The sequence below is a fragment of the Mucilaginibacter sp. GW821-FHT07G05 genome (genome assembly GCF_059418565.1).
Window position 1 is genome coordinate 288358 of sequence record NZ_JBWKQC010000003.1, and the last position, 56168, is coordinate 344525.

Consider the following 56168-nt stretch of genomic DNA (forward strand, 5'->3'; position numbering starts at 1 on the left):
GGAATTTTACATTTAAGCTTGCCGTTCGCATATTAAATTCAAATTTCTTTACTCAAATGTATCCATAGCCTATGTTTAAATTTTAAAATCTAAGTTAAATAACAGGCTAATTTTCAATGCCGTTTGTTAAGTAATTGATAAGTAATACTTGTATTTGCATGGGGTTAACATTGGCTTTGCTTGTTTAAAAGCTACGAACATATTTATTAGTAAACTGTTGTAATTTGGATAACTTGCAATATGCTTAAACAATTTGCTACCAAAAAGGCCAATGGGTTTGATTGGGTGGACATTACCGATCCGCAGCACGACGAGATACACGATACGGCCAAAAAATACCATCTGCACGAAGCATTGCTGGAGGATAGTTTACAATCAGACCATTTGCCTAAGTACGAGAGTATGGAAACCTATGTTTTCATCATTTTCAGGATCCATACCGAAGCCAAGATAAGGGAGGCCGATACCGTACAACAGCTTACCCACAAGGTAGCCATATTTTACTCGGAAGATTTTGTGGTGACCATCCATCGCAAGGCACATAAGTTTTTAGACGGCCTTGCCGAAGATGTAGCGAAAGGGAAATGCACCAGCTCTTTTCACCTGCTTAATAATATTGTTAAAGGCTGCCTCACTACCTACGATATACCATCGAACGAATTGCTGCGCGGACTGGAATACTACGAAGACCAGATCTTCCTGAAGAAAAGAAATGTGCCGCTGCTGAAAGGTTTGTACTTTTTGAAACGCAAAACAGACCTGCTTCGCCGGATGCTGATATTATCGTATGATATTGTGGATAATATTGATGCCGAAAAAGGCGACGTAAACACCCGCGATACCCGCGACCTGTATGTGCGCATGCAAAACATTTTCGACGCGTTATCTGAAAATACCAACCACCTGCTCAATATCTATTTCAACGTATCATCGCAGCGCACTAACGAAACTGTGCGCATCCTCACCGTGTTCTCGGTGTTTTTTATGCCGCTTACTTTTATAGTAGGTATATATGGTATGAATTTCGAGTTTATGCCCGAGCTGCATCATCACCTCGGCTACCCGGCCGTGCTGGCGCTGATGGCGGTTATTACCATAGCTATTTACTTTTGGTTCCGGCGAAAGGGCTGGCTGTAAATTAAAACAGGGAGGTTTGCATTGCCAATGGCGAAAGGTATTGCGGCGCCTGGTTAACAGCGGCTCCGCTGCTCACGGTGTATACGGCAGTTTCTTCGTATCGTGAGGCTACTACTACGTGGGTATTCCCTGCATGCTGGGTAAACAGCTCGCGTACCAGGTCGGGACAGTTATTATCTTTCGAAAGGTGAGCCAGCAACAGGTGGCTCATAAAGGCGGGCTTATGATCGAGCAGTAAGCGCAGCGCCTGGCTGTTGGAAAGGTGACCTTTGCCGCCTGTGATACGTCGCTTCAAAAAATACGGATAGCGGCCATTGGCCAGCATTTGCTCATCGTAATTCGCCTCCAGAAAAGCGGCATGACATTGCTTAAAGTAGCGGATCAGGTTTTCGCATGGAATGCCCAGATCGGTAAATATGCCTACCGTAACGTCTCCTTCGCTCACAATAAAACTATGCGGTTCGGCGGCATCGTGTTCTTTAGGGAAAGCGGTAACACACAGGTTGCCAATGTAAACCTTTTCGTGCCCGTTAAAAGAGCGTGTCAGTTCCTCATCAAGTCGAAGGCCGCCATGTAAACAGGTTTTGCCGGTGATATAAACCGGGAGTCTATGTTTTTTGGAGAGCACGGTTACCCCGCTGATATGGTCGGAATGCTCGTGCGAAATAAAGATGGCCTTTACTTTACCCATGCTCAGGCCAAGCCGGGCCATACGTTTTTCAACCTCGCGGCAGGATATGCCCACATCAATCAATACAGCTTCTTGCTGATTACCAATGTAGTAACAGTTGCCGTTGCTGCCCGAATTTAATGAGGTGATAAATAACATGCTTCATGCAAAAATAAACGATTATTTAACATGATTGCACAAATTTTTAGCATTAAATATTCCGCTTAGTCGCTCGCTGTGCAATTGCTTTTAATGGCATCGGCAATTTGCTGCTCAACCTCCTTTTTAAGTTCGGCGCCGGTATAGGTCCACTCGGATATTGACTCGTCGAAAGCCATAACGCCTACAAATACAGGTTCACCGTTCAGACCGGGCTGTACATCGTGCAGCTTAAAAACATGCGGTTTATCATCCGGACGGTACTCCTCGGCTACTTCCTGCTGCGCCTTTATATGGATCACTCTTTTAAAACCTTTTGGCCCTTTTATAGTGGTTTTTAATTCTTCAAAAATCATAAGTACAAGGGTTAGTATGAGTTTAACTTGATAATGTACTGTTTATAAATACAGTGGATAGTAGAGATTGTTTTTTGATTTACAGATGTACAGTATATAAGGTAAGCCGGTGTTATGATCTTAAAAGTGTTTTTAGCATGGGGTGTTAACGCGCAGGTTCGGGCGCGTTCGCGTATTTTTTGTATTTGCCCAGTAATTTGCCGATGAATACCAGTACCGGGAAAAATGTTGCTTGTATAAAAGCGGGGATCTCTAACATGTAAAACTCCGATTTATATCTGCGCATCAGAAAAGCGATATCAAACATACTTGGTTTACCATTGCCCGCATTAACCGCTTTATGTATCTCCGATAGTAGGAATATAAAGCTATCAACCGGTGCAACCCAGCCCGTACAATGCAGTATATCATTCCCCGCGTTCCAAAACTTGTGGGGCTGGCCCGCTTTCCAGGTCACTGTTTCGCCAGCGGTAATTTGCCGGTCGGGTTTCCCGGGTTCTTTGATGCCCATGGTGCCTGCTACCACTGTTAATGATTCATCCTGCCTGTAATGAACGTGCATGGGCGGACCACCTTTAGGTGGTATTTTGTTTTCCACAGCTACAGCCTCGCGCCCATGTTGGTCAATATAATAGCGATGAAAAGTGACTATATCATCGGGCCCGTTAACAATCTCTAATGGTAATTGTACACGACTTTTATCTTGTTGCATATTTTTCTATTTTTGACACTGTCAAAAATAGAAAAATAAACTTGACAATGTCAAATAAAAAAATCACAACCCGGGAGTTAATAGTTACCAGGGCTTTAGAAATGTATAATATCTACGGGGTAGAATACGTAGGTGTACGTGAACTGGCCAAGGAACTGGAAATTAAAGGCGGCAATATTACCTATTATTTCCCTACCAAAAACGACCTGCTGCGCGAGATCTCCAACAGGTTAACCATAACAAACACAGAGATATTGGACGAACCCAAGACGCCCGGTTTATATGGTTTTATGGATATGAACCGGCGTTTGTATTTTAATCAGTATAAATACCGGGCGTACTTTATCAGTTTGCCATTATGGTTGCAGCAGGATATTGAATTCGCGCAAACATACCGTGCCATGCAAGCGTCGAGGCGGGCATCGTTTACGCAAGAAATAGAAACTTTGGTAAATGAAGGTTACCTGTTGCCGCTGTCTAACCAAGAGATGGCTCCAGTGCTTGAAGCCTTAGCGGCAACCAGCCGTTTGTGGATATGCGAAGCGACCATTGACGGCTTGATAGCTAACGAACAAGTTGCCGTACACACCTACCTGAAACGAATGGCCGGTCTGTTAAACCTCATTGCTTCGGAAAAGGGGAGGGTTGATATAGCAAGATTTTTGAGTGGGTTGAAATAGCTTGAAAGGTGGAAAGGCGTAAGGAATTGCGCTTTTTGTTTATGAATTCAGCCGGAGCAAATAGATGATTCTATTCTGATTAATATCTTCAATAAGATTTAGAGTCTTCCAATTTGGCGGGGCAATGCGAATAAAATCAAATTAATCATCGAATTGAGGCATTGGCTTCGAATCTAATAAATTTACAAGCTTTTCCATTAACAGCGTAGGATTACTAAAATGCCTTGCAATATCCATTGCAAGCGTCTTATGGTTGTTTACATCGCCTCGCTTGTGGTAAAAAACTTTAATTGATTTGCAGTAGGTATTATCGAAGATCTTCATAAGCATAGTCCGATCCGACATGCCACATGAATGCCCAAACACGTAAACTTGATAAGGCTGCTTAATGAATCTCATTAGATTTTGATAGCTTCCAGTGCCTGAATAGCCAAATAGCTTAATATGGCTTAAATATTCGTTGAATTTTGAAATACGATAATAATTTTCATCAAATTCGTCACCATATCCGAAGATAAGTGGGTTAAATTTGTTGTTTAGTTCGCCATGAATTTGATTAATTTCGATGCTATTCAAATGAATTTTATGAAATCTTGTAGCATCTAAATATTTGCTAATGGTTGAAGTGTAATTGAAATTCACAATCATCGTCTTTCCCGGTATTAAATCTTCAATTTGCGTATCAAGCGGAACATCACCTTTGTTAATCACGGAGTCTAATATTTCAAAGTATCGATCGTTGTACTTAGGCTCTGGAAGTCTTAATAAATAATTAGATAACAACTCGGTAAGATAGTTCATGTCCTCAGTAAGATTTAAAAGTTCTTCTTTTACACTCCCTGTACCATCATCATTTTTCAAGTGTTCTACAAGCGTTTTATAAAAAAGATTTTCAATGTCAACCCATTTTTCGATAGAACAATTTGCCATTAGTTTTTTAAAAAAGCTTGAGTTGTATGTTAATTCAAATGGATTTTGATGAACCGGCAGACCATTGCCTGCTGGGAATTCTAACAACTCAATATCTTCAAGTCCTTGACAATAAAAATGATCGATATATTCTTCAACCGATTTTCGCCCCATGAAATTTATACGGTCATCTCTAAAGTATACGGTGATGAACCGATCAGAGTAGTTATTATAAGTATGTAGCTGCTTACTTTGATAGGCATAAGTGTAGGATTTGACTAAATAATCAACTATAAAGTGATTGTATGATGTTTTAAGATCATGGGCCCTATCAAACCCGTTTCCTAAGAGTATTAATCTATTCATTGTGATAAGCTTAAAACAAAGCTATGACTTTTCAAACTTGAAATTGTTGCAAATATGTTAGAAAACAATCGACTTATTTCTCATGTCGACATGAGGGAAGATCAGTACTTGTAGTATTGTTTACCACGACAATCTGGAATTAGCAGAATAATTATGAGTGGATAAAAAATCACCTTATAACAAAAAGAGCTTCTTTTTCAAGAAGCTCTTTTATCTTTCGACCTGTTGGGTGGTCTTTGTGATCCCGCTGGGATTCGAACCCAGGACCCCAACATTAAAAGTGTTATGCTCTACCAGCTGAGCTACGGAATCATTCTTTAAAGTTTTTCGTGTTACCGTTTCCGTTTAAAGTGGTGCAAATATAGGGACATAAACTATATCGTGCAAGTCTTATTTTTAAATAATTCTAAAGTTTTTTTTAAGCTATTCATTTCCAATAACTAAAATTTCAAAATGCCTATCTTGCCGCCATTCCCGGCCAGTAAAACGAGGTTTCCACGCCTGGCTTTGCGGCAAACGTTGAAACTGGTGGCATCAATTTGTTTCCATGTTTTACCACCGTCGGTAGTAATATTGCTGCCCGGGGTACCTGTTGAGAGGTAGGTTGAGCCCTTAATATGCTCCACTCCCGACTGATAACCTGCCGGATATGTGGCTGGCAGCACCCATTTTTTATTCTGAAAGTAGCAGGCTACAGAATCTGTCAGCTTATCTTTTTCATAATTTCCGCCGGTAATCAGTATATCTTTTCCGTTAACGGCTAACGAGAACGCGCCCTTAGCTCCCTGACCGTGCGCCACCGGAATATCCTGATGCTGCCACTGCTTACCATTATTGGCCGATTGCATGAGATGGGTAACCGTACCACCTGTAACGATGAATAAATTGTTTTTAACCACACGCAGGCAGGTACCGCTTGCCGCGAAAGCCGCCTCACCGGTAGCTGCCACAGGAGCAATGTCTGTGCGCGATGCCCAGGTATTACCGCCATCGTTGGTTTCCATCAACAGGAATTTGCCGTTTATCGGATCGCCGAGTACCCAGCCATGCTGTGGGGTGCTGAAATCCATGGCATCTAAAAAGTAAGTGGTATCGGCATTGTTGTATTTCAACTGCCACGATTCGCCGCCGTCTGTGGTCTTTAAAATAAGCGCGGGCGTTCCTGATGCTATAATTACCGCTTCCTTATCTGAAAAGGCCTCTATGTCCCTAAAATCGGCCTTCTCGTAGCCTTTTACCTGTTTCCATGCCCAGGTTGTACCGCCATCGGTGCTTTTGGCTACGTAACCCCGGCTTCCGCTTGCCCAGGCTACATTGTCGTCAACTACCGAAAGTCCGCGGATACTGGCCGGTTTGCTTTGTTCAACAATTTGGATAGTTTGAGCATTTAACCGGTAAACGAACAGCGTAAAACAGGCAATCAACAAGCAATATTTCTTCATAAAGTATAATATTTGGTACCTAAGTTAGCTATAGCGTGCTTATTTGCAATCATATAACTGAATTTTATAATTTATTAAGCGGATTTGCCCGAAACCTTTATATTTGCACCCTCGTTAGTTGAAAAGGCACAATAAAATGCGTCATTTCAACTGAAAAGCCCGGGTGGCGAAATTGGTAAACGTTGCGGTCTCAGAAGCCGTTGAGAATTGTCTCTTGAGAGTTCGAGTCTCTCCTCGGGCACGCCCCACAAAATAAAAATAGCCTCTTAATGAGGCTTTTTTTATTTACGACTAATTAGTATTTAGCTGATAACTTTTAAAGGATATATACTTAAATCGAAAGCTCTTTAAATCAGATTATTATTGTTTAGGTAACATTTTAATTACAAAGAAACTTTTCATCTCTCTGATTCGAATAAGTACAAAAACCTTATCAAGATGAAAAAAAATCTATTCCTAATATTGGGGCTATCCCTGATATTCGCAGGATGCAAAAAAGACACTGTAAAAGTAACCGATGTTGAAACAGTGTCTGCAACCAAAAAAAACGAACCGCTTAAAGTAAATGTTGTAAATCCGGGACCTTCAACCGCTGTAAGTTTTGAAAACGGACGGTATGTTTTACATCTCGGCTTTGGAGATGTAGACTTAGGAAATGTTTACTTTCAATCCGGAACTTTTTTGGATGGCGAAGCTGTTTTGGCTATTGATAATAACTCACCCGGCGGGCCATACGTTTCCGCTACCTATTCCTATTTGGTTGGTAGTTATAGTACAGACTACACAACCGATCTTCAAAAATTTAATACAGCCTGGAATAAGTTTATCAGCGGAGCGATTGACCCGGCTACGCAAATTCCATATAGCCGGCCCAACCCGGATGCAATAATTAAATCATATTACGGAGAAGTTGGGGTTTTTAAGGGGATAATTGTACGGGATCATGGTGTAGCATCTACATTAGTTGTTAGAGATCCAAGTTTTACACCTGTACAATATGCACCTAACACTGATGTTACTCTGGGCGGTATTCCCGACCCTGCAACCGGAAAATATTGGACTATGTATGGGCGTAATGGTGTTATAACAAGGGTAGTTCAGTTTAGTAATCAAGGAGGTCCTGCGGTATACCCATTCTCCGCTACAGGAAGCTATTCGGGGTCACCTACCAACTACCATGTTGTTGGCACAATAAAACCAACAAGTACCACAAGCTTTAGCTTTAATACTTACATAAGCCCATTATAGCAGCATATTTTTACACAATAAATGCCAAGTAATATACTTGGCATTTATTGATTTGCCTCTTGATTTCTTATAACAAAGAGTCACTTAAGTCCCTTACTCTTTTACCTGCGCATCCTTACCACCCACATGCCCGCCCCAGTTCATCGTAGCTACAGGGTTGTCTTTACTTACCTTTAAATTATTATCGCAAACAAATTTTCCGCGGCTGCCGTCAGAGTATTCGAGCATGAGCGTGGGTTTAAAGATCCAGGTATCATCTCCTTCGGGTATTATTTTGAACATTATTTTGCCGGATACGAATTCTGATTTAGGGATGAACGGCCTCGTTGATGTACGCACGTTCAGTTTTACTTCATTTTTTGAGCCATCGTTAGCAAACTCCTTGTCTTCGGTATATAAGGTTTCTGAACTGATAAACCCATAGGTGCCCTGTATCTTGATGTTGATTTTAGTATCATGATCTTTATTGTCCGATTCTTCGGCACCTGCCGGTGTTACGAAAACCATCTTTGCCGATTTTAGATAAGTGTAATGCACCTGCGCTTTTGCGGCCAGTGCAAGCAGCATTAGCGATATTAAAACAGGGAGAATTTTATGGTTTGATGTCATTATATAATACAGTTTTTAGCCGTTTAAAACTATGAAAAAATATCATCACAGTTAATGGTAATATTAACGTTGAATTGTAAAATTCCGTGTATTGCCCACCAAAAAGGCCGTTTTATCCACTATTTGGCCGTTTTGTTTAGTAAAATGGCAGTTTTGTTTAGGTGTAATCGAAGTAGTTTCGCACTCCTTTCAGGAATATTTAAAATATCTACTTAATTATTATTTAAAATGGTTGTTACCCCTGCAAACCAAACAGAAACAAAATTAGTGTGCCCGAGATGTCAAAATCATGATATAACAAGGATCCCGAGATCGCGACTGGTAAGGCTGATACGGTCGGCAAATGTTAAGCATTATAAGTGTTTCAAATGCTTTAAAACCTTCTATAGTAAACATGCCGTAAACCAGGATCAATAATGAAGTTCATTATCCTGTTTTTAAGCATTGCCATTGTTTATTTAATACTTACCGATCGTCGCGAGTAATCTGCCAAATTTCAGATGGTTGATAATATTAACCTGTTGTTTAAAATGATGATACGATTGACGATATTTTAAGTCGGATAATGACATTAAAAATTGCTAATTATCATATTCTCAATAACAAGCTTGCATTTAGTGCTAAAATTAAAATATTCCTAAAAGGAATATTTTATATAACTGTTTAAACATTTTATCCGTAAAAGTTACATTATTCAACGCTATTTAAACTACACAAATATGGATACCCCTGATCCTAAAAAAGAACTCAAATGCCCAAGCTGCGAAAACAGGTATGTTGATCGTATTGCAAGAGGTGCTATCGTTAAATTACTTTTGCCCGATAACATAAAACGTTATAAGTGCCAGCGGTGCTATACCAAGTTTTATAGCCGGGCAACGCGCGAAAGCTTTGCTTAAACATGGGCATTGTCGTTTTTATAATTGTTGTTATAGTAATATACTCATTGTATAACGATGGTAAAGAGGATAGGAACGAGTATTAATATTATTATAAACATTTATAATAACGTGGCATAACAAAAAAAAGCCCGACCATTTAAAACGATCAGGCTTTTTCTTCATTATTTGATTTTAATATAATACGGTAAACACTATCGAAATAATACATATGCTGGCCAGCATTAAACAAATGTTAAAGCGTTGGCGCGATCTTAGTATTTCGGTGATCCTTCCGGTATCTATCAGTCTGAGGTATTTCATTCTGTAATACGCGGAAAATAAAAGCAATACGGCAGGTACCAATAGTATCAGTATCTTCATGGTGTAATAACATTAAGTTTTTAATAGGTTAATAATTGAAGTATTAAACCAGATAATTTCTAAAAGGTTTAACGCTAACAATAAATACTTTCTGAAAAGTAAGTAACAGTTTTGTTATACAACAGGCGTGTTTGTTGTATTTTCCTTCACAAAATTGATACACAATTAATAAGCCCGGCCTCTTGCATTGCTCGGGGTAATGAGTGATATTCGTTTTAGCAATCTGCTTATCATCATATAAACCTACGTTCAATGGAAAACTCACGCCGTAATTTTATCAGGCAGGCATCGTTAGCGGCCGCCGGTACCTTAATAGCCAAAACCAGCTGGAGCGCCAAAAGCTATAGCCGCATCATTGGGTCTAACGACCGTGTGCGTGTGGGCGTTATCGGCTTTTCCGACAGGCATAAAGGCTCGCACATTCCCAGTTTTATGAATCACTACAAAGAACTCAATTTTGAGGTAGTGGGCGTGTCAGACATCTGGAGCAAACGCCGCGAAGAAGGCGCCGCCATTTGGAAAGAGAAAATGCAGAACGACGTAAAGGCCTACCGCAATAACGAAGAACTGTACGATAGCAAAACGGTAGACGCGGTATTTATCAGCACTGCCGATTTTCAGCATGCCCGCCATGCCATTGAGGCCGTAAAAGCAGGCTGCGATGCCTATGTAGAAAAGCCCTTTGCCGAAACCATGGAAGATAACCGTGCTGCACTGAAGGCGGTTAAAGAGTCGGGTAAAATTGTGCAGATAGGTTCGCAACGCCGTAGCGGGGCTAACTACCATGCTGCCAATGAGTTTATCAGTTCGGGCAAATTTGGGCCGATAACCATGGTTGAGCTGAAATGGAACGTGAACCAACCCGGTCGCTGGCGCAGGCCCGATCTGCTTGGTCAGCTAAAGGAGGCCGATACCGATTGGAAACGTTTCCTGCTAAACCGCCCCTACGAGGCATTTGATGTACGTAAATATTTAGAATTCCGCTTGTTCTGGCCGTTCTCGTCGGGTTTACCCGGCCAATGGATGAGCCACCAGATTGATACCGTGCACTGGTTTACCGGCCTCAAACATCCGCGCAGCGTAGTAGCCAACGGCGGTATTTATATGTGGAAAGATGGTCGCCGCAACTGGGATACCATTACCGCCGCGTTTGATTACGGTCCGCTGGATGACCTTACAAAAGGTTTCCAGGTAACATTTAATTCGCGGATGCACAATGGCGACGATAATCCGTCGGAGATATATTACTCCAACGGCGGCGAGCTCAATTTGGTAACCAACAAAGTATCGCCTACCGGCGGATTAACCAAAAACATGGCCGCAGCTATGCAAATGCAGCCCAACCAGTTGCCCGACATCGCCCTTAAAAGTACCGAAAAGGTAGTGGCATCGGCCAATACAGGTGGTGATATACTTACCTCAAACCACGTGCGCAACTGGATGGAATGTGTACGCAGCCGCAAGCAACCCAATGCCCCGGTTGAGGCGGGTTACTCGCATTCGATAGCCACCATCATGACCAATGCTGCCGTGCATACCGGCACCAAAGCAACTTTCGACGAAAAGAACCAGGAAGTACTGGCAGGCGGTAAAATATTTAAATATTAAGCCATGATGAAAGCTAAAGTTTGGTGTTTTGCTATCGCGATAACAATGGGCTATACCGTACAGGCACAGCAAAAAGAGCAGGTTAAAGTGATTAAATCTACCACTTCAAATAAGGTAGACGTTACTATAGGCGGACAACCCTTTACCAGTTTCCTGTATCCGGATACGCTGGAAAAACCGGTATTGTACCCGCTGCATGCGGCTAACGGTACTATTGTAACCCGTGGTTACCCGCTGGCGCCGCGTCCCGGTGAGCCTACCGATCACCCACATCATATAGGCCTGTGGTTCAATTTTGAAAATGTGAACGGGCTCGATTTTTGGAACAACTCATTCGCTATTCCGCAGGACAAAAAGGACAAATACGGCTGGATCCGTACCGACCGCATCCTGGAAACAGCAAGCGGCACTACCGGGAAACTTGGTTACCATGCCAACTGGATCAACCAGAAAAAGGAAGTATTGTTGGAAGAAACCACCCATTTTGAGTTCAGCGGTGATAAGCAGCAGCGCGTTATCGATCGTATTACTACCTTAAAAGCCGTAATCCCGGTTACCTTTACCGATGCAAAAGACGGCTTGCTTGGCCTACGCTTAGCGCAGGAACTGCAAATACCCACCAACGAGGATAAAAAATTCACTGACGATAAAGGCATAGTAACCGAAGTAAAGGCAGGTACTACACATACCGCCAATGGCAACTACCTTACCAGCCTCGGTAAAAGCGGCGATGCCGCCTGGAGTACTCGCGGTGCCTGGTGCAAGGTATATGGCAAAATGGGGACTGACTCGGTGAGCATCGCCATTATCGATCATCCTAAAAACCCTAACTACCCCACCTTTTGGCATGCACGCGGCTATGGCTTGTTCGCGGCTAACCCCTTGGGCGAAAAGATATTTACCAATAATGCGTCAGCAAAGAACCTTAGCCTTAAACCCGGCGAATCGGTTACCTTTCGCTACCGCGTAGTAATTAACAACGGCAAGCAGGACATCAGCCCCGCTAAACTGAATGATATAGCCTCCGCTTTCGCTAAGCGATAATTTCTTTTTGTTTACCTAAAATTTGATTTCCCAGTGTAAAAAACCAAATTTTAGGTAAACATTTTACTCTCCCTTCTCGGTAAAAATATATATTTGTTAAGCTTCGTATTGCGTGGAATGCAATACTTGTCGGCATTTGCCGGGTAATATGAACTTTGTTCAAAAATCTCCGGTATTCAGGCAGATAGGTTTGTTTTAGCGCCATCAAAGGCATCTGCATAGCAGGAAAACCTGGTGCAGATGTAATGTTGTAATGCCTGCTTTTGAGTTGCAAGAGCCGCGCATTTACAATATGAAGCCCAACAGTACGTTTTAACTTAACCAAAAACAATTACAATATGAAACTATTAAGATCATTAACAATTCCGTTCGCCATTATATTTGCTATTGCTGTACTACCGGCTTGTAAAGCAAAAAAGGTAGTTCAAAAGCCAACGCCTCCGCCTCCGGCCAAACCAGCCCCGGCCCCGGCACAAGCACCAAAAGCAGAGCCACCGGTTGAAAAAGTAACACCTCCGCCGCCACCTGCAAAACCCGACTATAACTTCAGCAACATACAGTTTGAGTTTAACTCAGGTATCCTGAAAACAGCATCGTTCCCGATTTTGGATAAGGCTGCTACCGAGATGAAAAAAGATCCGTCGGTTAAATTTGTGCTTGATGGTCACTCATCTGCCGAAGGTACACCGGAGCATAACCTGTCGTTATCAATTGAGCGCGCGAACGCGGTTAAAACATACCTGGCTAACACAGGTGTAAACGCGGCCAACTTAAGCATTAAAGGTTATGGCGAAAGCAAACCAATTGCCGACAACAAAACCGAAGAAGGCCGTGTGTTGAACCGCCGTGTAGAGATCAAAAAACAATAAGAAAACTCACCCCGACTGCGCTACGCTGGTCGCCCCGCTCTGCGCAAGCGTAAAGAGAGTGAAAGAAAACCAAAAGCCTTCTTTACGCAGCAGAGAAGGTGGTCGAGCGAAGCTAAGACCGGATGAGTAAAATTATAGCGCTTCCTTTAACTAAGAAGGTAAGCCGATAGATCAGTAATTAAAAAGCCCGGGTTTAAACTACTTAAACCCGGGCTTTTTAATTGATGATAACTTTGAATAATTATCTATTTCAAACCCTACAAATTACCATGCAAAATATTCTTCAGCAGCAATTCGGCAATATTGATATCTACCTGTTCGATCAATTGCTGAAAGGTACTTACAGCAATTGTCGCAAGGTACTGGATGCAGGCTGCGGTGGCGGGCGTAACCTTGTTTATTTTTTAAATAATGGTTTTGAGGTATATGGTGTCGACCCTAATGCGGACGCGGTGGCGGCGGTGAAAGGTTTGTCGGCAAATTTGGCGCCTGCTAATCCTGCGGATAATTTCAGGGTGGCAACTGCGGAGAACTTACCTTTCGGGGATAGTTATTTTGATTTGGTGATCAGCAGCGCGGTACTCCATTTCGCTCAAAATGAAGCTCATTTTGATGCCATGCTGCGCGATATGTGGCGGATACTTAAACAGGGCGGCTATTTCTTTGCAAGGCTGGCCTCTGATATTGGTATTGAAGAATTGGTTCAACCGCTTGGTAACAGCCGCTATTTATTGCCCGATGGTTCCGAACGATTTTTGGTGAACCAACAAACGCTGTTGAAATACACCAAACAGCTAAACGCTTACCTGCACGAACCCATTAAAACCACCAACGTGCAAAACCTGCGCTGCATGACTACCTGGTGCCTGCAAAAGTTATAGTGTTATTGCAGCCTATGGGTATATTCAATATGATCCAGCATTTTTTTGCCATCGGGTTCTTCGTTAAATACCGAATAAATGATATACTTTTTATCTTTATCAATCCCTTTTAAGGTATTGCCTATCACTTTTCTGATGCTTACATTTTCGCGCCTTACCCCGACAGTATCTTTCAGGTTTATCGGCGATAAATAGCAAACCGTAGGAAAATCACCTTCGGGTAACGTAGTGGTATACAGGCGCAGCACACGCGGTTTAGTTGGCACCCCGGCTATAATTAACGGAAGCTTGTATGTTTCGCGGTTTACCTTTACCACTTCTCCGTAAAAATTCAGCATGGCATAATTGTTTAAATATTTCCACTCATCATTGGGTTTACCCGCGGCATTGGCCAGGGTCATGAGCAGGTAGGCATCTACCAGGTAACCTTTATTAAAGTATTTTTTAGCTTCCTCATAAAGTTCGGGGGCAGTTTTACCATTGTACATGTATGGCTCGGCGCTAATTTTTATCAGCTTCCAACCGTAATTAACCTTACAGTATACCAAACTGATCATCTGCCGGGTTGCACCAGTTTTGGGCGCGAAGTAGGCCATGTACATTTCTTCGGTAGAACCCTCGTAAACAAGGTTATGGCTATTAATGGTTTTGTTTTTGGTAAGTACGGTATCGGTAGTAGTATATTTGTTTATTACGTAATACTCTTCCAACATTTCGTATTTATTGGTTTTTAGGTAGTAGCCAATATTTTGAAGCTTCTTTAATTTCTCGCCGCTCTCTATCAGTTCGGCAGTCATTAGTTTTTCAGCTTCGTTGGTATTATTGGCCAGCGCCGCTTTCATAAATTGGTTATTCAGGTCATGAAATGTTTGGCGCATGTCGGCGGGAATTTCAGCGTCTTTCCAACTGCCGGGTGTACCCGGTCCGCAGCCTTGAATAATAAGTATTAACACCAGCAGAACTGGTAGTTTAAATAAAGAGGGGATATATTTCATTAATGTTGATAGCGCAATAAGGTCAGCTAATGCTGTAAAAATATCTGTTTTACCGCATTAATTATTCGCCGGCTTTTCTTTTGTTCACTTCCTGTGTCATTTTTATGGTGAGGGTGATCAGCACAATGAGCACCACTGCTATAGCCACCCAAATAATCCACGACGGAAAGCCTGATGGTTTGGCCACACTCGCAATTTTATAAAGCGGGTTATTGCCGACTGCCTCGTGCTTTAGTTGCGGTAACTGCCTGTGCAAACTATCAGTAAACGCTTGCAGGTCGTAATTTGGGGCCGATGCCTTTGCATCGCCAAATACAAGGTAATAGAGCTGCCCTTTTTCAAAATAACCTATCAGGTTTTCACTTAACTGATAGGCTTTTGCCCCGCTTACCACAAGCGGCGGGTTATCCTCATTGTTGATCTCTATATCCAGTTTAGCAGCTTTGGCCGATAGGTACAGGTCCTGCCCACCGGCAGAACTGATCACTGTATCAAGCACCAACTCGCGGTTGCTGCCTGCTAACTGATAAACTGTAATTGCCCGCTTATAAAATTTGGCTCCGCCGATGTTTAGGTGCAATTTAGCCAGTGGGTACGACGCTTTAAGTTGCAGGCTGATGTAACTTATTTTAGCGCTATCCTTTTGCGATACGAGCACAGGCGGCAACTCCACATATATTTGTTTGGCAAATTCCTGTTGGTAAATACCTGCCTGTAAAATGTTTATCGGGGCTTTGTGCCGGTCGTTGATCAGTATCTTGATATATTTATAGGTACTTGCAGGGAAATTCAACACCTGTTCATAAGCGCCATCCCGACTAAAACCGGTTTCCTGCAAGGGCACATCCTCTTCAATAGCGAACCAGCTTTTAAGATCATCGCTACCCAATAAATTAACGGTGCGGCTTACAGCGGTATTGCGTAGTTTGAGCCATAGTTCGTTAATGCTTAAACGCTCCGGTATTTGTATCACATAAGCTTTAAGCGAATCGTTAGCGGCGGCATTGCTTAACTGCGCGAAAGCGATGTAGCTCTTAACATCCTGTTTTGGCAACTGGCTGCCCAGTATGTAAGGTACAAACTTGTTATCGGCATTCATCAGCCTGATATCTGCCAGGTTACCGTTGCTTTTGGCCAGTATATCAGGTTGTAGGTCGATGCTATAAAACCCGGCCGAATCTGCCTGCTGTACTTTGGCGCTGTACCTGAAATTTTGCTGGGCAAATACACCGGTTACCTGCAAAGCCAACAGGCTAAAAAGTATCGTCGCTTTATTCCTTCTCTTTAACTTCATCTTCAACAATAATTTTTTTAACCTTTTGATACATAAATGAAATGATGAGCAGTAAAATACCCAGGCAAAAGAATGCTGCTATTTTACCCGCAGGCGGTATGTTCTGAATATCAAACAAGAATAATTTCAGCAGCGTGATCGAGAATAAAGTAAGCGATATGATACGCAACGTACGTGCTTTATGGCGCATCCCCAGCATCATCAACGCAAACGATAACAGTCCCCACAGTATTGGCAGCCCTGTTTTAATATATACGGTACGGATGTGCTCAATGGTGTTAGTAGCCGAATAAAACACGAGATTACTGGCCAGGCTAACTTCCAAACTCAAGAACAATACGATAAAACCGGCCAATACCCAAGCGGCTACTTTTTGCATGCCCGGCGTAAAATACTTTTGGGCTATCTGCGTCAGTTCAAAAAATAGTAGACCGATAAATACTGCTCCTATCCAATGCGCCGCGAAATGGGCCGACGATAATTTATGCTGAAGCAGGATACTGTATTGCAGATCAAAAAAATCGGGAGTAGATAAAGTATAAACCACAATAGCCGCCGCGATCAACCCGGTATTTAAAGCCCACCTGAAATGATATTTTTTTGATACCAATGCAAATATGTACACAAATACAGGCACATACAACATCAGGTACAGCGTATTAAGCGCGGTGCCGGGGTAACGGTTCAAAAACTGGTGATTGATCTCCAGCAATCCGCTTAAAAACAAAAACACCAATGCCGCAAACCTGAATATTTCCGCAGGTAACTTGATGCCATACAGATCGAGCACCTCGTCTTTCTTAACCAGCCAGTACAGCAAATAAGTACCAATGGCTGCCACCAAAGTAGTAATGAAACCTTTATTAGCAATGATGGCTATAGTAACATCCGGCCGGCCGTAAATAACACCTAAATCCATGAGCAGGCTGATCACCATGAGGCACCAAACCGTGAAAGCGGTAAGCTTCATGAGTTTAATGGTCGATTTTTGGTATAGCCAGTACAATAGCACCGCTTCGGCAGCCCAAAACAGGGTAATGTTGTGCCCGTGCAATTGTATTGGCGCGGTGAGCGATATAAACGTAAGGGTGATACCTATTAACAGGTAAAGTATATTGGTATCAACCTTTTTGTTTTTAAACATGAGGTATGATAACAGCAGGTTCACTATTGCCAGCAAGGCCGAAAACAGACCACGATAATGCTCGTAATGCATTTCGGTAAGCAGGTACAGGCCTACCGCGAAGTACAGGGCAGTGTTAATGAGCAGGATAGAAAAATCTGACCCGATGAACTTTTTGTTTTCCTTTAAGTTATTGGCGATATTAATGGCAAAGAACATGAGGTACAAAATGCTGGCATACATTAAGCCGGTACCATAAGAGGGCTTGGTAAGCGTAAACACCACCCCTGCAAACACAATAACCGTTAAGCCAAAGGCCGATGCGTTAAGTATTCGCCACGATTTATTATAGGCAATAACCAGCAAACCGGCATTTAATATCACCATATAAATAAATAACGCGCTGTAATTAGCCTGGCCGCTGCTCACCATAAACGGACTGCCCAAGCCACCCACCAAGGCGATCACGGCGAGTTCCTGCCTGTCGTAAAGCAGGGAAAGCACCACCGCGAAAATGGTGATCACAATTAAAATAATGAACGACGCGGTTTGGTTAAACAAATGAAACTGGTGATAGGCCAGCGTAATGGTAAAGTATAAAACGGCCAAACCGCCACCCACCAATACCGAACTGAAAGCTGCGTATGATTTGCGTAACCTGTGCGCTACGCCTATCAGGATACCGCCGCATAATACGCCGATACCTACCCGCCCTGCCGGGCCAACCCAGTTGTTATCAATAGCGTATTTTACAAAGAAACCAATAGCCAGCACCAATATGGCGATACCTATTTTATTGATCAGGTTTTCGCCGATGAATTTCTCCAGGTCGGGATGGCGCTCAAAGAACGACAGCTGCGGCTCGGCCGGTTTACGCGGCGGCGGTAATGGTGGCAAGGGACGCGCCGGGCGATGTGCATCGGACATTGGCGTGGTGATCACCTGCTTTTGTTGCTCTACAATTTCTGATGGAAAAGGTTGTGGTTTAGCATCGCTCTCGGTAACAGGCGGCGGAATAACCGGTTTTGGAGGTTGAACTTCCGCAAGCTTTTCAGGCGGTTTAACCGCTGTGGTTGCATCTGGTTTGGGTGCTTCGGCTGTTGGCCCCGGCGTATTTATATTTTGTTTTATAAGGCGTTGCAGTTCCAATATCTGCGCCTCCAATTGTGCCAGTTTTGAATTATTGCTGCTTTTATTAGCGACGATCAGGTAGATGATCAGCAGTAAAAACACCACATATATTGCTTCCATTTATGACGGGTTTAGGCAATAAATATAAAGTTATTTGTTAAACTTTTACGTTTGGGGGTAGGAATGCTTATGCCCGTAAATCTTTTTTTGCAATTCAATAGGTTATACTATATGAAATACTTAGTAACTTTATACAACCTACAATTCACCAATAATAAACTTAATGAGTATGAAGATTTTAAGCAATGAAGACGCGTCGCCTCTTTCGGGATTAGATCAGTGGGAAGATGATGTATTACAACGCTATCCTGAGCCCGGCGCAGCGGCAAAAAGCAAAGATGAATTCAGAAATTACGATAGCCCTGAGATTGACGGGGTGCGCGAATTTTATCGCCTCAACCATAAATACCAGACCTATGAAAACGTATTGGCTAAAAAAGCCAATTTCTTAAAATTCGATAAAAAGGAAATGCCCTGGTGGCAAGCCATGGAGTTTTTAAATACACTGGTAGACGATTCCGATCCGGATATTTCTCTCGATCAACTCCAACATTTGCTGCAAACCGCTGAAGCGATTCGTGCCGATGGTCACCCGGATTGGTTTATTCTTACCGGCTTTATTCACGATTTGGGCAAGGTATTATGCCTGTTTGGCGAACCGCAATGGAATGTTGTAGGGGATACCTTCCCGGTAGGATGCAAATTTTCAAACAAAATAGTTTACCCCGAATTTTTCGCTGATAACCCTGATAGTTATGATGAACGATACAATACTAAATATGGTGTTTACTCGCAACATTGCGGACTGGATAACATCCACATGTCGTGGGGGCACGATGAGTATTTATACCACATCACCAAAGATCACCTGCCCGAAGAGGCTTTGTATATGATCCGCTATCATTCGTTTTACTCACAACACCGCGAGCACGAATACGATCACTTGTTGAATGCGCACGATCATGAGATGTTTAAATGGGTAGATAAGTTTAATCCTTACGATCTTTATTCGAAAAGCCCCAAGCCACCGGTAGTAGCCGAATTGAAACCTTTTTATGAGGATCTGATAGCGAAATACCTGCCGGCAACTGTGAAATTATAAGGCAATAGATAAAATAAAAAGGGTACCCCGGTTTAGAGGTACCCTTTTTTATTAACAAGAAGCTTGCAGGTTAGGCCTGTACAAAAGCTAATATATCAGAATTGATAGTAGCCGCCTCGGTAGTAGGCATTCCGTGAGGAAAACCCGGGTAAGAAATCAGCTTTCCATCTTTTAACAGTTTTACAGCTTTAGCACCCGAAATAGGGAACGGAACAATTTGGTCGTCTTCGCCATGTAATACTAATACCGGGATATCTACACTTTTCAAATCTTCAGTAAAATCTGTTTCAGAGAAAGCTTTGATACCATCGTGATGAGCTTTAACGCCGCCCATCATGCCCTGACGCCACCAATTGTCTCTTACACCCTGTGATATTTTTGCACCCTCACGGTTATAACCGTAGAAAGGGATAGTGAAATCCTGAAAATACTGTGGCCTGTTAAATGCGGTTCCCTGGCGTATTTCGTCAAATATTGCCATTGGTACACCATCAGGGTTGTTTTCAGTTTGAACCATAAGTGGTGTAACCGCGCTTATAAGCACCGCTTTGGCAACCTTGCCTTTACCATATCTTGCAACGTAACTGATAACCTCGCCGCCGCCGGTTGAGTGGCCAATATGTATGGCATCTTTCAAATCCAGAAAATCATAAAGTTCAGCTGCATCGGCAATATAGGTTTCCATATCATGGCCGGATGAAGTTTGCGTTGATCTGCCATGGCCTCTGCGGTCGTGGGCTATTACCCTGTAACCTTTTTCAAGAAAGAACATCATTTGGGCGTCCCAGTCATCGCTTGATAATGGCCATCCGTGATGGAACACTAAAGGTTGACCTGTACCCCAGTCTTTGTAATAAATTTCGGTGCCGTCTTTTACTGTAAATTTCATGTTGGTGTTGATTTAGTTGTTTCTTTTTAAATGTTTTAACGCTTTTATTATGCCCGCCAAACAGATGATCTGAACTTGCTTACAGATCATCTCCATTGGCAGACGAACTGTAGTTTACTAATAACATGCCAGTATTTAAATTGTTGTAAATTAGATTGTTGTAAATTTATGTTGTTTTACTGACTTACTTAATATCGTCATTTTACGACCGGCATAGTGGTAACATCCGCTTTACATGGAAATGATATTTTTGTATGGAAACGCATTGCTAAGTAAATCAATATGAAAACAATAAACAAACTCATAATACTAACGCTGATACTTGTATTTGCACAGCAAGTAACATTTGGTCAACAGGTTAAAAGAACGGGTAACTATCGTTTAATAGCGCACCGCGGTGGGGTAGTAGACAGCACAGCCGGCGAGAATAGTACCGAGGCATTGCAGGCCGCCATTAAACAAGGTTACTGGATGATTGAAACTGATTTGCGTTTAACCAAAGACAGCGTTTTTATCACCCATCATGATAATACCTTTAAGCGATCTTTTGGTATTGATTCGGCCGTTTCATCCATGACCTGGAAACAAATTAGCCAACTAAAGAACAAGCAGGGTTATAAAGTGCAAAAGTTTGAATCTATTTTAAAGCTTAGCAAAGGCAAGCTGGGTATAATGATAGATAACAAAATAAGCGGTAATGATACCGCTATGTTTGCAAGGCTAATTACCCTGTTAAAAAAATACAATGCATATAAGTCGGCAATGATGATTGGTACTGATGAATCTACCGATTTTTTCACAGGTAAAATAAAACTCAGTTGCACCCGCAAACAGCTTGAAGATAATATACTTAAGTCGGGTTATCAATCTTCAAATTATTACCTTTTTTCAGATACTATCTCTAAGGATGATGTTGACTGGGCCCGTAAAAATAATATAATAGCGATGGGAGTAATCAATGCCTGGGCATACAAATCTGCCGATGTTTCACATGAAGCCCAACAACAAGCTGTTAAGCTGAAAAATGCCGGTGTTAATTATTTTCAGATAGACAGTGTTTTTGAACCTCTGTTTAAATAATGCTCTGCGGCTTAGTCGCTACTTAATTAACCGTATTGTTTACACTATGGGTTTGTATTTTAACCAAAGTACATCATCGGCTAATTTTTCAAAATGAGTTAATTTCATATCTGTAGCTACTCCGGTTTCAAAAACGGTAGTTGATGTACTGCAATCGGCAAGTGGTAAAAGCAGGATGCTTACTTCATCGATTAGTCCGGCCTTCATCATAGCGCCGTTTAAATGTCCGCCGCCTTCCAGCATTAGTGTTTTAATTGGGAAGTTCCTGGCTATTTTTTCAAACGCAAGCTTAAGGTCAATCTCTTTTTTCCCTGCGAACAAGTAGGAGATGCCCAAGTTTTTCAGGTAATCCAGATAATCTTGAGATACGTTTTCGGTTAGTACCTCTATTAGGGGGTCGCCATCGATATTGTTTTCTTTCCACGCCAGTTTACCCGAAGCATCAATAGCAATGGCAAAGGAAGGTGCATCACTATTAGCGATATGATCGTCAAACTGTTTTGCCTTGCTGCCTTTATGGGTATACAAACCGTCGGCAAAATCCCGTTCCATAGTAACACGACCGCACATCCATGCCTGGCTGTCAAAAGTTTGATGAATGGTTTCATATAATTTTCCGGTGCGTTTGGCAATTGTAGTTTTCTTCCAGTTGCCGGTTAAAATTTTGCCATCCACCGAGCTCATCATGTGGCAGATAATGTAGGGCTTGTTTGTCATTTTTGCAGGTTTTATAAAGCTATAAACTCATTAAACGCGTTGTTGTTTATTGGTTTGGTTATTGATGATTTAAATAATGGATAAGGTAGGTTTTGGCGGGAGTTGCCATTGGTGTACGGAAGCTATATTTATGTCGCTAAAGGGAGTGACACAGGTAGAGCAAGGGTGGATTGCCACGGATGGCGAAGCCACAGCTTTTTCAGAAGCGGTTATAGTAACTTTTAATCCGGAAATTATTTCTTTACAAACACTTATCGAGGTACATTTACATACGCATAGCTGTACATCGAACCATAGTATGCGTTCAAAATACAGATCTGCCATTTATACTTTCAACCGGCAGCAGGAAGTAACGGCAAGAGATGCAATAACAGCATTACAGCCGGAATTTGTACAGCAGGTTATTACTGAAGTACTGCCTTTCCGGGAATTTAAAGGGAATACCGCAAACTACTTGAATTATTATTACAGCAATCCTGAAAAGCCATTTTGTGAAAACGTGATCAATCCAAAATTAAGATTGTTATTAAATCGCTTTAGTAACGAAGTTGATAGAGATAAGCTTAATAAGACAACACTATAATCCGCTAAAATTGGCGATATCTATAATGATAAGTAAAGAAGGTATATGTAAATATTACTTTGCTGTTCGGTTTGTATTAAAAAAAGAGAAGTTAATAACGGCCAGCTAAAGAGGTAAATGATAACATGATAAAAAAATGCCCGGTCGCATTAACGCAGCCGGGCATTTTCTAAATAGTACGAAATTTACTATGGTAATTTTAAAAAGTAGCGATGTGATTTCCGTGTATCAAAAAATCATCTATTTTTGCAGCGAAATAATCAGAGGCCCGGGTGGCGAAATTGGTAGACGCACCATCTTGAGGGGGTGGCATTCGTAAGGATGTACGAGTTCGAATCTCGTTCCGGGCACTCAAAATTTTCAGTAATAATTTCTTGCTCAAGACATTAATTAGTATTCTTATTGAGGGTTTCTTTATAAAGTTTATTGTAATACCACTCCGTAAAACAAACTCCATCAGTCCAGCTCAATTTACCGTACGATACCGCTTGACCAACGAGAACGGCAATATTGTGTAAAAAAGCATTCTTTGTATCCCCATTTAGTAATTTAATGTTTTCAATTGCGCCTTTTAGCATTTGATCATCATCTTCACCAGCCTCAGTCAATTTTAATTGAACCAATATGGCCGGAAGCCTTTCCCTTAGCCAGGATTTTAAAGTGTCGTCGATACTGCCGGGGATCAGCGAGGTAATTATATCCGCTGCAGGCGATTCAACAAAGTTTTTAATATTTTCGGTTATCACCACACCAATATGGATGGCTGTTTTCAAATCGGAAGGGATTTTTTGAAATAGGTTTTTTATGACTGACCATATGGCGGATAATATTTTGTTTAAAATCATTTTATTAAATGTGTATTAGTTTTTAGCTTTTCTACTTCTTGTTGTAATATGGCCACCTGTCCTTCAAGTACCTTTAATCTTATTTCGCTAATGCGGGTTTGCGCGTCTTGCTTAATCTGCATTTCCCGTATGTCACTTTTAAGCTGGAAGTAGGAAGTGGTCACAGATATTACAATACTGATCATACTAATTACAGTTGAGATGGGCAGCGCCTCCGTTACCCCTAATGTTTTAATGGTTTCGGTAAAGGCCTCAATAGCGTATTCATTATAAGGTTTGCCGGTAGCCGGGCAGTAAAAATAATGCGCCAATACCTTGCAGCAAGCGCTAAGCGACGGATTAAAAGTTTGCTGCCAGTTATCTTCGCCATGTTGTTTAATGTGGGCGGTTATTTCATCGCCAATAATATCACGGGCTGCCATAAATGCCCCGGCCGGTTCAACTGTAAGGTTATTGATCACTTTTACAATGCGGGGTTCGCCGTCAATCATCATACTGATGTGTTTGGGTATAGCATCGCTGTTATACAAATGTTTTATCTGGTACGATAGCTGCAAAATCTGCTCGCCGAAAATTTGCAGGTCTGCCGCGTTACGAACCTGTTGAAGCTCATGTACCGCTATGCCCGATAGTATGCTGATGGCATCAATGTCATTTAATTTAGGCGCATCCTGCAAGGCCATCATTTGCCCAAGGGTAATTTCACTGAGCGATTCGGGCAGACTGATATGCAGCCTGCCGCCACTGATTGTTTTTAAGGCTTTATGTATCATGTTTGGTATTGTGCTTATTACGAAAGGATGCCTGCCAAAGGATCATCACTATAATTGGCTGATGGGCGGGCGGGTAACCGCGATCTGACTTGTCCGCTGCTGCTTATGCTTAACCTGTTAAGTGCTACGTAGCGCAGCGGATCTATCAGGTGGTTCCAGGCATCAACCGGCTCGTTAAGGGACCGGCCGCTGTGGTCTGTCTTCCATTTATAACGACTCAATTCATTACGCAGGTTAACACTGCGCCGGGTGATGTTAATGCGATAACGTTGTAAAATATCAATCGACAGGTTAACACTGTCCGGCCCTTTCCTGGCGGGTACAACATACCATCCCATGCGCCGCAGTTCTTCTATCGATTTTGGTTCGGCGCTATCGGCTACAATTTCCATATTGCGGGTTACGCCTGTGTGATGCAACTGCTGCGCTATATCTGTATTAGTAAGGCCCGTGCTGTAAAAGAGTTCATCAACCCATAATTCGCCGTTTTGTATATAAACCCTGATGCAGCCTGTTTCGTCATTAGTAAAACCAAAATCGAGTCCGGTAGCTACCAGGCGGGCATCTTTAGGTATAGTATCGCAAATATGCCAGTTGTTGAGTATCAGTCCACTTATTTTGCCGGTGAGGCCACGTGCGTATACCTTCCAAAGTTCAATATCGTCTTGTTTAAGCGCTTCAATTTTATCGCGTACCTGTGCAGGCAAAAAAGGGTTATGCCGGTGATCAGAGATGATCAGCTGCACGCCCGGTTTGCCTATCAGGTTATCATGCACCCAAAACTCGCTGTTAGGGTTATAGTCTATATAGATCCGTTTTTTGGTGCGGAGGGCAAGTTCGGTATACACCGTCCAGTCTATACCATTGGCCTCATTAACAAACAGGTAATCGCGCTTGCCCGATTTTGCATCCTGCCCGTTATCATAGCTTTTAAACTCAATTACGCTGCCGTTATAAAACTCAAAAAGCCGGTCGGTTTTATTAAAGTTTTTTACCGCGCTAATAATAGCCTTGCTGCTATGGTAAATATCCGCTGCATCGCGCAAAGCGCCCGCCTTTAAGTTTGGTATATCCTGCCCCACTACGGTTATCACCTGTTTATCATCCCGGCAGGCAAAGCAAAATAGCACCTGTAAAATACTGTAAGTTTTGCCTGAGCTGGTGCCTCCCTGGTTAACAACCACATGCGATGATGTATTATAATTATGGGCGAATAAGGCAGAGGTTTGCATAAAACTATAATGATATGAGAAGCGTGTGATAACTAAACAAAAGTGTGTTTAACATATTTAAACCTGTTTTTTTGATATGTATAATTAAAACAATGAAGTTTTATTGCTATTTTCACGCAAATTTTTAAAATGAAAAACCTATACACTTTATCACTTGCAGTAGTGCTGCTGTTTTTTGCAGCATGCAAAAAAAATGACGATAACAAGTACAAAGACTCTGTTGTTGGCAAATGGTATATCAAAAAGCAAGCGCTTAAACAATTTAAAGATGGCGTGCAACTTATTGATACTACCTACATTGAGTTTACTGATAACCAATATTTGCAAATTGACGCTAACGGAACAGGAGTACTATCCATAGGAGCCGGCAATAGTAACAAGCTGAATTTTAATTATACTGTTTTACGTAATGTATTGGGCATTAATTTTGCCACGCCAAGATATTCGGGTGTTTCTGTTAGCACACCTTATACTATAAAAAAAGTGAGTTCAACAGAAATGGATGTTGCTTATGAGTATTCATATAGGGGTGAAAATGGAGTTGTTTATCGCGAAGTAGCTGATGAGCACTACACAAAATAAAAATATGGTATGAATGCTATCGATGCCGATTGGCATAATGTTAATGTAAAGATAGGCAATATATTTTAGCTTTGCAAATATTTTTAGCATTTATAAAAGCTCAATAGCTACATCACGCTCGTTGGTGGCCGGTGGCGGCCCGCTGGTGATAATGTTTACTTCTATATTTTTAATAGCGTCTATCAGTAACGAGGCTTCGCCCGATCTGTCATTCCAGCCTATACTCTTCAATGCGAAAATGGCGCCTGTAGCCGATTGATAGTGGAGTTTCTTCTCGTACTCCGCCTCAATACGCAGACGGGCACGTTGCAGCACAGCGGCATGCGGACCATTAGCTTCCTGCTCTTCAAACTCCCGGCGGCTGTTAAAGCCGAGGTGTAATATCAGTCCGCATAGGGTAGCCGGTTCGCTTTCGCGGTCCCATACTTTTTGTGCCGAAAACTCGGCTGTAATTTTATTGCCTTTAGCCGGAAGGTTTTCCAGGTGATATTCGCCTTCAATATATTTAAAATAGGCTTCTATACGCTTTTGCAGCGCCATGACGCTTGTAGGTTTATTCATACAATTGGGGTTATTGGTTGTTGGTATGATGTATTGGTTTTTTCGATATGAAAATGATTTAGCTGCCGCGTGCAAATGTTGATGTAGTTTACTTGTTAAATTGTGTTAATTTTACACTATTAGTTCTCCGATGCTTGCTTTTTTAAAATCTATTTCACTACTTTTATAGCATCTACACCTAAGTAATGAGAGGAACGCAGTTAACTAAATATTTCACCATGTTTTTATTGCTTTGGGCGATGGTAATAACATCGTGCCGGAAGGATGACGAAATAAGTGAAGAGACTGCCAAAAAATCAACTACCGAAGTAAGCGACGCGTCAGTCGGAAACTTCCTCGCCTCAAAAGGTACCCTTAAAATCAGTATTGAAGACAGCACCTATACGTTTGACGCTGCTACCGATAGCGTTGCCTTTGTAAAGGTTGATACCGCCGGTAACCAGTATTTTGGTATATCGGCCATTAATAAAGCACACACCATTAGTTTCGGTATAAGCTCGTTAGGCGTTGCCGAAAATAAAAGCACTACCAAGGTAGAAGGTAGCCAGCTTTTGTTTAAGGCGGGTCTTGGCGAAAACATTCAGTATACGCTCAATCAAATTGCTCACGACGAGGATATGGGCAAACTGAAACTTAAACAGTTTAATGATAAAAATGTACTGGCTAAAGGTAGCTTCACCACGTTTTTATCAAAGGATACCGTAAAAGGATCGCCGCTTTATAAAGTTACCGGCAGCTTTGATCTGAAGCTGAAATAACCAAATCCACCAATTTTTTGTATAAAGTTCATTCAACAACCTGCGGTTGTATGGCGTTATTTATATGATTTATGTAATTAATAGTTGTTTAAACACGCATCTGCTGTTTTATAGCTAAAAAACAGTTCATCAAGCTTATAATTACAAATATTTCTTTGTAAAATTGTGAAATCTTATTTCCTAATAAGATAGATGACCCCAATACATATTAGTACAATTTGAGTTTTTTCGGTAACATAAAAGGGCAATGGGAAAGAGTTACCGGCTCAACAGCCGAATTCGCGCTGGAGTTCCGGATTTTTCATTCGCTTTGTTTTATCAGCATTGTGGCTTTGGCCTACAATGTGCCTTTCAATTATTTTATAGGGCTGCCGCTGATAGCGCTGGTCAGCTTTGTTGTGCTGTTGATTTTTTCGTATCTGTTTTACCTTTCGCGGGTAAAACGGAAGGTAGCCCCAAGTACTACATGGTACGCCGTGTTTGGCAACGTGCTTTTTGCCGTTAACTACTTTATCAACTCGGGTACTTACGGGCCTACAGATCTGCTGATGACGCTATCGCTGTTACTCATTATTTGCACTGCGCCCAAAAAGCATTATAAAATATGGCTGATAGTTAGCCTGGTTATGGTGCTTACGCTGCATTTTATAGAGTACTACTACCCTGAACTGGTGCCTTATACCTATACCGACCGCGAAAGCCGGTTCTTCGATCTTACATCGGCCTATATAGTTACCGTGGTGCTGATGTATTACACAGTAGTATACATTCGTAAAAATTACGATTTTGAAAAGCGGCGGGCAGAAGAACGCGCATTGGCTATTGAAGAACAAAGCCGCCATATCATCGCCCAAAAAGATGAGCTCGAAAGGCTGAATACAGAAAAGAGCAAACTGATCGGTATCATAGCGCACGATCTGCGCTCTCCCTTAAGTAGTATACAAAGCTATCTTGAACTGATAACCGAGCACGATATTGACGAGCAGGAGCGGATAATGGTTAAAAAAGAACTGTTAAAGATAACGCGCAATACTACCGACATGCTTGGCAAGCTTTTAGCATGGTCAAAAAGCCAGATGGATGGGGTAGATGTGCAGTTGGCCCCGGTAAATTTGCGCGATGCCTTGTTCAATACACTTGAACTTGAAAAAACCATCGGTCAAAAAAAGAACATTATTGTAGAGCACGATATCGACTGGGATATCAGCATCATAGCCGATGCCGATATGCTGCAACTGGTGATACGCAACCTCGTGAGCAACGCTATAAAATTTACCCGCTCGGGCGGCAATGTAAGTATCAAGGCCAAACTCATAGGTGCCGAATGCTGGCTCATCGTTCGTGATAACGGCGGCGGCATTCCGCTTGAACAACAGGAAGAGCTCTTCTCGCTTAAAGCGAAATCAACCTTTGGTACCGCTAACGAAAAAGGCGTTGGCCTCGGCCTACTGCTATGTAAAGAGTTTACCGAGCTGCAAGGCGGTAAGCTTTGGTTTGAAAGTACTCCCGGCGAAGGTACTGTATTTTATGTAGCAATGCCCGCTCAAAAAATTGAGAATGCCACTCACCTGAGTCTTGCCTAATTAAGTATTACCATGCAACAGTGCTGGCCTCGGTTTCAACCAGCTGGGTTAATACCGCTTTTAACATCGCGTCGCGGGCCCATTGCTGTTCGGTATTGGTAGCGTCGTTGCGGTACCATGCTAAGGCTTCGTTAATTTCAATTCTTGCTTTGTAAGCATATTTCTTTTTGTGATGCACTTTGGTGCCCTCGTAGCTGTTGAAGCCTTCCTGTTTAATTACTTTGGCAAAGTGGCGTACAGGCAGGTCAAGCCGCAGGCATTCATCAAGCGAGTTTTTAAAATCGTGTTTGTCTTCCAGCCATAAGGTAAGCGTATCGTCGGTAAGTTCGTGGTCGGCAACAGCAATGCGGCTGTAATTGTAATCAACCCCTATAATGAGCCACCAAAGCTGGGTTTTTAGTTTTTGTGATATTTTGATCATGATGTAGCTATCCCCCCAAACCCCCTTAAGGGAGGAATTATTAAAGCAGATCGGCAGAGAACAGGGCAGCGAAAAGCCGCCTGCTACAGGTGCAGGAGTTTAGATGTGATTGTTATTGAATAATTAACTTATAAAGCTCCGGAGTGTGGAGCAGGCGGCATCCAGCCGGGTATACGCTGCTGAATGGCGGCTATCTCATTACTTAGCCTGTTGCAAGCCGCGGTATAGCCTTTCATTCTTTCCTCCATAAAGGGGCATTCTTTTGGTTTTGAAGTTTTTGACTTTGATTTTCTGAGGGCAGAATAAGCTATGTGCATGGTTATGGTATTTGATCGGCTATGTAAATGATGATAAGGTTTAGGCGTTGTTGTAGTTAGGTTTAGGTTGCTATGGCGAATTTATCTTATTTTCTTTAATTTCTGTATTTTTCATTTGGCTTATGTTAATAAATGTATTACTTTAGCGTTGTTTAACAATGCAAATATAAAGAAATATCTGTATTTAAATCAAGAAGTATTTTAATTAATTTATTGAATTATGGATGAGTCGCTGAAACCCAACAAGATAAAAACCGTAAGGCCCGAAACTTTAGAATTTATCATCTTATATACTCAGCTTAAGGGGCGTGCCTTTAGTGGCAACGCCCAGCTTGCCGAAGCGCTTGGGTATAACAGTGCCAGTACAATTACAGAAATTGTAAAGAGTAGGCAAAATATTGATCCTGAAAAATTAAAGATATTTAAAGAAATTTATGCCGATTATATAGGTGTAAAGAAAAGTGCACCTGTTGAAGAGGTAAAGCCAGATAGAAAACTGAAAGAAGGTATCCCTATGTATGAGGTGATAGCCACGGCATCGGGCGTAGAGGTATATAATGATATTAACGACGCACAGCCTGTAGGGCACATGAATTTTCCGGGGATTGAGGATTGCGACTTCGCCTTACCGGTTTGGGGGCATAGTATGTATCCTTACCTGGAGAACGGTTGTTGGGTGGCCCTTAAAATAATACACGACAGAAAGATACTCCCCGGCGAAGTATACTATATTGAATGGGGCGACTACCGTATGTACAAGCGTTTGCTTGCGGGCGATAGTCCGGATGAAGTGATAGCGCATTCGGATAACAATACCGAAATGAGCGGCACACGCTTAAAATACGCGCCCTTCCCCATAAAAATTGAAGAAATAAAGAAACTGTGTTTGGTGAAGGATATTCATAAAAAGCACAATCATTAAGTAGTTGGCCTGGCATTTTTTTGACCGTGGACGGATAATAAAAGCAACTGTTTTTATCATATTTGCGCGATGTTAATACGCCGGGCAACCTTAAACGATCTACAACCCATCATGCAGCTGGTAGCCGAAGTTGTTCCGGCTATGCGGGCGGCAGGTAACCTGCAATGGGATAATACTTACCCTAATGCAGCAGTATTTGAAAACGATGTTGAGCTTGGGCAATTGTGGGTAGCCGATGTTGATGGGCAGATAGGCGGTGTAACCGCAATAACCAACAGCCCCGAACCTGATTATGCCGCTGCCGGTATTGATATTAATATCCCCGCGGTAACCACACACAGGCTTGCCGTAAGCACCCGCTTTCGCGGATTAGGCATTGCCGCGGCACTGTTGCACCAAGCTGAAATAGTAGCGGCAGACAAAGGCATTAAGCTGGCACTCGTTGATACCAATACCGAAAACGAGGCGACCAACAAGCTGTTTCCTAAATTGGGTTACACACTTGCCGGCAAAATCACCCTTCCGCATAAACCCGGACTGCTGTTTTATTGCTATCAAAAACAATTGTAATCCTCGCCGTAAATTGTAACAAATAGGAGAGTGGCGGCATCTTAATATAAAAATGAGCGCGTTACCGAGGCCTGTTGCTTTAAGTTTACTGCTTTATGCGGTGGGTATTCCATTGCTTCTTTTCACTACATTTTCGGGATACTTTAAAAGCGGCCCATGTACCCCAAACTTCGATCTATTGGGCATTTTGCTGGCCGTGGTAATATCTTTCCTGGCAATTATCATTTCGTTGGTGCGCTATCTTTTACGTTCGAATCCTTATTTCTCTACTGTGCTTATCCATATAGCCGGTTTCTGCGCTGTGTTGCTCATTTGCTATATAGCATCTTAATTCATCAGAAAAAAAGGTTTTTGTGTAGGTATCTTGTTGATATTCAGTTGTTAATTGCGTGTAGTTATTAACAATAGAGTGTATTTATCAACATGTGTGCACTATTTGAAACACTCCATAGCTAAATTCGTATATGTTATAAAATGTCAAAACTACATCCCAACAGTTTTGAATAAACCTAAATAACTAAAATAACCGGTATGGATACAGTATTTTTTGCTGTAGTTATTGCATTGGTGAGTGCAGTAATTGTGCTTGAAGTAAACAAGCGCCAGCAAGCAAAGCGCACCAGTTTTTTTAACAGCGATACGATACCCCTGCTTATTAATGCCGAATGCAAAATACACGCGTTAATAGTGGCAATAGAAAAATACAGTAAAAGCAAAAGTAGCAAAGATGAAAGTGAGGCCCGCTACATTCAACAACAGCTCAGGCTAATAACCCAGCGTTATGAGTCGGGCGAAATTTCATTAAATAGCTATAACGCGTTGCTTGATAAGCTGATAGGCACACAGCCCGATCAGGTGATGAATTATTGATAAAAGGTGATCAGTTAATTAGCAGCAATGTGCAGTGTGTGCATTGCTGCTTTTTTATGCTTTCAGAATTCCACGTAAGCAGGCAATTATTATTAAAAAGCTGAAACCTGCCGGTTAAAACTCTCGTACAACTATGTACAATTTGCTTTAACCTAAGTATCATTATTAATTATTGAGTAAAATTAGTAAGTTTATATATGGAGATTTGTCCGTATAGATTTAGTATACGCCATCACTCCCAAAAAGCTTACCTAATGGCCAAAGTAGCGGTAGGCCTATAAGTATAAAGCCACACAAAATGCGTGGCTATTGAAGATTTTTCTAATTAACTGACCATGCGCCTGCGGATCCGCCACCCGCGGGCTTTTTTATTCGCCTTATTTTGGTAAAATGTTTACTAATCCCAACTATTTATTATACTTGCACCCATGTCTGATGATGCAATTGTAAAAAGACTGAAAGTAATTGTAAAGGAAAATGGCGGGCAGGTTGGCCTTGCCGCTGCCATTGGCGTCGACCAGGGTTTCATCAGCAAAGTGATCAACCGCAAGCAGGAAATGAGCTATTACCTCATTCGTAAACTCTGCTTTCAGCTTAAATACTCTCCCGAGTGGCTGATACTGGGCACAGGCGAAAAAAATATCAACAAACCCGAAGGCGCCAAGCTCATCACCGAAATACAAATGCTGCGTACCGAGATCGATATTTTACACGCCCGCATGCGTGCCTACGAAATTGAGCTTGGCGAAATAAAGAATGGCAGGCTGGAAGAGCAAAAAGCAGGATAGTGTTTAATGGGCTTCTGTTTTTCCTGAAGTTTATAAAAAACGCGTCATTGCGAGGTACGAAGCAATCTCTACTTAGGCTGGGCTTGTACTGTAATTAACGTTAGTCTGCTCTTGGCCGCAGTGGCCCATTACTTTTGAGGGCAAAAGTAACATACTAAGCGAAGCGATCTCATGAGCACCTATAAAAAACAAACAAACAGCGAATAAACCTTTGTCCAGCAAAAGGCTTCTTTGCCTCACAAGGCCTCTGCGCTGCAAAACGTGCAGAACTTGGGGCTGGAACTTTTGCCCCATGCTTCGCCGCTCATTCCCATCCCACATGCAACAAGTTCGCTATGCCCGCCTTTACGCTCTTGGCCACCAAAGTTCTGCCCGTTTTCACCCGAAGCTTCTTTGCTGACGGAGGAGAAAGATTATTACTACAATCATCTTATTGCAAAGATCAATGCTGATAACGTGCTTAATACTATTACGGAAATGGTTTTTGTGTCGGAAAGGTAATTTGAAATTATGAGCAAAAGGCGGCCTGCCCCGGTCTTGTTGTATTGTTACCGCCCTCCCGATCAGGCATTTTGTACCTAATCAATATTTTTATTGTGTTTACTTAGGTTTCTTAGCAACAGCTTTTGCAGGTGATGTTGCATAGGTATAATATAAAGCTATATATACCACAGGTTATTATGCGGGATAAACTTTATCGGTTTATCCCGTTGTTAGTATCGTAATTGTTTTTACGGCTTACAAATCGAAAGCAGGGGTACCATCAGTATTGGTGGTAACACCGTGTTTGCGTTTGTGCAATTCCATGCCAACCGTTAAAACGCCAATGCAAATTAATAATGTAACAGCGATAGTGATGTGGCTTGGATGAATGCTCCCCGCTGGGGAACCGGTTAAAAACAAACCTAAATTTGGTATAAGCAGGCCTATTAAAGGGAAGCTCAAAAATATTCTGAATTTTGCTATATCTTCCATAAACAATAGTGTTTGTTATTACATTACAAATATATACAATAAATTGTTGAAATTAATACAATAAAATTTCACTTTGCTTAAAATGGGTGATTGTCCCCGCTTTGTACACCGTGTTTTCACGGTATATATTTATGGTATATGAAGTATAAGTTAATATAGCTACCGGTTGTAAGGATATTCGTTAACCCATTGGAAACCTCTTCTTAATAGTATGAAATTGTTTAGATCATATTTTCGGAGTTTTATCTGTAAAACACTGTTATTATGGTTTCCTTGTAATAACAGCAGATCGGGCTTCTTTTCGGTGTAGTTAAAATATGTAACATTTCCGTTACTGCCATATAATTCCAATATCAGGAGCTCACCAAGCCCTTACTTAGCTTCCTCGTAAGCGTATACAACCGTCTTTTTGCTATCGCCTACAACACTACGTGTTAATGGGTAATTAGCTTTGCTGTATTTATAGGTGTATTTGGTTACGTGCGTGCCCGAGGCATCAATGGTAGTTTCTTCAGTAATTTCGTTTTTATTATGGGCAGGCATTATGTTCATGCTTTCCAGTACGCCCCATTTAAAAGGCGAAGCAGAGAATGGTCCGTTTTTGGTCCCGAAGCCATATACTAAAGAGAGGTTAGCCGATTTATTTTGCCTTTTAACCAAATTGCCCGCACTGTAGGTGAAATTCAGTTTCTCCCCCTTATCATTAGTTACAGCAGTTACATTATTGCCGTCAACCTCATAACTGGTGGCGGGTTGCATTATGGCCTCATCATAAAAAGTTGATGAATTGGGTTTGCCGTTTTGGTAGGCTATCTCGTAAACTACGGTAGCTACATCATGGTCAAGCAGATCTATCCTTACCAGGTTGTCATCGGTATCGTAAATAAAAACGTGTATGGTAGTTAAATTATCCTTGGCGCTGTAGTGTACCTGCTTGGTGATATTCCTGTTGCGGTCGTACTGGTAATGGTATACCCAGGCGGTGTCATTGGGGCCGGTTTTAGCGACATCGTCAAAGGCTGCTATGGTAGTAACTAAAAACTTTGCACCTGTATTGGTATTATCGTCGGGTGGGGGCGGTTGTGTATCAACCGGTGGTTTTTGGCTCAAATCAACCAGTTCATCAGTTTTACAGGCTGTAAATGCAGTGGCAAAAACAATGAAAAGGATAAACTTGCGCATGTTGGTATTGTAATTATGATAAAGCGGTGCAAAGGTACAAAATACCGATTAAAAATTTTAACCCGGCGCAAACATTTTAGCTGTTGGCCATATTGTAATAGTTCACTCAACCTATTGATAAGTAACATGGTACCCATTTATTTCACCGTTGGCGGCTCATTGCCGGTTATGATAATTCCGGATACAGAGGCACACGTAGATGGGCACCCGGTTTTAACTTATACGTATAATATTTATATTGATGAAGGCCTCGAAGGCAACAATAACCAAACAGATAAAGAGAGCGAACTGCTGCTCGAAAAAAAGATTGACCCGAGTTACCTTGGTCATATTACTGTAGAAACGCCGGGGCGCGTATTTAGCTATGTAGCCGATGGCAGCCGCGAACTTGAATTGAAAGAGATCCGTGAGATTGTTGATCATATAAATCATTATCGCGAATCGCCGGGAATGTGGCAGTATTAATATATTTGTGTTAAACAAAAATCTATCGCTATTATGCCAACTTCATTTTTAGGCCTACGAACCACTATTTATAAAGTAACCGATGTTGATGCCGCCAAAAAGTGGTATGCAGATGCTTTTAATACCGAACCATATTTTGACGAGCCTTTTTATGTGGGCTTCAATATAGCAGGTTATGAGCTGGGCTTGCAGCCCGATGAACAACCGGCAGAAGATAAAGGCAATAATGTGGTAACCTATTGGGGAGTAACCGATATACAAAGCGAATACGACAGGTTGATCTCCCTTGGTGCCGAAGAAGTGGAAAGTCCGCAAAATGTAGGCGGCGAAATTGTAGTGGCCGAAGTAAAAGACCCCTGGGGAAACAGCATTGGGCTTATTTACAATCCGGAGTTTAAGCTGCCATAGTTAAAAATTACATGGTATGTATGCGCGTAATAATGATGATTGCGCTTTAAAAGGCTACTTTTGCAGCTTTTACACATTATGGCTACTTCATTAAAAAATAAGTTCGATAGTATAATTTTTGATCTTGATGGTACCCTTTGGGATAGCACCGCTACCGTTGCCGTAGCATGGCAAAATGCAAAGCAGCAGGTTGATTATATTAACGACGATATTACCCAGCAACACGTTCGCTCCATAACAGGGCTTACGTATACCAGCATATTTGAAAAACTGTTTCCGTACCTGAACGATGAACTTCGGGCCGATTTCAGGAGTAAATGCGCGGTATATGAAATTGATACGCTGAATAATTTAGGCGGCGATCTGTATCCGCACCTGGAAGAAGCGCTGAGCTACCTTGCAGGTAAATATCAGTTGTTTTTGGTAAGCAATTGTCAAAGCGGTTACTCCGAAGTGTTTTTTGAGCACAGTAAAATGCAAAAGTATTTTACGGGCTACCAATGCTTTGGCACAAAAGGGCAGCCCAAGCACGAAAATATTAAAGATGTTGTGGCCGATTTCAACCTGAAAGCCCCCGTATATATAGGCGATACCCAAGGCGATTACGAAGCTACTGTAAAAGCAGGCGTACCTTTCATTTTTGCCTCATACGGTTTTGGCAAGGTAGAAGAAGGACAAATTGCTACTATTGACGGACTGGACGAGTTGATAGAGATACTTTAAATTAGAAGCAAGAGTCAAGAATCAGGATGCAAGAGTTGAGAATCAAGAATTAAGATGTAAGAGCCAGGAGATAAGATAGAATTTGCGTCCTGACGCTTGCATCTTAACTCTTGCCTCTCTTTTTTACATAGTAAAAAAAACATGATGAAGATATCAAAATACCTGCATTCCTGCCTTGTGTTTGAGCAGGATGGCTATAAGCTGTTGTTTGATCCGGGTAAGTTTTCTTTTGCCGGTGGCGAGGTTACGGCCTCCATGTTTGCCGATGTGCAAAGCATCATCATTACCCATATCCACCCCGATCATTTCGACCTCGAAATACTCAAAAGTATTGTTGAGCTAAATAATGCGAAAGTATACACCAACGCGCAGGTAGGCGAACAGCTAACAAAGGCCGGTTTGCCGTTTGAGTTGATAAGGGAAGGCGATCTGAACATTGGTCCGTTTAAGTTGAAAGCATTTCCGGTAACGCACGAGCCATTGCTGGATAACCCGATCCCGCAGATGACCGGTTTCCTGATCAATGATAAGGTGCTGCACGGCGTTGATTCGCTGAATGATGAACTGATGCCTTATAAAGGTGTTGAACTGTTGTTATTGGTAACCATGGCTCCCTTCGCCAACGAATTGAAGATAGCCTCCTTTGCCGATAAAATTCAGCCCAAACAGATTCTCCCTGTACATGACGGCTACGCTAAAGAGTTTTTTGTTAAACAACGCTATCAAAATTATAAGAGGCACTTTGAGCAGCAGGGGATTCAGTTTCATGAAATATACAAGGTTGGTGATAGTGTAACTATCTGACAACTCCTTTTAGGAATATGCTGATTTTGTCGGCATAAATATCATTAATCGATAAAAAGTACCACAACGGCCCTGTTTACTACCATTGATAATGGTAAATACCATCTATTTTTGTAGTATGAAAAAGGGATTTCCGGTTTATGATATATGCACCCTGTCTGAACAGCAACAGCACGACCTTCAGATAGACCGTTTCGGGCATTATCTCGACGAGCATAAGAACCTGCACTTTCCGCATAAGCATAACTTTTATCACCTGGTACTTTTTACCGAAGGCAAGGGTAGCCACGCTATAGATTTTAAACGATTTGAGATTCAAACCGGGCAAATCTATTTTATGATTCCCGGTCAGGTACACAGCTGGGATTTTGAGGGGGCTATGGATGGTTATATCATCAACTTTTCGCCGGCCTTTTTTAACTCGTACCTGCTAAGAGCTGATTACCCTGAAACGTTGCCCTTTTTTAGCGGAAACATTGACGACGCGGTAATTAACTTAACCGAAGCAGAGCTGGCAGCTGTACGCGCCATTATGGAGGCTATTGTAAAAGAGAATGATAAGCCCGATAATCTGAGTTTGGATATGGTACGGGTGCTGATGGTTCAGCTATTTACACAACTCACACGCCTGCATACAGGTACCGCTAAAGCCACCGCGCCAAGTTATAATCAAACCCTACTGAAAAACTTTCAGCGACTAATTGAGCAGAATTTCAGCAAATTAAAACTGCCAAAAGATTATGCCGAATTATTGTATATCACTCCCAATCATTTAAATGCTTTATGTAATGATATTTTGGGGATGTCGGCAGGGGAGGTGATCCGCAACCGGGTGGTATTGGAGGCCAAGCGTTTGCTCATCAATCAAAACCTTACAATTGCTGATATAGCGGGGCAGCTCAACTTTACTGATAACTCCTATTTCACCCGCTTTTTCAGGAAGCAAGTAAGCTTAACACCTGACGAATTTAGAAAGAACAACTTAATTTATAAATAATGGAAACTCAAGCTCATCACCACAACGAAGATCGTGTACCGGTATTAAAAGCAGCAATACAGGCAAAATGCCCGCGTTGCCGCAAGGGCGATATGTTTGCAAACAGTACCTATAGCCTAAGCGGTCAGCAAATGCACAAAACCTGTCCGCATTGCGGCATGACCTACGAACGTGAGCCGGGATATTTTTATGTAGCCATGTTTGTAAGCTACGCGATGAACGTTGCGCAAATGGTTACACTGGCTGTGGGCACCTATATACTTACCGGTTCTAATTCTCCGTGGTTGTATGTAGCTATTCTATTAGGATCGATATTGGTGTTATCACCATTTAATTACAGGTATTCGCGCGTGGTGCTGTTGTACTGGTTAACCCCCGGTTTGCATTACAGGCCTGAGTTATCTCACGATCATACCCCTGATAATACTGCCAATAGTAAATTGGCACAGGCCTAATAAGCAGTTATAGAACAAGAAACTAAAGGCGTTTTGCGGATGAGCAAAATCATCCTCAAGCGCCTTTGTTGTAAAAAATAATTAATGTTGTTTGCAACCAATGAGCGTTGGCTATCGTCTACCCAATGTACAAACCCTTTAATTATTACCCATGAATACACTATTATCTTTCAAAACCAATACAAAGCTTTTGCTGGTCGCCGCAATGTTGTTTTTAGCATTTGGCGCGCAGGCACAATATAAAACCAAACGTATTGGCAATAAGCCACGCAACGGATCGAGCAATAGCACCTTTGCTGTTAAAAAAGGCGATCAGGTGGCCATTAAGATGGATGCAGGCAAAAAGCCTGTTCAGTTGCTGAAGCTTGATTTCGGCGCTAACAATACCCGTAGCGATACCGTAAAGTTTAAAGTGAACGTGTACCCGTTTAAAGATGTAACACCCGGCAAAAACCTGGTAACGCAAGAAATTATAGGCCAAATAATCCCCGGCAAACAAAGGGTTGAGGTTAACCTTGAACCATACAACATTACCGCCAGCGGCGATATACTGGTAGCCATAGAGTGGTTAAACAACCGTGGCGGTGCCGAAATGAGTTTCTCCATCGGGCTTTTCAACGGCGGTACCTATCATTACGAAATAGACACCTGGAAAAAGATGCCCGTAGCCGGTGTTGATTTTAATGTGTTGGTGAAAAAGTAATAGTCGGGTTATTTGTCTGAACCTGGATTGTCTGAACTTGAATTTATAGAATTTAAGAATTAACAGAATTTTGCTCCTCTTTGCATGATAAAGACTTACGAAGTTTTTAAAACTTCGTAAGTCTAAATTGGTCATCGATAAGTGTTTTATTTCCTACAACACACAACCTTCAACTCAAATTACTCCTCCACCGGCGCGTCACCGTCATCTTCATTAATGTTACTTATAACACCGGCAAATTTGGTATGGTAATCTTTGCTTTGCTTATCCAGTTTATCGGCTAAGGCGAGTTGGTTACCGGCGCGGGCAAGCTCGGCCATTTTGTCGATGATGTGCACACCGAAGCGTACCGTACGTAAATCAAATGTCGAACTGTTGTTTTGCAGCAGGTAGTGGTTATAGTCTATCTGGTCGGTAAGGTAATCATCAATGGTGTTGATCATTTTATTACCCAGTTTAAAATCTTTAGCGCGGTAAGCAATTTCGGCCATGTACGATTTATTGGCTGCTATATCCACGTACGGAAACTGTGCTTCAGGCATTTCATCATCATATTTGTGCAGCAGCTTAACCACCATATCGTTACGTCCTTCGGCTTGCAGGTTCGTGGCCAGGTCGAAAAATGTAACCGTCATGGCCGAGTAAAACTGCGTGATTGACTGCTGATCCAGGTATTTCGCGTGTTTAAAATTACCGAACTTAAACTTGTTCATGATGGTATTATACATCACCAGGCTATTGGTTTTGGTAGATTGATGCTTAACCGAAGTATCAGGCTTTAAAGGCAGTAAACGATACACAAAACCTTCTTTATACATGTATTGATCCAACCCGATAATGTTTGATAAACCCGAAGTAACGGCCAGGCAGAAAGGTCTTTTCCAGTTGTTGTGGGCCAAAATATCTATCATCGCCAAATTGTTCTTCAGCATAATGTTAGAGTTGTAGGTCCACTTAATGGTATCGGTGATCATGCTTTGCTGCTCGGGCGATACCACACCGTTTTTAATCACATCATCTTTATTAACGGTAAGCTTAAAATGCTTGGTAGGCAAGTAGTTTGATGAAGCGCCGCTTTGGTATTCCACATGCGTACGCGGATCGTCCGACGTTACAAAGTCAAACACATCCTTCACCTCTACCGAGCCTGGTATGCCTGCATCGCTGAAAGCCAAAATATCGCGGGTGCCATCTTTGTATTTGCTGTAAGGCATGGTAATAGGCAATGGCTCAGATTTATTGAGCTTGCGCTGCATTTGCCTTACGCTCCAGTCGGCGGTAAAGAGGCTCAGGTTCACCAGGCGTACATCAAGCCTAACACCCTCTACCTCTTGCAGGTACCAAAGCGAGTAGGTGTCGTTATCACCATAAGTAAATAAAATAGCATTCGGCGGGCACGATATAAGGTAGTTATAAGCCATATCGTGCGCGGTAAGTTTGGTTGAACGGTCGTGACCGCCCCATTCCTGCTTAGCCATTAGCGCAGGCGCCGCCAGCAAACTGATCGACGTAGCCACAATAGCCGCGTTTTTGGCATTAAGCCATTTTTTAATGGCATCAGCAATGGCTACCACACCCAAGCCAACCCATATCGCGAAAGCATAAAAAGAACCTACGTACGAGTAATCACGTTCGCGCGGCTGTATGGAGGGCTGGTTTACATATAGTACAATAGCAATCCCCAAAAAGAACCATAGCAGGGTTACTACCAGTGCATCGCGCTTTCTGCGTTTATAATGATACACCATGCCTATTAAACCGATAATAAGCGGCAGGGCATAAAGCGGCATGTAGTTTACATTATGGGTAACGGTTTTAGGCAGATGCTTGCCGCTGTCAAATATTCCCGATGTCCAGTTGCCGTCGATTCCGGCCATGCTGGTTTGGCCATCCATTTCATTGTAGCGACCGACAAAGTTCCATAAAAAGTACCTGAAATACATCTGGTATATTTGCCAGCTGAACATAAAGCCCATGTTATCAACAAAGTTTGGCGTATGGCCCTCGGGCATCTGCATCCATTGCTGATAAAACAGCGGATCCTGCCCGTCGTTACTGAACATACGCGGGAATATGGTATTATGATCATAAACCAGTATCTGCTTTTTACCTGTTTCCTCGTATTTCTTATCGCCTTTACGGTACAGGGTTTCGCCCTCCTTTTGATCTATGGCTTTACCATCGTAATACGGGCCGTACAATAACGGACTTGGCACATACTGTATACGGTTAAGATACCCGGCCAAAGTAAAGGCATTGTCGGGGTGGCTGTTGTTAAGCGTAGTGTTTGCCGTAGCCCTGATGGGTACGTACGAAAAGCAGCTGTAACCTACATATAGAAAGGTAAGGCACAAAAAGGCCAGGTTCATAAAGTATTTGCGTTTGCGAATGCTATACAGAATGCCCCAAACCACAAAACCGATCAGCAGGGCGAAAAACACGATGGCCCCGGTGCCGAAGCCCATGCCCAGTGTGTTCACAAAAAAGAAATCGAACCAGCCACTAAATTTTACTGTATATTGTATAATACCATACTGCACAAATACCAGCAGAATTACACCTGTAAGGAATGCCAGTAAACCACTTTTTACGCTGATGCTTTTCGATTTACGGAAGAAGTAAACCATAGTTAAGGCCGGTATGGTAAGCAAGTTTAGCAGGTGGATACCTATAGATAACCCCATTACATAAGCGATGAATACCAGCCATTTATCCGAGCCAGCTTCATCGGCGTGGGCATCCCATTTTAAAATGGCCCAAAACACCAGCGAGATACATAAGGCCGATAAGGCGAAAACGATGGTTTCAACCGCCGAGAACCAAAACGTGTCGGAAAAAGCGAAGGCAAGCGCGCCAACCAAACCGGCACCCATAATGCTGATCAGTTTGGAACTTTCAACAGCTTCGCCGCGATTGGTGGTGAGTTTTTTGGCCAGCGCAGTGATGGTCCAAAAGAGGAACATCACCGTCGCACCGCTGGCAATTGCCGAACACAGATTTGTGAAATATGCTACTTTAGTTACATCGCCGAATGACAATAAAGAAAAAACCTTGCCTATCATAGCGAACAGCGGGTAACCGGGTTGGTGCGATACTTCCAGCTTATAAGCGCAGGAGATAAACTCGCCGCAATCCCAAAAGCTAACCGATTGTTCTAATGTTAACGTATACGTTAGCGTTGCTATTACGAAGCATAACCAACCCAAAAGGTTGTTAATTTTATTGTAAGGCATTGTAATAAGAGTAAAAGTTTTTCCAATGCCGTAAATATCATCTTTTTTAACTTAAAAGGATTTTTGTTAACAAATTTTAACAGAATGAGGAGGGAGGAAGTTGTGAGTTGTGGGTTGTATGTTGTGAGTGAGTGAGTGAGTGAGTGAGTGAGTGAGTGAGTGAGTGAGTGAGTGAGTGAGTGAGTGAGTGAGTGAGTGAGTGGCGCTTTACCTTTCAGCTTTCGCCTTTCTGCTTTTACCTTCCTCACCTACAACTTACAACCCACAACTCACAACAAAAAAAATAGCAATTAAACCCTGGCGTGTTTTTATAGTTTAATAATAAAGCAGCTACCGGTAGGGTTTGAGAGTTTAAGAGGCCCGGTTGATTGATGTGAGGTGTGCCGGTAGTTGCTTTTTTTATTAAACTGATAACACTATGAAAACTTTAAAAGTATTAACAATTGCAACAGTGGTTTTAGCCTTGGGTGCCATACAACAAGCCAGCGCCCAAATAAGAATCAGCGCTACCATAGGTACCCCGGTACGTTATTATGAACCTGCGCCGGTTTATTACGAAGAGCCCGCACCGGTAGTAGTGGTTAACCGCCCTATAGTATATCACCGCCCGGTTTACGAGCGTAGGGTAGTAGTGGTAAATCGTCCGGTGTATTACGGTCGCCCTAATTATTACCGTCCAAGAACGGTAGTGGTTAACCGTCCGGCTTATTACAGGGGTAACTATCACCAGGTAAAATATCATGGCCACGGCCACAACAATCACGGCCGTTACCGTGACTAAACAAGTAACAGATCGATAATTTTTCAATAATTCGTAATGCCCCGGCACGTTAAGTGATCGGGGCATTATTTTTATGGGATGTAACAGCGGGCAATTTTTACGCTCTAATTATTTTTTGTTAATTAAATTGCAACATTAACCCTACTATATGCGCAGAGGCGGTTTCTTTAAAATGTTCTTAATACTGGCAGCCATCAGCTTAGTGCTTGATTGGTATATATATAATGGCCTTAAAACTATAACTACAGGCTGGAAAGCCGGTTGGGCACGCAAATTAGTGCTATGGGGCTATCTCATTGTATCTATATCGGTTACGCTGGTGTTCATCGGTGGCTTTAGCTTTACCGATCTTAACCACGGCCTTAATCATTTTCACGAGTGGTCGTTAAGTATTTTCCTTACCTTTTTTGTAACTAAACTGGTATTTATCATAGTGCTTTCACTGGGCGATCTGGGGCGCTTTGTAACAGGTGTAGCCCGCAATGCCGGTCAGCCGGAAGGGCAGCAAACGCGGCCTTATTTCCCGGCCAGGCGTAAATTTATCAGCGAGTTGGCGGTGTTTTTAGCCGCAATACCTTTCAGCGGTTTCTTTTACGCTATGTTCAGGGGGAAGTATGATTATAAACTGCACAGGCATACCGTCTATTTTAAAGATTTGCCCGAAGCTTTTGATGGTTTTACCATTACGCAATTATCTGATATCCATTCGGGGAGTTTTGATAATACCAAAGCCATGCAAAAGGGGATAGATATGGCCATAGCGCAAAAAAGCGACCTGTTTGTTTTCACCGGCGATATTGTAAACAACATTGCCGACGAAATTGAACCCTACATTGACCACTTTAAGCAGATCAAAGCGCCTTACGGGCAATTCTCCATATTAGGGAACCACGACTATGCCACCTATATTGAGTGGGAAAGCGAAGCGGCAAAAAACGCCAACCTGGATAAGTTAAAGCAACACCATAAGGCAATGGACTATCGCCTGTTGCTTAACGAACATATAGAACTGGAAAAAGGCGGACAAAAAATTGTATTGGCCGGGGTAGAAAACTGGGGGCGTGGTTTTATACAGGTAGGCGACCTGGATAAGGCGCTGCATGGCGTGGATGAGGATGCCTTTACGATACTGCTCTCGCACGATCCTACACATTGGGAAGAGAAAGTACGTTATCACAAAAAGAAGGTACAGCTTACCCTATCGGGCCATACGCATGGCGCGCAGTTCGGGGTGGAAACAGCAGGTTTCCGCTGGAGCCCGGTGCAAAACCGCTACCTCGATTGGGCAGGCCTCATGACCATTAACGACCGTAACTTATATGTTAACCGTGGTTTCGGCTTCCTGGCCTTTTCGGGCAGGTTGGGGATATGGCCCGAGATCACCGTTATTGAACTTCGCCGGCAGGCATAATTGGCTCCGTTAAAACAATAGTATGCTTTGATGCTTATTTAGTTATAAACTATTTAAAATTATGGCAACTAAATATATTGATCAGCATGGCAACCCAATTGAGGTTGAAAAAGATAAAAGCGGAACGCTTTGGCACGAGATGAAACCCTTTGTAAAGTTTGGCCTTAAAACATTAGGTATTATGGCAGGCGCGCTCATAGCAATTGTTAAAGCCATCCCCAAGCCGGGCGGCGATGAAAAGCCTAAGCCCAATGGCAAGGTGATAAAAATATAACAGGAAGCGGTACTTTAAGTGCCGCTTTTTTTGTTTTTGCTGAGGATAATAAGTGGCGATTAATTTAAGGTTAATCAGAGCTTTTATTCAGCTTGTTCAGCCTTTTTTAATACCCGATGAATTATAAAAGTGCCTTTTTAAGCTGCAAATGAGGTTTTTTTTCAAAAAAAATTAAAGGTCATAAGTTTCTCTTTTTTAGAGAGTTAAGTTGTAAGGCGGCAGGGGTAAATCGGTAAAGTGAAAAATATTTACAACAACATGCTTTCTGTTGCGTTATAGTTATGAATTGTTTATCTATAATTAACACAAAAACTAAATTCAGAAACTATGAAGAAGTTAATGAGCGTGCTGATACTATCAGCTTTTACAGTAGGAACATTTGCACAGACAACTCCTAAAAAAGACACAACTAAGACTACAACTAAAACAGACACTGTTAAAAAAGACACTACCAAAAAGAACAGGTAATTTAAATTACTTGGTTGTAAGTCATCCAGACTGATTTACAGCTTAGTGTGTCTTTAAAAAAGAAAAACCCTGCACAGCGCTGTGCAGGGTTTTTCTTTTATGCGGCGATGCCAAGACTGATTAAAAGTCGTGATATAGGTTTCTGAAGCTGCTTCTGATACCTAAAGTAAGCAGCATGGTGTTGTTGGTAGCCAAAGCGTTCTTCTCGTGGCGGTAAAGCGCGCCAACCTCTAAACGAAGGTTATACTTAGGGTTCACCATGTAAGATATCGTTCCCTCTGCATATTGCATGGTTGTGCTGATACCCTGGCCAACTGAGGTAGTTGCACCTTGTGCCGGTGTAAACGGCTTGTTAATATCCTTACCGTAATTGAGCGCGTCTGTACCGCTTGCATCAAGTCCGTACTTGGCGTGGATCACCTGGCCCTGAAAATCAAAGTTGCCTATGGTATAGTTCAGTATTCCCAATATCTCCCTAAAGTTTGCTCCGTAAGGATGCGCCAGTGGCTCGCCCAATTGGGTAAAGGTGGTAAACCCATCCGGGTGGCTATAGGTATATGGCTTAACGGTATTGTATTCCGCAAGGTAATTAAGGTTACGCACCCCGAACAGATCGGCTCCGCGAACGCCTAATTGCCAACCATTGGTATTGTCGCCGTTTTTGCTGTTGAAAAAGTCGCTGGCCTTAAAACGGTCTATCACTAACTGCCCGTAAATAGCATTCTTATCAATAAACTTATATTTTCCGCTGATACCCGCTATGGAGTTTCCCGGTTGTTTTGATGGGCCGATTGAACTTGAGAAAAACAATGGGTTAAAGTAGTTTACATCAAAGCCTGCACCCTCGCCATTTACATCAGCCTCGGCAGCCATATAGGCATTAAATAGGCCGAGTGATACACGGTTGGTGATGTTCCAGTCGAGGTAATGGAAAGCGGCCCACTTGCGGCGGGTAGCGCCAAAGCTATCGAAACGGGTAGCCTTATAATCTTGCATGTAAGCCCACATGGCCATGTATTGGAACGGCCCAAGGTTTACAGTAGCCCTGAAGAGGGGGTAGTTTGAAGCATAGTCTGAAAGGAAGAGGGAGCGGTAACCATCACCGATAAAGGTTTTATCCTGCCCTAATGTTAGGGTAAGCTCTTTAATAGGCATGTATGACATTACCGCCGTTACGTACGACCAATCTTTTGTGCGCGCACGGCCGAATTTACGATCGAACGCTTGGCCCGGTACTATGCCGGTACCATTGATCTCTTGGTCGTAATAGCGGGCGAACTTCGCCTGGTTTTCGTAACCACTGGTGTAAAAAGCAAACTTTTTGCCAATGGTACCACCCAGTTGAAAACCACGGGTATTTAAACCAATGCGCGATTTAAGGATGGCCCCGAACGGTGCAAAGGTGATGGTTTTATCATTAGGATAAGCGGAATGAGCTTCGGCCGCGCTTTCTTTCAAATCGTGGCCCAGTATGTTTTCGCTTAATACATCGAAGTAAAAAGTGTAATCCTTATCATTCACCTGTATCAGGTGTTCATCAAAAAGCTTACGGCCTGCCCAGCTCTTGTGCATGGTGAAAATGCCCTCGGCAAACCATTTCTCGTGGCGCTTATTAAGGTCCATCAACTCATTATAGCGTTGTTGCAGGGTGCTATCAATAAACAAAGGCTTTAACGCAGTATGCGCCGTATTTTTTACCGAATAAACATCGGCGTTAAATTTTTGATAAAGCTGGTATTGATAGGGCAATTGTTCTGTTTGCGAGTAGCCTTGTTTTGCTGTTAGCAATAAGGCCGCACTCGCTAAAGCCAACTTGCATAGGTTTTTAGCGTAAGTTTTTTGCATGCGCAATAATTATTGGGACAAGATAAATATTTAAGTAACCAAAATTACACAAAGGTGTTCATTTTAATTGTACTGTACTTGGCGATGGTATGGAATAACATTATTCATAGATCGCGTCATTGCGAGGAACGAAGCAATCTCCTACTTGCAGAGCCACTCTGTATAGTTCGCGATTGCTTCGTTCCTCGCAATGACAGCTTTTTTAGCTATACTATTTGTACAACTCCTGCTCGTCGGTATAATATGTTTTGCGGCTGCCTGCTTTAACCTGTATTTCGGCGCCATTGGGGCTGTGCGTTTTTTTTGAGTTATGGATCAGCATAAAATCGCGCACTTCGCCATTAATAATATCCGGATGCTTTTTCAGGATCTGTTTTTCGGCATCGGTAAGTACCTCCTTAATCGCTTTGGCCAATGCTTTTACTTTATCGGCCGGTATTTTATTGCCAACGGAAAACGGCGATATCCCGGCATGCCATAAAATTTCATCAGCATAAGCGTTACCAATTCCTCTGATGATATGCTGATCGAGCAGGATGGTTTTTACATTGGTTTTTGTTTTGCCCAGCGTTTCTTTATAAAAATCAGCATCGGCACTATCGGCCAGGGCATCCGGCGCTTCCTTTTTTTCGGGATTGAGGGTAGGGGTAGCCATCTTCTGAAAATCGGTCAGCGTAAGCCCGGTATCATCAGTAAAGTGGATATCTATAATACTGTATTTGTTTTCGTTATCGCCTTCAAATAAAAAAAGTTTACCATGCAGCATCAGGTGCAAACCTAACACATCACCTTTTGAAAACTCAATGTGGAGTTCTTTGCCTTCGCGATATATTTTTTTGATCTTTTGTCCGTCAAGCGTATCCTTTAATTCTTCGGGCGATACATTAAGTTTTGAGCTGGTAACCTTAACATCTTTTACGGTTTTGCCGGCTAAGCGTTTATCTAAGTTATGGCTGAAAGCCTGTAGGTCTGGTAGTTCGGGCATTGGTTTGTTTTTATAGGTTAACAAAGATAAAAGGTTTATCTCAATTGTATTATTAATATGCCCCGGATTTAATAAGACGGCGGTATGCAATTCAGCACAAACAAAAAAACGCCCGGGGGAATGCCCGGGCGTTTTTGTTATGATTATTGTAGTTTTTGGCTTATTTAGCTTTACCGAACTCGCCGTTAGCTTTAATTTCAACTTCGTCGCTAACTACAGCAGCAGGGAATTTAGTACCGAACGCGAAATCAGAACGTTTGATAGTACCGGTTACCTGGAAACCTGCATCGTCAGCTTTGCTCATTGGATTAACAATAGTACCGCGGTACCATAAATCTAAAGTAACCACTTTAGTTGTACCATGTAAGGTTAAGTTACCTGTTACTTTGTATTTTTTATCGGCAACTTTTTTAATGCTTGTGCTTGCGAAAGTAATTGTAGGGAATTTTTCTACATCGAAAAAGTCAGCGCTTTTTAAGTGACCATCTCTTTTTTCGTTTTCAGTGTTTACTGAAGCAGTTTGTGCTGTAAAGCTGAATTTAGCATCGCTAAAATCTGGTTTGCTGCTAACAATTGTAGCGTCAAAATCTTTAAAGCTACCATCAACATCTGATACCAATAAGTGGGTAACAGTAAATTTAAGGTTAGCGTGAGCCTTATCAAGGTTCCAGGTGGTTTGCGCGAAAACGGCCGTGTTTACTAAAATGGCGGCTGCTAATAGCATGATTGTCTTCTTCATCTTCTTTTGTTTTTTGTTTGTGTTTAACTTTTGTATTGTTTAATGCTGCAAAGGTATCTAACTGATTTATATATCAAATAAAAATAGTTGTTTAAACATCTATTTTGACGAAATTATGAGAAATGCTACCAAACCTATCGACTTTTATTGGCTTTTAAAGTATCCGGATAGTCATTTTGTAAGTTTTGTTTTGATGCTTAGGCTATTAAGAAATATTATGAACATTGCTGATGGCGGCGTTTATTACCTCACCTAAGTCCTCTTCAAAGGAGAGGACTTCACCGTATTCTGGTTGAAAGTATTGTTTTAACTGCCCTCTCCACCGGAGAGGGTTGGGTGAGGCTTTACACAGTTTATCACAAATCGCACTAAATATATATTCTTTAAAGGAGTAGTACCCTAACAATTTTTAGGCCATAAGTGGTAAATCGTTTTTATTTTACTTCACACACTGTTATACAAATAGTGTACTAATTACAATAACCTATTACTTAAATTGCAACAAACCAATATATTAGATGCGAGTTTGGCAGCTTTGTAACAAAGCTATTGCATGAGCCGTATAACAATCACTCTAATTAATCAAGAGGCTCAATACTACCGTACTCAATATTGGTTTACATGCTACCATAAATTGAACTGCAAATTATTGGGTCCGTAACTATCGATGTATGGGACAGTGCTTTACTTATTCTTCAGCTTCGCTTAAAAAGGCTGTTTTACTTATCCTGGCAGTAATTGCATTTGGTACCGCCGATGCTCAAAACAGGCTGAAGTTTGTACAGATAACCCCAAGTCAAAACACCGGGCAGGATTACTCGCCATGGTTAGATGATAATCTGGATACCCTGGTACAGGAAGCATGGCAAAATAACTTTGTATACGTTGATGTTAAACTGCGTTTTAAGTACCGCAGCAAAATAAGCCAGTTAAAGTTTTACGATTATACCGGCGTATTTGATGATAAGCCTGCTGAAATTTACGCCATAAAAGATACCACTAAAACCTTCCTCGGTATATTCACCGGGCCGGGGTATAAAATATTCCAGTACATCAACCTGCAAACTCCTGTTGAGGCCGATGGTGTAGTGATCCACAAATACAGCAATAACATCCCCCAAAAAATATTTGCCTTTGGTACCGAGGATACAAACGCGCCAACTACTGTTGACGTACAGCCCGAAGCACCCGTGCAAGTACCTAATAACCCTACAATCCCTACCGAAATACCGGATGGTTTGGTGAAGATCCCTATCGAGTCTGACAGGTGGTACCAGTTGAACAACGTGAGCGACGGTTTACAAGGTATGTTCGATGGTAATACCGAAAATGAGGTATACACCGGCTGGGGTAAAATATTTAACAACTACGATGCTTACTATCCTGTAAAGGAAAATGAAAAGATAGATATCTATAAGCTCAAATTCTACAATCGTACAGGTGGTTTGGGTACGTTCCCGCTTACGGTATCGGTAATTGATAGCACCGGTAAGCGCAGTGTAGTGGGTATTTACAGGGGCGGCTACTATCAGAAATGGTTAGGCCCTAATCCTGATAACGTTGGCAATTTTTATACCGACAGCGTATTTAAGAACATTAAATACATAGTGCTCAACTGCTGGTACCAGTTCCCTACCGAGATAGAATTTTACGGCGCGTACGATGTGCGTGTATCGCGCCCCGAAACAACGCCGCCGCCTGATGACCCGGTTGCCGATAAATCATACCCGCTGAACAATTACTTTGGTGTAAATGCCTTTGAGTGGGATTTTGAAGACGGTGCCAATCCTGATAACGTGGAAACCAATAGGATGACCGCTGTGAAAACCTTTTCGGCCGTGCGCCATTATATGGACTGGCAAAAGCTGGAATCGGAAGAAGACAGTTATACCTACAGCCCAACCCGCAGCGGCGGCTGGAGCTATGATGCCATGTACCTGGCCTGTAAAAACTCAAGCATAGAAGTACTGGCCGATTTAAAAACCCTGCCCGACTGGATGCTGAGAACATACCCCGAAGCTGAGCGCGATGCCGAGAACGTACCGGTAAGGTATGGTGCCGATTTTTCGCTTCCGGCCTCCTATATCGATCAGGCAAAGGTTGGTTTTCAGTTCGCGGCACGCTATGGTTATAATACCAAGGTAGATAAATCACTGTTGAGCGTTAACTCAACACCACGTTGGAATGCCGACCCGGTTAATAAGGTAAGGGTTGGTTTAGGCTACATTAAATATATTGAGTGCGATAACGAACGCGATAAATGGTGGAAAGGCCGTAAAGGTTATCAAACCGCGTTTGAGTATGCCGCTAATATGTCGGCCTTTTACGATGGGCATAAGAATACCATGGGCCCTGGTGTAGGTATAAAAAATGCCGACCCTGCTATGAAAGTAGTAATGGCCGGTTTGGCATCGGCTTCGCCGGAGTATTTGCATGCGATGGTAGAGTGGTGTAAGGTAAACCGCGGTTACAAAGCCGATGGTACCGTAAACCTTTGCTGGGATGTGATCAATTATCACTGGTACAGTCATGATGCGCAAATGATCCCTAACTCGGTACCAACAAGGGGCGTAGCACCCGAAGTGGGTGGTACCTTTGAAAAAGCCAAGCAATTTTTAAAAGCAGCGCACGATTACGCTAACGATATGCCGGTTTGGGTTACCGAGGTTGGTTACGATGCCAATCCTAACAGCCCTATGCGTGCTATCCCGATAGGTAAGAAAACCATACTTCAAACACAGGCCGACTGGATATTGCGCTCGTCGTTATTATATGCACGTGCAGGTGTAGAGCGGATCTTCTTTTACCAGATGTATGATGATAACTACGAAAACCCTATTCAATACGGTTCGTCGGGTTTAATGAACCAGGACCGCAGCCGCAAGCCTGCCGCCGACTTTATTGGCCAGGTGAAAAAACTGATGGGTAAATACAGCTACAAGGAAACCCTGAATAGCGATCCTATTGTAGATCGTTACGAGCTCGACGGACAACAAGCCTATATCGCCTGGATCCCGGATGAAAAAGGCCGCACCGGCACTTATAACTTTAACCTCGGTACCGACTCTGCTTTAATATGCGTACCAACTATTGGTAAAAACACCATCGTATCGGGCAAGGTAAAAATAACCGACGGTATACTAACCCGCGCTGTTAGCGAAACGCCGATCATTGTAATGCCTGCCGGTAATAAGATCGGTTTGCGTATGAACGCCATCATGTCGAACAAAAAGGTGATAGGTAATAATAACAGGGCCGCTACCGCTATGGTTGATACCATTGCCAATACATTGGCGGTTGATGCTATTAAACTGTTCCCTAACCCATCGGCGCGTTATGTAAATGTGTCGTTCAATAATAAGAACTTCAAGAGTGTAAATATTACCGTGTCAGATGTATCGGTAGGCAGGGTTTACAGCAGCCATAAATACACCAAGGCCGGTGAAGATTTTTCGCAAACCATCGATATAAGCCAGGTGCCAATGGGTGTTTGCCTGGTGGTGATAAAACAAGATGACAAGGTTACCGTAAAACGTGTTATAAAAACAAACTAAAGAGTTTTGCTAAGTGTTTATGTTTATAGTTGATTACTCATGGCACAGTTTTTCTTTTATCAGATGGTTCATAGCGTATTATAGTTAGGGGTAAATCTATAGCTATGAACCATCGCCATGAGTTTGGTTATTAGTTGGGCATTTTGCCTACCGCAATGTATAAACTCATTAGGGGTATAAATAATAACAAAAATATCCTGGCTAATTGTTGCCTGTCGGCATTACCCTCTACAAATACGTTGTAAAGATCGGCCTTTATAGTGTTTAGTTTCGCGTCCATTGTATAAGTATTAAATTATACATCTATGACGCTGCCAGGCCACACAGGGTTTAACCGCTGTTATTGTAATTGATCAGTTACAATTTGCTTTAACGTATATCTCATTAAGGTTCAAGCAGATCTTCTTCCTCAATTTTTGAAAATTTCCGTGTATCGCTCATGGTGCTGTATATAATTAACGATACCAGTATACAGGCGGTAACATACCAAAAGAACCATTCGGGGTGATGCAGGTCTTTACATTTAAGCGCGATAAGCTCGGCAGTACCACCAAAAACCGATACCGCTATAGCATACGGAAAGCCCACGCCCAATGCCCGTATGTGCGCCGGGAAAAGTTCGGCCTTTACCACCGCGTTAATAGAGGTGTAATTGCTCACCACCACCAATGCCAGCATGATCAGCCAAAAGGCAGCCCAGTCGCTATGCGTATCGGTAAGTTCTGTCAATATAGGTACGGTAGTAAGCGTCCCCAGCACACCGAAGGTAATGAGCAATGGCTTGCGGCCCACCTTGTCAGATATCCACCCGAACAAAGGCTGTATCAGCATAAAAACAACTAATGTTAAGGTTGATATCAGCGTGGAGTTGCTTTTGCTGAAACCGCTGGTGTTCACCAAAAACTTTTGCATATAGGTAGTGAATGTATAAAAAGCTACTGTGCCGCCCAATGTTAAACCAATAACGGTGAACACCGCTTTCGGATGCTGCGCCAAAGCCCGTAAGGTACCCTGCATCGATTTGCTTTTGCCCTCCGTTTTTGAGAACGATGCCGATTCGTGCAAACTGCGTCGCAGATACATGGTAATTACGGCCAGCATAGCACCAATACCAAATGGAATACGCCAACCCCAGCTATGCAGTTGCTCTTCGGTTAAAAATACACGTTGCAAAAGCACCAGTACACCCAATGCGAGTAGCTGCCCCATAATCAGCGTTACGTATTGAAAGCTGGAGTAGAAACCGCGATGCTTTTTGCTGGCCATTTCGCTTAGGTAAGTAGCGCTGGTGCCATATTCGCCGCCTACGCTAAGCCCTTGAAGTATACGGGCGATAACCAGCAGTAAAGGCGCCGCTACGCCAATCTTTTCGTACGATGGTATAACGGCAATAATAAGGGAGCCAACACTCATCAGCAATACCGAAAAGGTGAGCGCTGTTTTGCGTCCCCGGCGATCGGCAAAAGTACCCATGAGCCAGCCGCCTATAGGCCGCATTAAAAAGCCGATGGCAAATACACCGGCCGTATCAAGTAATTGCGCGGTTTCATCACCCTTAGGAAAGAACGACTTTGCGAAGTACAACGAAAAAGCCGAGTATATATACCAATCGTACCATTCTACCAGGTTGCCCATAGAGCCACCGATGATAGATCGTATCCTGTCGGCAGTAGTGGTAGGTGTGTGGGTTATGTTGCTCATAGAGTTGGTTTATTTGGAGCAAGATAAAAATAAATGTTTTGATTAAGTTCCCGGTATTAAGGGATGGTGTTGTCGACGGGTTTTAATTTTTGTTTTTTGGCGTTGCCTTCGGCCCGTGCTGTACGCTCATACGCGCACAAGGCATTAGGCGCAAGGCCGGTATCCGCTACCATCACTAACGCGAGGGCGTAAATGTAAAAACATCGTCATTGCGAACGCAGTGAAGCAATCCCCGACCTACAGAGGCGCTTTGTATAGTTCGCGATTGCTTCGTGCCTCACAGCAATGACACGTCTTTCTAAGACCTGCGCAAACCCAAGTATATGCGAAGTTCACCGTCAGCAAACAGCTTCGGGCGAAAGCGGGCAGAACTGCGTTGGCCAAGAGCGCAAAGGCGGGCATAGCGAACTTGTTGCATGTGGGGAGGAAATGAGCGGCGGGGCAAAAGTTCCAGCCCCAAGTTCTGCACGATTTGCAGGGCATGGCCTCGTGCGGCAAAGAAGCCTTTTGCTGGACAAGGGTTTTGTTACTTTTGCCCTCAAAAGTAATGGGGCACTGCGCCCAAGAGCAGACCAACATTAATCACAGCACAGGCACAGCCTAAGTAGAGAGTTTGTGACGCATCAAATACTATTTCACCTTCAAAGCCCCAATGAACTTAAAAACTCCGAATTGATAACCGAAAATATGAAAAGGATAATATAAAATCTAACTTAAAACACATACCCTCGCATCTCAAAAAATAATTATCTTGCTTCATGCTTTTCACCGAAGACTTTTTGCATTACGTATGGAAATTCAGGTTGTTTGAACGTGCCGATCTGCGAACTGTTGATGGCGAAGAGATAGAGGTGTTTTCGGCCGGGCTGCATAATAAGGATGCCGGGCCCGATTTTCAAACCGCCCGCATCCGCATTGGCGATACCGTTTGGGCGGGCAATGTAGAACTGCACCTTAAATCGTCCGACTGGCAAAAACATGGCCATGTTGGCGATAATGCTTATGACAATGTGATACTGCACGTGGTGTACCGCGACGATGAGCCTGTTATATTACCCAACGGGCGCCGCATCCCAACGCTCGAACTGCAAGACCGTATCCCGGAGGTGCTGTACAATCGCTATCATCATTTGGTATACGGTAATCAACAGGTGATCCCTTGCGAAGCCAGCATTGGTTTGGTTGATGGTTTAACCATGCACAACTGGCTATCGCGTATTATGATTGAACGTTTGGAGAAGCGCTCGGAAACGGTTATTTCAGCACTAACGCTTAACCGTGGCGATTGGGAAGAAACCTTTTATCGTTTTTTGGCGG

The 56168-nt window shown here is 42.5% G+C and carries 58 protein-coding genes and 3 tRNA genes (2 of these 61 only partly in view); 32 read left to right on the plus strand and 29 right to left on the minus strand.

Annotated features, from left to right (window positions below; translation table 11 throughout):
- A protein-coding gene (locus tag AC07NA_RS09385) for a phosphatidylinositol-specific phospholipase C/glycerophosphodiester phosphodiesterase family protein (protein ID WP_345212091.1) crosses the window boundary here: on the minus strand, window positions 1–31 show its start. Its footprint begins 827 nt before the window's first position; the window shows 31 of its 858 coding nt (coding positions 1–31); the start codon lies at window positions 29–31; the stop codon falls past the left edge of the window.
- 209 nt (window positions 32–240) lie between these two features.
- On the opposite strand from AC07NA_RS09385, the gene AC07NA_RS09390 reads away from it, so the two are divergent.
- Complete coding sequence (locus AC07NA_RS09390; RefSeq protein WP_345212090.1) at window positions 241–1137, plus strand: magnesium transporter CorA family protein; 897 nt, start codon at window positions 241–243, stop codon at window positions 1135–1137.
- A 1-nt stretch (window position 1138) separates the two neighbouring features.
- On the opposite strand, the gene AC07NA_RS09395 is transcribed toward AC07NA_RS09390, so the two are convergent.
- The 3 genes from AC07NA_RS09395 to AC07NA_RS09405 form a co-directional block, all read right to left on the minus strand.
- Entirely contained in the window at window positions 1139–1966 is an 828-nt protein-coding gene (locus AC07NA_RS09395) for an MBL fold metallo-hydrolase (RefSeq protein ID WP_494897340.1), read from the minus strand.
- A gap of 65 nt (window positions 1967–2031) precedes the next feature.
- The gene (locus AC07NA_RS09400) at window positions 2032–2322 is read right to left on the minus strand and encodes a hypothetical protein (protein ID WP_494897341.1); all 291 of its coding nucleotides are present in this window, start codon (window positions 2320–2322) and stop codon (window positions 2032–2034) included.
- Between the two features lie 145 nt (window positions 2323–2467).
- Complete coding sequence (locus AC07NA_RS09405) at window positions 2468–3034, minus strand: cupin domain-containing protein (protein ID WP_494897342.1); 567 nt, start codon at window positions 3032–3034, stop codon at window positions 2468–2470.
- 47 nt (window positions 3035–3081) lie between these two features.
- Between AC07NA_RS09405 and AC07NA_RS09410 the strand changes: the two genes are divergently transcribed.
- A complete protein-coding gene (locus AC07NA_RS09410; RefSeq protein ID WP_494897343.1) occupies window positions 3082–3714 on the plus strand; it encodes a TetR/AcrR family transcriptional regulator in 633 nt (210 codons plus the stop codon).
- Between the two features lie 141 nt (window positions 3715–3855).
- Here AC07NA_RS09410 and AC07NA_RS09415 read toward each other — a convergent pair whose 3' ends face one another.
- The 3 genes from AC07NA_RS09415 to AC07NA_RS09425 all read right to left on the minus strand — a co-directional run bounded on the left by AC07NA_RS09415 (window position 3856) and on the right by AC07NA_RS09425 (window position 6431).
- Window positions 3856–4989 carry an AbiH family protein gene (locus tag AC07NA_RS09415; RefSeq protein ID WP_494897344.1) on the minus strand — a complete coding sequence of 378 codons (1134 nt, stop codon included), beginning with the start codon at window positions 4987–4989 and terminating at the stop codon, window positions 3856–3858.
- Between the two features lie 239 nt (window positions 4990–5228).
- Window positions 5229–5301 (minus strand) — tRNA-Lys (locus tag AC07NA_RS09420).
- A 128-nt stretch (window positions 5302–5429) separates the two neighbouring features.
- A complete protein-coding gene (locus tag AC07NA_RS09425; protein WP_494897345.1) occupies window positions 5430–6431 on the minus strand; it encodes a WD40/YVTN/BNR-like repeat-containing protein in 1002 nt (333 codons plus the stop codon).
- 157 nt (window positions 6432–6588) lie between these two features.
- Between AC07NA_RS09425 and AC07NA_RS09430 the strand changes: the two genes are divergently transcribed.
- Both AC07NA_RS09430 and AC07NA_RS09435 read left to right on the plus strand, forming a co-directional pair.
- Window positions 6589–6672: transfer RNA gene (locus AC07NA_RS09430), tRNA-Leu, on the plus strand.
- Window positions 6673–6869: 197 nt separating this feature from the next.
- Window positions 6870–7679 carry a hypothetical protein gene (locus tag AC07NA_RS09435; protein WP_494897346.1) on the plus strand — a complete coding sequence of 270 codons (810 nt, stop codon included), beginning with the start codon at window positions 6870–6872 and terminating at the stop codon, window positions 7677–7679.
- Between the two features lie 93 nt (window positions 7680–7772).
- On the opposite strand, the gene AC07NA_RS09440 is transcribed toward AC07NA_RS09435, so the two are convergent.
- A complete protein-coding gene (locus AC07NA_RS09440; protein WP_494897347.1) occupies window positions 7773–8288 on the minus strand; it encodes a hypothetical protein in 516 nt (171 codons plus the stop codon).
- A 1073-nt stretch (window positions 8289–9361) separates the two neighbouring features.
- Window positions 9362–9550 carry a hypothetical protein gene (locus AC07NA_RS09445; protein WP_494897348.1) on the minus strand — a complete coding sequence of 63 codons (189 nt, stop codon included), beginning with the start codon at window positions 9548–9550 and terminating at the stop codon, window positions 9362–9364.
- Between the two features lie 252 nt (window positions 9551–9802).
- On the opposite strand from AC07NA_RS09445, the gene AC07NA_RS09450 reads away from it, so the two are divergent.
- Both AC07NA_RS09450 and AC07NA_RS09455 read left to right on the plus strand, forming a co-directional pair.
- Window positions 9803–11158 carry a Gfo/Idh/MocA family protein gene (locus tag AC07NA_RS09450; RefSeq protein WP_345212081.1) on the plus strand — a complete coding sequence of 452 codons (1356 nt, stop codon included), beginning with the start codon at window positions 9803–9805 and terminating at the stop codon, window positions 11156–11158.
- Window positions 11159–11161: 3 nt separating this feature from the next.
- Window positions 11162–12202, plus strand: a complete 1041-nt coding sequence (locus tag AC07NA_RS09455) for a DUF6807 domain-containing protein (protein ID WP_494897349.1) — start codon at window positions 11162–11164, stop codon at window positions 12200–12202.
- Here AC07NA_RS09455 and AC07NA_RS09460 read toward each other — a convergent pair.
- Complete coding sequence (locus AC07NA_RS09460; protein WP_494897350.1) at window positions 12192–12527, minus strand: hypothetical protein; 336 nt, start codon at window positions 12525–12527, stop codon at window positions 12192–12194. The genes AC07NA_RS09455 and AC07NA_RS09460 overlap by 11 nt on opposite strands.
- 13 nt (window positions 12528–12540) lie before the next feature.
- On the opposite strand from AC07NA_RS09460, the gene AC07NA_RS09465 reads away from it, so the two are divergent.
- Window positions 12541–13071: an OmpA family protein gene (locus AC07NA_RS09465; protein WP_494897351.1), complete on the plus strand. Its 531-nt coding sequence runs from the start codon at window positions 12541–12543 to the stop codon at window positions 13069–13071.
- A gap of 269 nt (window positions 13072–13340) precedes the next feature.
- Entirely contained in the window at window positions 13341–13952 is a 612-nt protein-coding gene (locus AC07NA_RS09470) for a class I SAM-dependent methyltransferase (protein ID WP_494897352.1), read from the plus strand.
- Between the two features lie 2 nt (window positions 13953–13954).
- Here the strand turns inward: AC07NA_RS09470 and AC07NA_RS09475 are convergent, their stop codons facing one another.
- The 3 genes from AC07NA_RS09475 to AC07NA_RS09485 all read right to left on the minus strand — a co-directional run bounded on the left by AC07NA_RS09475 (window position 13955) and on the right by AC07NA_RS09485 (window position 18615).
- The gene (locus AC07NA_RS09475) at window positions 13955–14947 is read right to left on the minus strand and encodes a hypothetical protein (RefSeq protein WP_494897353.1); all 993 of its coding nucleotides are present in this window, start codon (window positions 14945–14947) and stop codon (window positions 13955–13957) included.
- Between the two features lie 61 nt (window positions 14948–15008).
- Window positions 15009–16241: a DUF3999 family protein gene (locus AC07NA_RS09480; RefSeq protein WP_494897354.1), complete on the minus strand. Its 1233-nt coding sequence runs from the start codon at window positions 16239–16241 to the stop codon at window positions 15009–15011.
- Window positions 16219–18615 (minus strand): DUF2339 domain-containing protein, encoded by a 2397-nt coding sequence (locus AC07NA_RS09485; protein WP_494897355.1) that lies wholly within the window; start codon window positions 18613–18615, stop codon window positions 16219–16221. The genes AC07NA_RS09480 and AC07NA_RS09485 overlap by 23 nt, the downstream gene beginning before the upstream one ends.
- Before the next feature lie 169 nt (window positions 18616–18784).
- Between AC07NA_RS09485 and AC07NA_RS09490 the strand changes: the two genes are divergently transcribed.
- Window positions 18785–19657, plus strand: a complete 873-nt coding sequence (locus AC07NA_RS09490) for an inositol oxygenase family protein (protein ID WP_494897356.1) — start codon at window positions 18785–18787, stop codon at window positions 19655–19657.
- Between the two features lie 70 nt (window positions 19658–19727).
- Here the strand turns inward: AC07NA_RS09490 and AC07NA_RS09495 are convergent, their stop codons facing one another.
- Complete coding sequence (locus tag AC07NA_RS09495) at window positions 19728–20546, minus strand: alpha/beta fold hydrolase (RefSeq protein ID WP_494897357.1); 819 nt, start codon at window positions 20544–20546, stop codon at window positions 19728–19730.
- 282 nt (window positions 20547–20828) lie between these two features.
- On the opposite strand from AC07NA_RS09495, the gene AC07NA_RS09500 reads away from it, so the two are divergent.
- On the plus strand, window positions 20829–21626 hold the full coding sequence (locus AC07NA_RS09500; protein WP_494897358.1) for a glycerophosphodiester phosphodiesterase family protein: 798 nt from the start codon (window positions 20829–20831) through the stop codon (window positions 21624–21626).
- A 39-nt stretch (window positions 21627–21665) separates the two neighbouring features.
- Here AC07NA_RS09500 and AC07NA_RS09505 read toward each other — a convergent pair whose 3' ends face one another.
- The gene (locus tag AC07NA_RS09505) at window positions 21666–22343 is read right to left on the minus strand and encodes a dihydrofolate reductase family protein (RefSeq protein WP_494897359.1); all 678 of its coding nucleotides are present in this window, start codon (window positions 22341–22343) and stop codon (window positions 21666–21668) included.
- 76 nt (window positions 22344–22419) lie between these two features.
- Between AC07NA_RS09505 and AC07NA_RS09510 the strand changes: the two genes are divergently transcribed.
- Entirely contained in the window at window positions 22420–22926 is a 507-nt protein-coding gene (locus AC07NA_RS09510; RefSeq protein WP_494897360.1) for a peptide-methionine (S)-S-oxide reductase, read from the plus strand.
- 266 nt (window positions 22927–23192) lie between these two features.
- Window positions 23193–23276, plus strand: a tRNA-Leu gene (locus AC07NA_RS09515).
- 36 nt (window positions 23277–23312) lie between these two features.
- Here the strand turns inward: AC07NA_RS09515 and AC07NA_RS09520 are convergent.
- The 3 genes from AC07NA_RS09520 to AC07NA_RS09530 are packed head-to-tail and all read right to left on the minus strand — an operon-like array spanning window position 23313 to window position 25776.
- Window positions 23313–23771 (minus strand): hypothetical protein, encoded by a 459-nt coding sequence (locus AC07NA_RS09520; protein ID WP_494897361.1) that lies wholly within the window; start codon window positions 23769–23771, stop codon window positions 23313–23315.
- Window positions 23768–24544: a hypothetical protein gene (locus AC07NA_RS09525; RefSeq protein ID WP_494897362.1), complete on the minus strand. Its 777-nt coding sequence runs from the start codon at window positions 24542–24544 to the stop codon at window positions 23768–23770. Before AC07NA_RS09525 ends, AC07NA_RS09520 begins: the two co-directional genes overlap by 4 nt.
- Window positions 24545–24561: 17 nt before the next feature.
- Window positions 24562–25776, minus strand: a complete 1215-nt coding sequence (locus tag AC07NA_RS09530; protein ID WP_494897363.1) for a PBSX family phage terminase large subunit — start codon at window positions 25774–25776, stop codon at window positions 24562–24564.
- 129 nt (window positions 25777–25905) lie between these two features.
- On the opposite strand from AC07NA_RS09530, the gene AC07NA_RS09535 reads away from it, so the two are divergent.
- A complete protein-coding gene (locus AC07NA_RS09535; RefSeq protein ID WP_494897364.1) occupies window positions 25906–26358 on the plus strand; it encodes a hypothetical protein in 453 nt (150 codons plus the stop codon).
- A gap of 90 nt (window positions 26359–26448) precedes the next feature.
- Here AC07NA_RS09535 and AC07NA_RS09540 read toward each other — a convergent pair whose 3' ends face one another.
- Window positions 26449–26919: a hypothetical protein gene (locus AC07NA_RS09540; protein WP_494897365.1), complete on the minus strand. Its 471-nt coding sequence runs from the start codon at window positions 26917–26919 to the stop codon at window positions 26449–26451.
- Window positions 26920–27104: 185 nt separating this feature from the next.
- Between AC07NA_RS09540 and AC07NA_RS09545 the strand changes: the two genes are divergently transcribed.
- Together AC07NA_RS09545 and AC07NA_RS09550 are read left to right on the plus strand one after the other, a co-directional pair.
- Window positions 27105–27677, plus strand: a complete 573-nt coding sequence (locus AC07NA_RS09545) for a hypothetical protein (protein WP_494897366.1) — start codon at window positions 27105–27107, stop codon at window positions 27675–27677.
- A gap of 218 nt (window positions 27678–27895) precedes the next feature.
- The gene (locus AC07NA_RS09550) at window positions 27896–29260 is read left to right on the plus strand and encodes a sensor histidine kinase (protein ID WP_494897367.1); all 1365 of its coding nucleotides are present in this window, start codon (window positions 27896–27898) and stop codon (window positions 29258–29260) included.
- A 7-nt stretch (window positions 29261–29267) separates the two neighbouring features.
- On the opposite strand, the gene AC07NA_RS09555 is transcribed toward AC07NA_RS09550, so the two are convergent.
- Window positions 29268–29681 (minus strand): hypothetical protein, encoded by a 414-nt coding sequence (locus tag AC07NA_RS09555; RefSeq protein ID WP_494897368.1) that lies wholly within the window; start codon window positions 29679–29681, stop codon window positions 29268–29270.
- Window positions 29682–29809: 128 nt separating this feature from the next.
- Window positions 29810–29998, minus strand: a complete 189-nt coding sequence (locus AC07NA_RS09560; protein WP_494897369.1) for a hypothetical protein — start codon at window positions 29996–29998, stop codon at window positions 29810–29812.
- Between the two features lie 220 nt (window positions 29999–30218).
- On the opposite strand from AC07NA_RS09560, the gene AC07NA_RS09565 reads away from it, so the two are divergent.
- From AC07NA_RS09565 to AC07NA_RS09585, 5 genes are all read left to right on the plus strand, one after another.
- Window positions 30219–30920, plus strand: coding sequence for a S24 family peptidase (locus AC07NA_RS09565; RefSeq protein ID WP_494897370.1), 702 nt, complete (start codon window positions 30219–30221; stop codon window positions 30918–30920).
- 69 nt (window positions 30921–30989) lie between these two features.
- A complete protein-coding gene (locus tag AC07NA_RS09570; RefSeq protein WP_494897371.1) occupies window positions 30990–31490 on the plus strand; it encodes a GNAT family N-acetyltransferase in 501 nt (166 codons plus the stop codon).
- Between the two features lie 52 nt (window positions 31491–31542).
- A complete protein-coding gene (locus AC07NA_RS09575) occupies window positions 31543–31821 on the plus strand; it encodes a hypothetical protein (RefSeq protein ID WP_494897372.1) in 279 nt (92 codons plus the stop codon).
- A 200-nt stretch (window positions 31822–32021) separates the two neighbouring features.
- A complete protein-coding gene (locus AC07NA_RS09580) occupies window positions 32022–32360 on the plus strand; it encodes a hypothetical protein (protein ID WP_345213863.1) in 339 nt (112 codons plus the stop codon).
- 428 nt (window positions 32361–32788) lie between these two features.
- Window positions 32789–33148, plus strand: a complete 360-nt coding sequence (locus tag AC07NA_RS09585) for a helix-turn-helix transcriptional regulator (RefSeq protein ID WP_345213864.1) — start codon at window positions 32789–32791, stop codon at window positions 33146–33148.
- 738 nt (window positions 33149–33886) lie between these two features.
- On the opposite strand, the gene AC07NA_RS09590 is transcribed toward AC07NA_RS09585, so the two are convergent.
- Together AC07NA_RS09590 and AC07NA_RS09595 are read right to left on the minus strand one after the other, a co-directional pair.
- Window positions 33887–34123 carry a hypothetical protein gene (locus AC07NA_RS09590; protein ID WP_345213865.1) on the minus strand — a complete coding sequence of 79 codons (237 nt, stop codon included), beginning with the start codon at window positions 34121–34123 and terminating at the stop codon, window positions 33887–33889.
- A gap of 372 nt (window positions 34124–34495) precedes the next feature.
- The gene (locus AC07NA_RS09595) at window positions 34496–35305 is read right to left on the minus strand and encodes a hypothetical protein (RefSeq protein WP_494897373.1); all 810 of its coding nucleotides are present in this window, start codon (window positions 35303–35305) and stop codon (window positions 34496–34498) included.
- A gap of 126 nt (window positions 35306–35431) precedes the next feature.
- Here AC07NA_RS09595 and AC07NA_RS09600 point away from each other — a divergent pair, with 126 nt between their 5' ends.
- The 7 genes from AC07NA_RS09600 to AC07NA_RS09630 all read left to right on the plus strand — a co-directional run bounded on the left by AC07NA_RS09600 (window position 35432) and on the right by AC07NA_RS09630 (window position 39860).
- Window positions 35432–35770: a hypothetical protein gene (locus AC07NA_RS09600; RefSeq protein ID WP_494897374.1), complete on the plus strand. Its 339-nt coding sequence runs from the start codon at window positions 35432–35434 to the stop codon at window positions 35768–35770.
- Between the two features lie 33 nt (window positions 35771–35803).
- Window positions 35804–36178, plus strand: a complete 375-nt coding sequence (locus AC07NA_RS09605; RefSeq protein ID WP_494897375.1) for a VOC family protein — start codon at window positions 35804–35806, stop codon at window positions 36176–36178.
- A 78-nt stretch (window positions 36179–36256) separates the two neighbouring features.
- Window positions 36257–36901: an HAD family hydrolase gene (locus AC07NA_RS09610; RefSeq protein WP_494897376.1), complete on the plus strand. Its 645-nt coding sequence runs from the start codon at window positions 36257–36259 to the stop codon at window positions 36899–36901.
- Window positions 36902–37042: 141 nt separating this feature from the next.
- Entirely contained in the window at window positions 37043–37705 is a 663-nt protein-coding gene (locus AC07NA_RS09615; RefSeq protein ID WP_494897377.1) for an MBL fold metallo-hydrolase, read from the plus strand.
- A gap of 118 nt (window positions 37706–37823) precedes the next feature.
- Window positions 37824–38702, plus strand: a complete 879-nt coding sequence (locus tag AC07NA_RS09620) for a helix-turn-helix domain-containing protein (RefSeq protein ID WP_494897378.1) — start codon at window positions 37824–37826, stop codon at window positions 38700–38702.
- Window positions 38702–39157: a DUF983 domain-containing protein gene (locus AC07NA_RS09625; protein WP_494897379.1), complete on the plus strand. Its 456-nt coding sequence runs from the start codon at window positions 38702–38704 to the stop codon at window positions 39155–39157. Before AC07NA_RS09620 ends, AC07NA_RS09625 begins: the two co-directional genes overlap by 1 nt.
- Window positions 39158–39308: 151 nt before the next feature.
- A complete protein-coding gene (locus tag AC07NA_RS09630; RefSeq protein WP_494897380.1) occupies window positions 39309–39860 on the plus strand; it encodes a hypothetical protein in 552 nt (183 codons plus the stop codon).
- Between the two features lie 179 nt (window positions 39861–40039).
- Here the strand turns inward: AC07NA_RS09630 and AC07NA_RS09635 are convergent, their stop codons facing one another.
- The gene (locus AC07NA_RS09635; RefSeq protein WP_494897381.1) at window positions 40040–43093 is read right to left on the minus strand and encodes a glycosyltransferase family 117 protein; all 3054 of its coding nucleotides are present in this window, start codon (window positions 43091–43093) and stop codon (window positions 40040–40042) included.
- Between the two features lie 418 nt (window positions 43094–43511).
- On the opposite strand from AC07NA_RS09635, the gene AC07NA_RS09640 reads away from it, so the two are divergent.
- The 3 genes from AC07NA_RS09640 to AC07NA_RS09650 all read left to right on the plus strand — a co-directional run bounded on the left by AC07NA_RS09640 (window position 43512) and on the right by AC07NA_RS09650 (window position 45559).
- A complete protein-coding gene (locus AC07NA_RS09640; protein WP_345213878.1) occupies window positions 43512–43874 on the plus strand; it encodes a hypothetical protein in 363 nt (120 codons plus the stop codon).
- A gap of 148 nt (window positions 43875–44022) precedes the next feature.
- Window positions 44023–45285: a metallophosphoesterase gene (locus tag AC07NA_RS09645; RefSeq protein ID WP_494897382.1), complete on the plus strand. Its 1263-nt coding sequence runs from the start codon at window positions 44023–44025 to the stop codon at window positions 45283–45285.
- A gap of 61 nt (window positions 45286–45346) precedes the next feature.
- On the plus strand, window positions 45347–45559 hold the full coding sequence (locus tag AC07NA_RS09650) for a hypothetical protein (RefSeq protein WP_345213880.1): 213 nt from the start codon (window positions 45347–45349) through the stop codon (window positions 45557–45559).
- A gap of 588 nt (window positions 45560–46147) precedes the next feature.
- On the opposite strand, the gene AC07NA_RS09655 is transcribed toward AC07NA_RS09650, so the two are convergent.
- The 3 genes from AC07NA_RS09655 to AC07NA_RS09665 all read right to left on the minus strand — a co-directional run bounded on the left by AC07NA_RS09655 (window position 46148) and on the right by AC07NA_RS09665 (window position 49596).
- Window positions 46148–47872 carry a gliding motility protein RemB gene (locus tag AC07NA_RS09655; RefSeq protein WP_494897383.1) on the minus strand — a complete coding sequence of 575 codons (1725 nt, stop codon included), beginning with the start codon at window positions 47870–47872 and terminating at the stop codon, window positions 46148–46150.
- A gap of 211 nt (window positions 47873–48083) precedes the next feature.
- The gene (locus tag AC07NA_RS09660; protein ID WP_494897384.1) at window positions 48084–48857 is read right to left on the minus strand and encodes a DNA-formamidopyrimidine glycosylase family protein; all 774 of its coding nucleotides are present in this window, start codon (window positions 48855–48857) and stop codon (window positions 48084–48086) included.
- Between the two features lie 160 nt (window positions 48858–49017).
- Entirely contained in the window at window positions 49018–49596 is a 579-nt protein-coding gene (locus tag AC07NA_RS09665) for a YceI family protein (RefSeq protein WP_494897385.1), read from the minus strand.
- Between the two features lie 671 nt (window positions 49597–50267).
- Here AC07NA_RS09665 and AC07NA_RS09670 point away from each other — a divergent pair.
- Complete coding sequence (locus AC07NA_RS09670) at window positions 50268–53150, plus strand: T9SS type A sorting domain-containing protein (protein ID WP_494897386.1); 2883 nt, start codon at window positions 50268–50270, stop codon at window positions 53148–53150.
- Between the two features lie 130 nt (window positions 53151–53280).
- On the opposite strand, the gene AC07NA_RS09675 is transcribed toward AC07NA_RS09670, so the two are convergent.
- Both AC07NA_RS09675 and AC07NA_RS09680 read right to left on the minus strand, forming a co-directional pair.
- Window positions 53281–53430, minus strand: a complete 150-nt coding sequence (locus AC07NA_RS09675) for a hypothetical protein (protein ID WP_494897387.1) — start codon at window positions 53428–53430, stop codon at window positions 53281–53283.
- Window positions 53431–53534: 104 nt separating this feature from the next.
- Window positions 53535–54851 (minus strand): MFS transporter, encoded by a 1317-nt coding sequence (locus AC07NA_RS09680; protein ID WP_494897388.1) that lies wholly within the window; start codon window positions 54849–54851, stop codon window positions 53535–53537.
- A gap of 758 nt (window positions 54852–55609) precedes the next feature.
- Between AC07NA_RS09680 and AC07NA_RS09685 the strand changes: the two genes are divergently transcribed.
- Window positions 55610–56168 carry the beginning of a DUF2851 family protein gene (locus tag AC07NA_RS09685; RefSeq protein WP_494897389.1) on the plus strand. 728 nt of this gene lie beyond the right edge of the window, so 559 of the gene's 1287 nt are visible here — the first part of the coding sequence; it begins with the start codon at window positions 55610–55612; the stop codon falls past the right edge of the window.

Excerpts from the sequence above, each read along its gene's own strand:
- AC07NA_RS09390 (WP_345212090.1), top strand. The coding sequence starts at position 241 with ATGCTTAAACAATTTGCTACCAAAAAGGCCAATGGGTTTGATTGGGTG.
- AC07NA_RS09395 (WP_494897340.1), bottom strand. The coding sequence starts at position 1,966 with ATGTTATTTATCACCTCATTAAATTCGGGCAGCAACGGCAACTGTTAC.
- AC07NA_RS09400 (WP_494897341.1), bottom strand. The coding sequence starts at position 2,322 with ATGATTTTTGAAGAATTAAAAACCACTATAAAAGGGCCAAAAGGTTTT.
- AC07NA_RS09405 (WP_494897342.1), bottom strand. The coding sequence starts at position 3,034 with ATGCAACAAGATAAAAGTCGTGTACAATTACCATTAGAGATTGTTAAC.
- AC07NA_RS09410 (WP_494897343.1), top strand. The coding sequence starts at position 3,082 with ATGTCAAATAAAAAAATCACAACCCGGGAGTTAATAGTTACCAGGGCT.
- AC07NA_RS09415 (WP_494897344.1), bottom strand. The coding sequence starts at position 4,989 with ATGAATAGATTAATACTCTTAGGAAACGGGTTTGATAGGGCCCATGAT.
- AC07NA_RS09425 (WP_494897345.1), bottom strand. The coding sequence starts at position 6,431 with ATGAAGAAATATTGCTTGTTGATTGCCTGTTTTACGCTGTTCGTTTAC.
- AC07NA_RS09435 (WP_494897346.1), top strand. The coding sequence starts at position 6,870 with ATGAAAAAAAATCTATTCCTAATATTGGGGCTATCCCTGATATTCGCA.
- AC07NA_RS09440 (WP_494897347.1), bottom strand. The coding sequence starts at position 8,288 with ATGACATCAAACCATAAAATTCTCCCTGTTTTAATATCGCTAATGCTG.
- AC07NA_RS09445 (WP_494897348.1), bottom strand. The coding sequence starts at position 9,550 with ATGAAGATACTGATACTATTGGTACCTGCCGTATTGCTTTTATTTTCC.
- AC07NA_RS09450 (WP_345212081.1), top strand. The coding sequence starts at position 9,803 with ATGGAAAACTCACGCCGTAATTTTATCAGGCAGGCATCGTTAGCGGCC.
- AC07NA_RS09455 (WP_494897349.1), top strand. The coding sequence starts at position 11,162 with ATGATGAAAGCTAAAGTTTGGTGTTTTGCTATCGCGATAACAATGGGC.
- AC07NA_RS09465 (WP_494897351.1), top strand. The coding sequence starts at position 12,541 with ATGAAACTATTAAGATCATTAACAATTCCGTTCGCCATTATATTTGCT.
- AC07NA_RS09470 (WP_494897352.1), top strand. The coding sequence starts at position 13,341 with ATGCAAAATATTCTTCAGCAGCAATTCGGCAATATTGATATCTACCTG.
- AC07NA_RS09475 (WP_494897353.1), bottom strand. The coding sequence starts at position 14,947 with ATGAAATATATCCCCTCTTTATTTAAACTACCAGTTCTGCTGGTGTTA.
- AC07NA_RS09480 (WP_494897354.1), bottom strand. The coding sequence starts at position 16,241 with ATGAAGTTAAAGAGAAGGAATAAAGCGACGATACTTTTTAGCCTGTTG.
- AC07NA_RS09485 (WP_494897355.1), bottom strand. The coding sequence starts at position 18,615 with ATGGAAGCAATATATGTGGTGTTTTTACTGCTGATCATCTACCTGATC.
- AC07NA_RS09490 (WP_494897356.1), top strand. The coding sequence starts at position 18,785 with ATGAAGATTTTAAGCAATGAAGACGCGTCGCCTCTTTCGGGATTAGAT.
- AC07NA_RS09495 (WP_494897357.1), bottom strand. The coding sequence starts at position 20,546 with ATGAAATTTACAGTAAAAGACGGCACCGAAATTTATTACAAAGACTGG.
- AC07NA_RS09500 (WP_494897358.1), top strand. The coding sequence starts at position 20,829 with ATGAAAACAATAAACAAACTCATAATACTAACGCTGATACTTGTATTT.
- AC07NA_RS09505 (WP_494897359.1), bottom strand. The coding sequence starts at position 22,343 with ATGACAAACAAGCCCTACATTATCTGCCACATGATGAGCTCGGTGGAT.
- AC07NA_RS09510 (WP_494897360.1), top strand. The coding sequence starts at position 22,420 with ATGGATAAGGTAGGTTTTGGCGGGAGTTGCCATTGGTGTACGGAAGCT.
- AC07NA_RS09520 (WP_494897361.1), bottom strand. The coding sequence starts at position 23,771 with ATGATTTTAAACAAAATATTATCCGCCATATGGTCAGTCATAAAAAAC.
- AC07NA_RS09525 (WP_494897362.1), bottom strand. The coding sequence starts at position 24,544 with ATGATACATAAAGCCTTAAAAACAATCAGTGGCGGCAGGCTGCATATC.
- AC07NA_RS09530 (WP_494897363.1), bottom strand. The coding sequence starts at position 25,776 with ATGCAAACCTCTGCCTTATTCGCCCATAATTATAATACATCATCGCAT.
- AC07NA_RS09535 (WP_494897364.1), top strand. The coding sequence starts at position 25,906 with ATGAAAAACCTATACACTTTATCACTTGCAGTAGTGCTGCTGTTTTTT.
- AC07NA_RS09540 (WP_494897365.1), bottom strand. The coding sequence starts at position 26,919 with ATGAATAAACCTACAAGCGTCATGGCGCTGCAAAAGCGTATAGAAGCC.
- AC07NA_RS09545 (WP_494897366.1), top strand. The coding sequence starts at position 27,105 with ATGAGAGGAACGCAGTTAACTAAATATTTCACCATGTTTTTATTGCTT.
- AC07NA_RS09555 (WP_494897368.1), bottom strand. The coding sequence starts at position 29,681 with ATGATCAAAATATCACAAAAACTAAAAACCCAGCTTTGGTGGCTCATT.
- AC07NA_RS09560 (WP_494897369.1), bottom strand. The coding sequence starts at position 29,998 with ATGCACATAGCTTATTCTGCCCTCAGAAAATCAAAGTCAAAAACTTCA.
- AC07NA_RS09565 (WP_494897370.1), top strand. The coding sequence starts at position 30,219 with ATGGATGAGTCGCTGAAACCCAACAAGATAAAAACCGTAAGGCCCGAA.
- AC07NA_RS09570 (WP_494897371.1), top strand. The coding sequence starts at position 30,990 with ATGTTAATACGCCGGGCAACCTTAAACGATCTACAACCCATCATGCAG.
- AC07NA_RS09575 (WP_494897372.1), top strand. The coding sequence starts at position 31,543 with ATGAGCGCGTTACCGAGGCCTGTTGCTTTAAGTTTACTGCTTTATGCG.
- AC07NA_RS09580 (WP_345213863.1), top strand. The coding sequence starts at position 32,022 with ATGGATACAGTATTTTTTGCTGTAGTTATTGCATTGGTGAGTGCAGTA.
- AC07NA_RS09585 (WP_345213864.1), top strand. The coding sequence starts at position 32,789 with ATGTCTGATGATGCAATTGTAAAAAGACTGAAAGTAATTGTAAAGGAA.
- AC07NA_RS09590 (WP_345213865.1), bottom strand. The coding sequence starts at position 34,123 with ATGGAAGATATAGCAAAATTCAGAATATTTTTGAGCTTCCCTTTAATA.
- AC07NA_RS09595 (WP_494897373.1), bottom strand. The coding sequence starts at position 35,305 with ATGCGCAAGTTTATCCTTTTCATTGTTTTTGCCACTGCATTTACAGCC.
- AC07NA_RS09600 (WP_494897374.1), top strand. The coding sequence starts at position 35,432 with ATGGTACCCATTTATTTCACCGTTGGCGGCTCATTGCCGGTTATGATA.
- AC07NA_RS09605 (WP_494897375.1), top strand. The coding sequence starts at position 35,804 with ATGCCAACTTCATTTTTAGGCCTACGAACCACTATTTATAAAGTAACC.
- AC07NA_RS09610 (WP_494897376.1), top strand. The coding sequence starts at position 36,257 with ATGGCTACTTCATTAAAAAATAAGTTCGATAGTATAATTTTTGATCTT.
- AC07NA_RS09615 (WP_494897377.1), top strand. The coding sequence starts at position 37,043 with ATGATGAAGATATCAAAATACCTGCATTCCTGCCTTGTGTTTGAGCAG.
- AC07NA_RS09620 (WP_494897378.1), top strand. The coding sequence starts at position 37,824 with ATGAAAAAGGGATTTCCGGTTTATGATATATGCACCCTGTCTGAACAG.
- AC07NA_RS09625 (WP_494897379.1), top strand. The coding sequence starts at position 38,702 with ATGGAAACTCAAGCTCATCACCACAACGAAGATCGTGTACCGGTATTA.
- AC07NA_RS09630 (WP_494897380.1), top strand. The coding sequence starts at position 39,309 with ATGAATACACTATTATCTTTCAAAACCAATACAAAGCTTTTGCTGGTC.
- AC07NA_RS09635 (WP_494897381.1), bottom strand. The coding sequence starts at position 43,093 with ATGCCTTACAATAAAATTAACAACCTTTTGGGTTGGTTATGCTTCGTA.
- AC07NA_RS09640 (WP_345213878.1), top strand. The coding sequence starts at position 43,512 with ATGAAAACTTTAAAAGTATTAACAATTGCAACAGTGGTTTTAGCCTTG.
- AC07NA_RS09645 (WP_494897382.1), top strand. The coding sequence starts at position 44,023 with ATGCGCAGAGGCGGTTTCTTTAAAATGTTCTTAATACTGGCAGCCATC.
- AC07NA_RS09650 (WP_345213880.1), top strand. The coding sequence starts at position 45,347 with ATGGCAACTAAATATATTGATCAGCATGGCAACCCAATTGAGGTTGAA.
- AC07NA_RS09655 (WP_494897383.1), bottom strand. The coding sequence starts at position 47,872 with ATGCAAAAAACTTACGCTAAAAACCTATGCAAGTTGGCTTTAGCGAGT.
- AC07NA_RS09660 (WP_494897384.1), bottom strand. The coding sequence starts at position 48,857 with ATGCCCGAACTACCAGACCTACAGGCTTTCAGCCATAACTTAGATAAA.
- AC07NA_RS09665 (WP_494897385.1), bottom strand. The coding sequence starts at position 49,596 with ATGAAGAAGACAATCATGCTATTAGCAGCCGCCATTTTAGTAAACACG.
- AC07NA_RS09670 (WP_494897386.1), top strand. The coding sequence starts at position 50,268 with ATGGGACAGTGCTTTACTTATTCTTCAGCTTCGCTTAAAAAGGCTGTT.
- AC07NA_RS09675 (WP_494897387.1), bottom strand. The coding sequence starts at position 53,430 with ATGGACGCGAAACTAAACACTATAAAGGCCGATCTTTACAACGTATTT.
- AC07NA_RS09680 (WP_494897388.1), bottom strand. The coding sequence starts at position 54,851 with ATGAGCAACATAACCCACACACCTACCACTACTGCCGACAGGATACGA.